The 41,546-nt window shown below is 64.7% G+C and carries 35 protein-coding genes; 21 read left to right on the top strand and 14 right to left on the bottom strand.

The window, feature by feature from the left end; all coding sequences use genetic code 11:
* Window positions 1–381: 381 nt before the first annotated feature.
* The gene (locus tag MPN20_RS17365; RefSeq protein WP_278189863.1) at window positions 382–507 is read right to left on the bottom strand and encodes a hypothetical protein; all 126 of its coding nucleotides are present in this window, start codon (window positions 505–507) and stop codon (window positions 382–384) included.
* A gap of 239 nt (window positions 508–746) precedes the next feature.
* Between MPN20_RS17365 and MPN20_RS11615 the strand changes: the two genes are divergently transcribed.
* On the top strand, window positions 747–1,169 hold the full coding sequence (locus tag MPN20_RS11615; protein ID WP_242782350.1) for a Rieske (2Fe-2S) protein: 423 nt from the start codon (window positions 747–749) through the stop codon (window positions 1,167–1,169).
* A gap of 3 nt (window positions 1,170–1,172) precedes the next feature.
* Here MPN20_RS11615 and MPN20_RS11610 read toward each other — a convergent pair whose 3' ends face one another.
* From MPN20_RS11610 to MPN20_RS11600, 3 genes are read right to left on the bottom strand one after another with little or no spacing between them, the layout of a single operon-like run.
* A complete protein-coding gene (locus tag MPN20_RS11610) occupies window positions 1,173–1,640 on the bottom strand; it encodes a hypothetical protein (RefSeq protein ID WP_242782348.1) in 468 nt (155 codons plus the stop codon).
* A gap of 3 nt (window positions 1,641–1,643) precedes the next feature.
* Complete coding sequence (locus MPN20_RS11605) at window positions 1,644–2,789, bottom strand: serine hydrolase domain-containing protein (RefSeq protein ID WP_242782346.1); 1,146 nt, start codon at window positions 2,787–2,789, stop codon at window positions 1,644–1,646.
* Between the two features lie 24 nt (window positions 2,790–2,813).
* Entirely contained in the window at window positions 2,814–3,455 is a 642-nt protein-coding gene (locus MPN20_RS11600) for a helix-turn-helix domain-containing protein (protein WP_242782338.1), read from the bottom strand.
* 114 nt (window positions 3,456–3,569) lie between these two features.
* On the opposite strand from MPN20_RS11600, the gene MPN20_RS11595 reads away from it, so the two are divergent.
* Both MPN20_RS11595 and otsB read left to right on the top strand, forming a co-directional pair.
* Window positions 3,570–4,418 carry a hypothetical protein gene (locus MPN20_RS11595; protein ID WP_242782352.1) on the top strand — a complete coding sequence of 283 codons (849 nt, stop codon included), beginning with the start codon at window positions 3,570–3,572 and terminating at the stop codon, window positions 4,416–4,418.
* 74 nt (window positions 4,419–4,492) lie between these two features.
* Complete coding sequence (otsB, locus tag MPN20_RS11590) at window positions 4,493–7,138, top strand: trehalose-phosphatase (protein ID WP_242782336.1); 2,646 nt, start codon at window positions 4,493–4,495, stop codon at window positions 7,136–7,138.
* 124 nt (window positions 7,139–7,262) lie between these two features.
* On the opposite strand, the gene MPN20_RS11585 is transcribed toward otsB, so the two are convergent.
* Window positions 7,263–7,715: a MaoC family dehydratase gene (locus MPN20_RS11585; protein WP_242782327.1), complete on the bottom strand. Its 453-nt coding sequence runs from the start codon at window positions 7,713–7,715 to the stop codon at window positions 7,263–7,265.
* Window positions 7,716–7,923: 208 nt separating this feature from the next.
* Here MPN20_RS11585 and MPN20_RS11580 point away from each other — a divergent pair, with 208 nt between their 5' ends.
* Window positions 7,924–8,469 carry a DUF1990 domain-containing protein gene (locus MPN20_RS11580; RefSeq protein ID WP_242782323.1) on the top strand — a complete coding sequence of 182 codons (546 nt, stop codon included), beginning with the start codon at window positions 7,924–7,926 and terminating at the stop codon, window positions 8,467–8,469.
* Window positions 8,470–8,496: 27 nt separating this feature from the next.
* On the opposite strand, the gene MPN20_RS11575 is transcribed toward MPN20_RS11580, so the two are convergent.
* From MPN20_RS11575 to MPN20_RS11560, 3 genes are read right to left on the bottom strand one after another with little or no spacing between them, the layout of a single operon-like run.
* The gene (locus tag MPN20_RS11575; protein WP_242782321.1) at window positions 8,497–9,777 is read right to left on the bottom strand and encodes a HAMP domain-containing sensor histidine kinase; all 1,281 of its coding nucleotides are present in this window, start codon (window positions 9,775–9,777) and stop codon (window positions 8,497–8,499) included.
* A gap of 4 nt (window positions 9,778–9,781) precedes the next feature.
* Window positions 9,782–10,789, bottom strand: coding sequence for a response regulator transcription factor (locus tag MPN20_RS17360; protein WP_278189861.1), 1,008 nt, complete (start codon window positions 10,787–10,789; stop codon window positions 9,782–9,784).
* Window positions 10,789–11,337 carry a hypothetical protein gene (locus MPN20_RS11560; RefSeq protein WP_242782319.1) on the bottom strand — a complete coding sequence of 183 codons (549 nt, stop codon included), beginning with the start codon at window positions 11,335–11,337 and terminating at the stop codon, window positions 10,789–10,791. The genes MPN20_RS17360 and MPN20_RS11560 overlap by 1 nt, the downstream gene beginning before the upstream one ends.
* Before the next feature lie 280 nt (window positions 11,338–11,617).
* Between MPN20_RS11560 and MPN20_RS11555 the strand changes: the two genes are divergently transcribed.
* On the top strand, window positions 11,618–11,881 hold the full coding sequence (locus MPN20_RS11555; protein ID WP_242782317.1) for a hypothetical protein: 264 nt from the start codon (window positions 11,618–11,620) through the stop codon (window positions 11,879–11,881).
* Window positions 11,882–12,005: 124 nt separating this feature from the next.
* Window positions 12,006–13,652 (top strand): long-chain-fatty-acid--CoA ligase, encoded by a 1,647-nt coding sequence (locus tag MPN20_RS11550; protein WP_242782315.1) that lies wholly within the window; start codon window positions 12,006–12,008, stop codon window positions 13,650–13,652.
* Window positions 13,653–13,712: 60 nt separating this feature from the next.
* On the opposite strand, the gene MPN20_RS11545 is transcribed toward MPN20_RS11550, so the two are convergent.
* Genes MPN20_RS11545 through MPN20_RS11535 form a run of 3 tightly spaced genes read right to left on the bottom strand, consistent with a single transcriptional unit; the run spans window position 13,713 to window position 16,487 of the window.
* Window positions 13,713–15,932 (bottom strand): heavy metal translocating P-type ATPase, encoded by a 2,220-nt coding sequence (locus MPN20_RS11545; RefSeq protein ID WP_242782313.1) that lies wholly within the window; start codon window positions 15,930–15,932, stop codon window positions 13,713–13,715.
* A complete protein-coding gene (locus MPN20_RS11540; RefSeq protein ID WP_242782311.1) occupies window positions 15,932–16,144 on the bottom strand; it encodes a cation transporter in 213 nt (70 codons plus the stop codon). The genes MPN20_RS11545 and MPN20_RS11540 overlap by 1 nt, the downstream gene beginning before the upstream one ends.
* A 49-nt stretch (window positions 16,145–16,193) precedes the next feature.
* On the bottom strand, window positions 16,194–16,487 hold the full coding sequence (locus tag MPN20_RS11535; protein ID WP_235345137.1) for a metal-sensitive transcriptional regulator: 294 nt from the start codon (window positions 16,485–16,487) through the stop codon (window positions 16,194–16,196).
* Window positions 16,488–16,573: 86 nt separating this feature from the next.
* On the opposite strand from MPN20_RS11535, the gene MPN20_RS11530 reads away from it, so the two are divergent.
* The 6 genes from MPN20_RS11530 (at window position 16,574) to MPN20_RS11505 (ending at window position 26,236) form a co-directional block, all read left to right on the top strand.
* Window positions 16,574–16,840: a recombinase family protein gene (locus MPN20_RS11530; protein ID WP_242782309.1), complete on the top strand. Its 267-nt coding sequence runs from the start codon at window positions 16,574–16,576 to the stop codon at window positions 16,838–16,840.
* Between the two features lie 1,173 nt (window positions 16,841–18,013).
* Window positions 18,014–19,960: a 2Fe-2S iron-sulfur cluster-binding protein gene (locus MPN20_RS11525; RefSeq protein ID WP_242782308.1), complete on the top strand. Its 1,947-nt coding sequence runs from the start codon at window positions 18,014–18,016 to the stop codon at window positions 19,958–19,960.
* Between the two features lie 34 nt (window positions 19,961–19,994).
* Window positions 19,995–21,959, top strand: coding sequence for an ATP-binding protein (locus tag MPN20_RS11520; RefSeq protein WP_242782306.1), 1,965 nt, complete (start codon window positions 19,995–19,997; stop codon window positions 21,957–21,959).
* A 230-nt stretch (window positions 21,960–22,189) separates the two neighbouring features.
* The gene (locus MPN20_RS11515) at window positions 22,190–23,407 is read left to right on the top strand and encodes an acetyl-CoA C-acetyltransferase (protein WP_242782303.1); all 1,218 of its coding nucleotides are present in this window, start codon (window positions 22,190–22,192) and stop codon (window positions 23,405–23,407) included.
* Window positions 23,408–23,482: 75 nt separating this feature from the next.
* Entirely contained in the window at window positions 23,483–24,217 is a 735-nt protein-coding gene (locus tag MPN20_RS11510) for a response regulator (protein WP_242782301.1), read from the top strand.
* An 87-nt stretch (window positions 24,218–24,304) separates the two neighbouring features.
* Window positions 24,305–26,236 (top strand): penicillin-binding transpeptidase domain-containing protein, encoded by a 1,932-nt coding sequence (locus MPN20_RS11505; RefSeq protein WP_242782299.1) that lies wholly within the window; start codon window positions 24,305–24,307, stop codon window positions 26,234–26,236.
* 133 nt (window positions 26,237–26,369) lie between these two features.
* On the opposite strand, the gene MPN20_RS11500 is transcribed toward MPN20_RS11505, so the two are convergent.
* The gene (locus MPN20_RS11500; protein WP_242782297.1) at window positions 26,370–27,962 is read right to left on the bottom strand and encodes a succinic semialdehyde dehydrogenase; all 1,593 of its coding nucleotides are present in this window, start codon (window positions 27,960–27,962) and stop codon (window positions 26,370–26,372) included.
* 69 nt (window positions 27,963–28,031) lie between these two features.
* Between MPN20_RS11500 and MPN20_RS11495 the strand changes: the two genes are divergently transcribed.
* The 3 genes from MPN20_RS11495 to MPN20_RS11485 all read left to right on the top strand — a co-directional run bounded on the left by MPN20_RS11495 (window position 28,032) and on the right by MPN20_RS11485 (window position 32,132).
* Window positions 28,032–29,243, top strand: coding sequence for an amino acid deaminase/aldolase (locus tag MPN20_RS11495; RefSeq protein ID WP_242782295.1), 1,212 nt, complete (start codon window positions 28,032–28,034; stop codon window positions 29,241–29,243).
* A complete protein-coding gene (locus MPN20_RS11490) occupies window positions 29,231–30,607 on the top strand; it encodes a D-arabinono-1,4-lactone oxidase (protein WP_278189860.1) in 1,377 nt (458 codons plus the stop codon). Before MPN20_RS11495 ends, MPN20_RS11490 begins: the two co-directional genes overlap by 13 nt.
* Before the next feature lie 154 nt (window positions 30,608–30,761).
* A complete protein-coding gene (locus MPN20_RS11485) occupies window positions 30,762–32,132 on the top strand; it encodes an MFS transporter (protein WP_242782291.1) in 1,371 nt (456 codons plus the stop codon).
* A gap of 85 nt (window positions 32,133–32,217) precedes the next feature.
* Here the strand turns inward: MPN20_RS11485 and MPN20_RS11480 are convergent, their stop codons facing one another.
* On the bottom strand, window positions 32,218–33,129 hold the full coding sequence (locus MPN20_RS11480) for an alpha/beta fold hydrolase (RefSeq protein WP_242782290.1): 912 nt from the start codon (window positions 33,127–33,129) through the stop codon (window positions 32,218–32,220).
* A 68-nt stretch (window positions 33,130–33,197) separates the two neighbouring features.
* Complete coding sequence (gene purB / locus MPN20_RS11475; RefSeq protein ID WP_242782289.1) at window positions 33,198–34,631, bottom strand: adenylosuccinate lyase; 1,434 nt, start codon at window positions 34,629–34,631, stop codon at window positions 33,198–33,200.
* Between the two features lie 254 nt (window positions 34,632–34,885).
* Between purB and MPN20_RS11470 the strand changes: the two genes are divergently transcribed.
* From MPN20_RS11470 to MPN20_RS11445, 6 genes are all read left to right on the top strand, one after another.
* Window positions 34,886–35,131, top strand: coding sequence for a hypothetical protein (locus MPN20_RS11470; RefSeq protein WP_242782288.1), 246 nt, complete (start codon window positions 34,886–34,888; stop codon window positions 35,129–35,131).
* Complete coding sequence (locus tag MPN20_RS11465) at window positions 35,128–35,961, top strand: hypothetical protein (RefSeq protein ID WP_242782287.1); 834 nt, start codon at window positions 35,128–35,130, stop codon at window positions 35,959–35,961. Before MPN20_RS11470 ends, MPN20_RS11465 begins: the two co-directional genes overlap by 4 nt.
* Window positions 35,962–35,963: 2 nt before the next feature.
* Window positions 35,964–37,481: a hypothetical protein gene (locus tag MPN20_RS11460; RefSeq protein ID WP_242782286.1), complete on the top strand. Its 1,518-nt coding sequence runs from the start codon at window positions 35,964–35,966 to the stop codon at window positions 37,479–37,481.
* A 382-nt stretch (window positions 37,482–37,863) separates the two neighbouring features.
* On the top strand, window positions 37,864–39,018 hold the full coding sequence (gene pdhA, locus MPN20_RS11455; protein WP_242782285.1) for a pyruvate dehydrogenase (acetyl-transferring) E1 component subunit alpha: 1,155 nt from the start codon (window positions 37,864–37,866) through the stop codon (window positions 39,016–39,018).
* Window positions 39,018–39,995 (top strand): alpha-ketoacid dehydrogenase subunit beta, encoded by a 978-nt coding sequence (locus tag MPN20_RS11450; RefSeq protein WP_242782277.1) that lies wholly within the window; start codon window positions 39,018–39,020, stop codon window positions 39,993–39,995. Before pdhA ends, MPN20_RS11450 begins: the two co-directional genes overlap by 1 nt.
* A gap of 13 nt (window positions 39,996–40,008) precedes the next feature.
* The gene (locus MPN20_RS11445) at window positions 40,009–41,445 is read left to right on the top strand and encodes a dihydrolipoamide acetyltransferase family protein (protein WP_242782275.1); all 1,437 of its coding nucleotides are present in this window, start codon (window positions 40,009–40,011) and stop codon (window positions 41,443–41,445) included.
* Window positions 41,446–41,546 lie beyond the last annotated feature (101 nt).

Here is a 41,546-nt window from a genome sequence, read left to right as displayed (position 1 = left end):
TTCCGATCCCGGTAGCTAAGCCCATTCGCGCTGATGGTACTGCAACTTGGTGGTTGTGGGAGAGTAGGTGACTGCCGCAATATTTTTTGAAGTGGTGGTGTGGAGTTCGATCCTTTTGGGATTGTTCTCCACGCCACCACTTTTTTGCATTCATAGCTATGGTGCGTGTTGGTGCCGGCAGCGAGGTCTGCGTCAGACCGGGGCTTCCTTCATGAGGATCTGTCCGAGCCGGCGGAACGGCGACCGACTCTCGTCCGGAATACGCGGTGAGTGAAGACGAGGAGAAACTGACGATTTCCAGCGGGTCCTGCACCGATGTATTCGCCCAGGGGTTGCTAGCGGAACACGTCGCGGCGGGCCTGGCTAAGGTGAGTGAGGGCCTCATCCGTTGTCAGAAGGACCGGGTTTCTCATTGCCAGCAGAATCCGCAGCAGGCAGGATCCAACCGATGGCCATGCCGAGTGCGAACCCGAAGATTGCGAACGGGATGCTCAGCATTGCGCTCATGAGGAACCCTGCAATGCCACCGATGACTGCGCCGATGCCCGCGCACACTCACACGCCGCTCGTACAGCGGGCTCCGTTCGATCAGGTCGTCATGCTCGCCGATCGCGCTCACCTTCCCGCCTTCATGCCCGGTCTGTGCCAGATTCTCGCGTTATCCTGGAGGCCGAGCAAGACGGGCGCAGCCGAAGAGCCGAATCGCAGCTGAACGAAGCCCCATGAGCGGAAGACCGAGGAGAACAGTGGAAACGAACAGGCGCACGATCATCAAATCGGCGAGCGTGGTGGGCGGCGTCGCAGTCGTCGGGTCCTCGGCAGCACTTACCTCGGCGTGCTCTTCGGAGGAGTCGGAGGGTTCACCGGCCGGGTCCGGCGGGGATGCCAGTGTTGCGACGAGCGAGGTTCCCGTCGGATCCGGAACCGTCGTCGACGAAACCTACGTGGTGACCCAGCCGAAGAAGGGCGAGTTCCACGCATTCTCCTCCGTCTGCACGCACCAGGGCTGCCAAGTTCGCACTGTCACCGAAAAGGAGATCGTGTGCCCGTGTCATTCCTCGAGGTTCTCGACGACCACCGGCGAGGTCCTCGGCGGCCCGGCCACCGATCCGCTGCCCGAATATGACGTCGCCGAGGCGGATGGCACGGTGACAGTCTCCGGGAAGTAGCGCTCACGAAATCATCGTGCCCGGCACGACCAATGCGACTGCGACGACGAAGACCGCGAATGCGCCGATGACGAGTCCGGGGGTCTCACGTCTGCGGTCCGTCGCGGCTGTCTTAGCCACGGTGCCTGTCGGTGCGTTCACCTCGGTGCCTGTTGATGCCTTCGCGTCGGCACTCATCGACGCGTCCGTGGTGCCGCCTCCGGGGGCGCTGTTTCTCCATGGCAGGTCCGGCCAGACGTCCGCGACTCGGAAGACGCCGTACCCGAATGCGAGCATGGCAGCCAACCAGACGTAGATGAACCAGCCGTCCCAGCCGCCGAAGTCCGCGATGAGGCGAATGAAGAGGATGATGGTGAGCGTCGTCAGGAGTCGTGTGAGTACCTGGAACCGTGTCGGCCAGCGGTCCGATCTGATCGCCGAGCAGGCGCCCCACACCATGAGAGCAGCGCAGATGATCTGTGTCAGCAACATGTGTCATCCTTCCTTCATGGCCGGTGCATCGGCAGCCGAGGCGGAATCGCTCGAGATGAGTCCCATCGCGGCGTCGACGCTATTGGCTGTGTCGACGAGGACGATGATTCCCGTGCGTTCGTCGGGGTTGAAGCCGAGGAACGAGCGGTAACCGCCGGTTCCGCCGTTGTGCCAGGTGATATGCGGTGACCGCGAGGTCGTTGTCAGCCAGGCCCAGCCGATCCGTTCGTTCTCGTCGTATTCCGCGCGAGGATGTGCCGCCTCGGCGCCGGGAGCCTTCCCTCTCATCGTCGCCTGCAGCCAGATACTGAGGTCGTGGGTCGTTGACCGGATAGCCCCGGCTGGGGCGGCACCGTGTAGGGTCCACGGGGCGGCAGGCAAGCCGGAAGCGGTGTAGCCATGGGTCAGCCCGCCCGGTGACGAGGGTACGAATGTGTCGTGCATGCCCAGAGGCTCGGTGATCCGCTCGCGCACGAGGTCGCCATAGCTCTCACCCGCAGCCTCGGCCAAAGTCTGGCCGAGGACCGCGAACGCGAAGTTCGAGTACTCGGGTTTCTTGTCGCCGACATCGACTGTGCTCAGCGAGTCGATGAGCTCCGTCTTGGTTCCCAGGTAGGGGTCCGTGTGGATGTAGTTCGCCACCATGGTGCGGGCTCCTGTGATGAAGTCGGGGGCTGGCACCTGGGCGGGTAGGCCCGAACGCTGCATGGCGATCGAGGCCAGAGTCACCTCGGCGACATCACCGTCGAGATCGGGCCACACATCGCCGAGGCGGGTGCCCTCATCGATCTCACCCCGCTCGATGGCATCGGCGAAGAGCGCGGCGGTGAAGGTCTTCGTGATCGACCCGATCTCGAACTCCGTGTTCTCGTCGGCTCCGGCCCCGGCCCATGTGACTTCATCGCCGTTGATCTTCGCCGCCGCCATATGGTGCCAATGTTTGCTTCCGAGTGTCGACTCGACCTCGCGCCGCAGGGCCGCGTCGCCCGTGGCCTCGCCCTGGAATCCGCGTGGAAACGGAGTGATGAGAAGGAGCAGTGCGGCCACGATCGCAGCAGCGACAACTGCGACCAGCCGGCGCCGAGGTGATCGCTGAGTCTTCGCGACCACCTGATTCACGTGGTGGCCGCTGTCGGTCGTGATGTCCACGATGTCGCCTCCGGTCTCGTATGGTCAGTGGGTTCCGATGAGCATGAGCGTGAGCAGGGGGATGACCTTTGCGGCGGGGATCCGCCAGTGTCCGCGCTGTGAGTTCTCGAGCCATCCGGCTCCGGCGAGAGCGTGGACGTGGTGGTAGATCTGTCCAGTGGTGCCGAACCGGTCGTCGGTGCTCAGCTCGGCAACGGTTGACACTCCGTCGTAGATCGCTCGCAGGAGTTCGAGGCGAACCGGGTGGCCGAGTGCTGCCAAGGAGGAAGCCGCCTCGGCGAAGTTGAGGTCATCGAACACCTCCCCGGTCAGGCCCATCTGCCACGCCACGGGGCCCTGCGCACCCGGGGGAGTGACATGGCCGGCATAGACGACTCCGCCATCGGGGCCGAACCGGTCGACGAGGCCATTGAGAACCCAGAACGTGTCATCGTCGGTACCGCCACTGAACCGTGGCCTAGACGCCGGCTCCGACGCTGTCGAACTCGTGCTCTCGCTGCCGACGGCATCGGTCTCGCCCGAATCCGAATCCGAAACTGGCGTTGGTGACGAATCGCTCGAGCGGGACTCCAGGTCGGCAACCTTGGCTTCGAGATCCGCGAGTCGGTTCGCGAGGCTATCGGTTGCCTCGGCGGGTCCCCTGCTGTGCTTCGATGGCTTGCTCATAGCTTCAGAGTACACAAAATACGTAACTACGTAAATCCGTCAACATTCTGATATCTGCCAGGCCGCAACCCGGAATCGGACAGACACAGGCAAGAGAACTAAGCTGGGGTCGTGATGAGTACCGATGAACCGCGCACCGAGCCCACGCAACCGCGAGCCACGACGCTTCCGCAATCCATCGCCGAGGCGAAAGCACTCGGCACACCGATGATCGTGCGAGGAATCCTCGGCGTCGCCTTCGGGTTCGCAACGGTCTTCTGGCCACGCGATTCGGTCAACCCGGCACAGCTGTATCTGGGCGTCGACGTCGTCGACATCCTGTGCATCAGCTACCTGGTGCTCTTCGCCCTGGCACTCGTCTTCCAGGCGCTGCGCTCGCCACTGAGCGTGCGTACCGCCGTCTACGGACAGGCCGTCATCACAATCCCGGCGATCGTCTTCCTCTTCCTTGCCGACCAGCCAGCCGAGCTGCGGGCCGCAGTGAGCATCTGGGCCCTGCTGCACGGGCTCATCGAACTGTGGAACTACCGCCAGCTCAAGGCCCACCCGATGGCCTCTGACTTCCTCATCGCCGCGGCCTGCCACGTCCTCCTCGGCATCATCCTCATCTTCGGAGACGGCTTCGATGCCCTGTGGATCCTCGGCTTCACCGGGGTCGCCACGCTCATCGCCGGTGTCATCTTCGTCATCGGCGGCTATTCGCGCATCAGCAAGGCCAAGCAGGTGGCTGCAGGAACCGTCGGAACCGGGACCACCTCGGCGCAAGCAGATGCGCTCGACGCGCAGGACGACGACACCGAACGCACCGACGCTGCCGACAGCCCCGACGCTGCCGACAGCCCCGACGGCGACATGACCCCCGACGGCGACATGACCCCCGACGGCGACATGACCCCCGACGGCGACATGAACCCCGACGCCGGTACCGACAGCCCCGACGACCCGCAGCGCACCGACGACTGACGCACACAGTTGCACCGACCTTCCGTCTCTCCACTGCCCAGGCCCGAATTCCGACTCCAGAAGACCGAGGTGAGATGAGCACCGTCGAGCACGATTACGAACACGTGTCCCCATTGACTCCGATCGCAGCCTCCGTGAACTCCTCGGGGCTCCTCGGGGACCTCGCGGAGGCCAGCCGCGAGCTGTCGCCTGAGCTCTTCCGCCGACTCTTCGAGGTCTCACGCTCACCCTCGCTGCTCATCGCCACGGACTACGACGGCACGATCGCACCGATTGTCGACCTCCCCAGCCAGGCGTTCCCGCTCGAGAGCTCAGTCGACTCACTGCGCGCGCTCGCCCTGCTGCCGTCCACCTCGGCGGGGGTGATCTCCGGTCGCAGCCTCCGCGATCTCGCAGCGATGTCCCGACTGCCACGCGAAGTCCACCTGTTCGGATCTCACGGCGGCGAGACCGACACGGTCGCCATCGATGCCCTCAACGAAGCTCAGCGGGCAACCCTGGCCGATGTTCGTCGCGACCTCGTCAACTCCCTGTCCACCGAGGTCATCGAGCACAAGACCACCGGTGCCGCGATCCATCTGCGCGGACTCGATGAGGCGCAGCGCCATCAGGCCGAAGCCTCCGTCAACGAGATCATCGATGCTCACACCGTCTTCCCGACCCGCGGCAAACAGGTCATCGACCTCTCGGTGGTCCCCTCATCGAAGGCCGAGGCATTGACCCGCCTGCGTCAGCAGACCGGCGCAGAAGTCGTCGTCTTCATCGGCGACGACACGGCCGACGAATTCGCCCTCGAGACTCTGGGCGAAGCGGATCTGGGCCTCAAGGTGGGGCGCGAACCTGCCGAGACACATGCGGACTTCCGGCTCAGCTCACCAGCCGAGGTCTCGGTCGTCCTTGCCGCGATCTTCGAGCTGCGCAAGTCCTGGCTCTTCGGACGCCGTGCGACCCCGATCCACCGTCACAGCCTCCTAGGCAACGGCCAGTCGACGGCATTGGTCGACCCCAACGGTCGAATCTGCTGGATGCCGCACCCGCTGCCGCACTCCTCGTCGATGTTCTCGGAGATCCTCGGCGCCGAGGGTGCCGGGTACTTCGCGGTTGAGACCGAAGCGGGAACTGCACCGCTGACCCAGCGCTACGTCACCCATTCGACCCTGCTCGAGACCCGCTGGCCGGGCCTGACCTGCCTCGACTACCTCGCCCCAGTCGATGCCAACAGCGACGACACGATCGTCGTGCGCGTGCTCACCGGCGACGCCCCCGCTCGGATCCGCTTCGCCCCGCGCCTCGACTATGCGACCGTGCCCACCCGGATGGTCGCGACCGATGACGGCGTGCAGGTGCTGGGCACCTCCGAGCCGATCTCGCTCCACGCTCCCGGCGTCGATTTCGACCTCATCGAGGCGGGACAGTCACAGACCGCCGAGGCGGTTGTCGTGCCTGCGGACATGCCTGGCGGCGTCGTGGTCCTCGTGCTCGCATGCGGCACGGGGACCGGCGACGCCCGTTACATGGCCACCGGCGGCGAGCAGCACGTCCGCGACCGGGCACTGAACTTCTGGACTAACTGGGTTGGGACCCTGACCGTTCCCAGCCATCACCGCGAAGAGGTCATCCGCTCGGCGATCACGCTGCGCGCCCTGTGCCACGAACCGACCGGGGGAGTCCTCGCGGCGCCGACAACCTCCCTGCCTGAGGGCATCGGCGGCGTGCGCAACTGGGACTACCGCTACACCTGGCTGCGCGACGGTTCGATGACCGTGCGCGCCCTGCTCTCGCTCGGCTCGACCGGCGAGGCCGAGGGCTTCCTGTCCTGGCTGACCGGGATATTGGCCCGCACGGTCTCACCCGAACAGCTCCACCCGCTCTATGCGGTCGACGGCTCTGCCCTGACCACCGAGGCAGTGCTGGCGCATCTGCCCGGATACGCCGGATCGCGCCCGGTGCGGGTGGGTAACGCCGCCGAGCACCAGGTCCAGCTCGACGTGTTCGGGCCCGTGACCGAGCTTCTCGACGAACTGAGCGACCACCTCGGCGAGCTTCCGGACTCGTATTGGACGCTGACATGCCAGATGGTCGAAGCCGTGAGTAAGCGGTGGTTCGAAGCCGACCATGGGATCTGGGAGGCCAGGCGCGCACCGAAGCACAACGTCTACACGCGGGTGATGTGCTGGGTGACCGTGGATCGAGCGCTGCGGATCGCCGATCGCTTCGGCCGCGAGCTTCCCGGTGCGTGGCGTCAGCTGCGCGAAGAGATCGCCCATGATGTGCTCGAGAACGGATTCAACGACGAAGTTGGGGCCTTCACCGTGGCGTACGGTGAGACCGACCTGGACGCGGCCTGCCTGTTCGTGGGCCTGTCCGGTCTGCTGCCCGCCGACGATCCGCGATTCGTCTCGACCGTCGACGCGATCGAGCGCGAGCTGCGGGTCGGACCGACGGTCTTCCGCTACCGCTACGATGACGGCCTGCCCGGGCTCGAGGGCGGCTTCCACATCTGCACGACCTGGCTCATCGAGGCGTTCATCAAGGTCGGGCGCATCGACGATGCGTGGGACCTATTCCGGCAGATGGACAATCTGCTGGGCCCGACCGGTCTCCTCGCCGAGGAGTACGACCCTGTGGCCGAGATGCACCTCGGCAACCACCCACAGGCGTACTCGCACCTGGGCTACATCAGAGTCGCGCAGCTGCTCGACGACTACCGCCCAAGCTGAGAGCAGCCGCTTCGTCTGCTGACGACAGTGGGCTCGCGTTCGTTCTCTGCATGAGAATCGAACGCGAGCCCACTATCAACTCGTCTGCCAGGCCTCCGAACGGCGGCTCAGCGAGACGATCAGATCACTCGACGAGGAGGGTGACAACCTCGGCGATGCAGGCGGGGCGCTCTTCGCCTTCGATCTCGATGACGTGCTTGAGGACGACCTGGGTGCCCTTGTCGCCGCGCGTGACCTCTTTGACGCTGACCGTGCCGCGCAGACGCGAGTTCACGGGGACCGGCTGAGCGAAGCGGACCTTGTTGAGGCCGTAGTTCACACGGATGGACACGCCTTCGATCGTGAAGATCTCGCTCGAGAACTTGGGGATCAGCGACAGGGTGAAGAAGCCGTGGACGATCGTCGATTTGTAGGGGCCCTCTGCCGCGCGCTGCTCATCGATGTGGATCCACTGATGGTCGTCGGTGACATCGGCGAAGGTGTTGATCGCGGCCTGGTCGATGGTCGCCCATTCGGACGAACCCAGTTCTGTGCCGACGAGGGATTCGATCTCATCGATTCCATTGAGTGTGCGCATTCGTGGTTCTCCTTTGATCCGGGAGTCTCTGATTCGACTCTGACGCTTGCTGTTTCGCGTTTGAAGTGTCACGGCACAGGTCCGAGGATCCAGCGCCGATGATACTTTTCTAACGGACATTCGATGAACGAAATATCGGTACTTCGCACTGTACTTGTTCTCGCGTCGTCCGGCACAGACATGTCCGCACTTCGGTTACGTTGGAGTCATGGCACGATCAGAACCGCAATGCGCTGGAAGCGCGGCGACGAGGGACCGCGACTTGGATGCGACCTTGACCCGGCCCTATTCGCCGAGGTGGCTCGACCGTCCCGCAGGGTACCGCGACTTCGAATCCGCGTACTTCGTCGGTCGCGGTCGAGGCGCATTCGAGCGTGCCGCTGACGAGCTGCTCCACTGGCAGGTCAAGATCCGCAGCGGCTTCGATATCGACGCGAGCACGCCACGCGTCGACGCAGGGCAGGAGCCGACGATCTTCGTCAGGCTGGGACCGTTCCGTCTGCCAGAACCCGCCCGTGTCATCGACGTCTTCGAGTCCGCGAATCGCTGCGGCTTCACATATGGGACGAAGCCCGGTCACCCGGTTACGGGCGAGGAGTCGTTCATCCTCGTCCATAACTCCGACGGCAGGGTCTTCCTCGTGCTGCGCTCGGTCTCACGGGCAGGCTCAGGGCTCTGGCGCCTCGGCGAACCGTTCGTGCGCATCGCGCAGATCATCTACCGACGCCGGTACTCGCGCGCGCTGCGGCGTTGACAGCCGCCCGCCGCTTCACCTGACCCCTCAGGCGGATTCGAGGTACTGCTTGAGCGCCTTGTCCTGAGCTTCTGTGTCCGGGAAGACCACCTCGGTGCGGGCGCCGCCGGTGACAGGGTCATTGCTGAAGACCAACTGGATCCCCAGCAGGCGCGCCTGACCCTGGGCAATCACGAGGCCCAGGCCCATGCCTCCGCCGCCGGCCGACACGAACCGGGTGGGGCCTGTGTTGACGATATCGGGCGGGTAGCCCGGCCCGGAGTCGGTGATCATGATGCTGCGCGTGCTCGTCTCCAGGCGGATCGGATCACCGCCGTGCTTGATCGCGTTGACGAGCAGATTCGAGACGATGCGCTCGAAGCGGCGAACATCGGTGACCAGCGTCGAGTTGAGCGCGGCCAGCTGAGTGTCGATCTCATGCCCGGCCAGGGCACCCGAGGCGGTCATCGTGCCCAGCAGCGACCGGATCGCCTGGTCGATGTTGACGCGGGTGAACTCGGGGTTCGCCCGACCAGCGTCGAGGCGGGAGACCTCGAGCAGATCCTCGACGAGCACCTGCATGCGCTGCACTCGGTCCTTGACCAGCTCGGCCGGACGCGAATCCTCCTCGAGCAGATTGGCCGCATTGACGAGCCCGGTCAGAGGGGTCCGCATTTCGTGCGCGAGGTCCGCGGTGAACCGCTGCTCGGAGTCGATGCGCTCGGTCAGCCTGGTCACAGCTGTGTCCACCGCCGAGGCGAAGGCCGCGACCTCCTGATCGGAGTCGTCGACGACGTCGGCGATGCGGATGCTCGTGTCCCCGGCCGCGATCTTCCGTGCAGCCTGGGCACCCAGAGTCAGCCTGCGTGAGATGCGCCCGGCGACGATCGAGCCGACGCCGCCGACGACGAGCGCTGATCCGATCATGCCCACCAGCAGCGCCTGGTCGATGCGTCCGATGAGCTCCTGGCTGTCCGCCGTCGAGGCGCGCACAGAGATCACCTCGGTGTAGGTGCCGACCTCGATCGGGGCTGCCGCCCACACGATCTCCTCGCCGTCGACCGTGGAGCGCATTGTCACGCTCTGGCCCTTGAGCGCCGAGGCTCGGGCATCCTTGGGCAGCTGCGGATCGTCGATGCGCGCGTTGAGCGTGAGCACCCCGGTCTCGGAGAAGATGGCGACCGAGTTCGCGAGCTGATCGGTCACTGTTGAGCGCATGCGGTCGTCCTCGGCGCGGGCCGCGGACTGCCGCAGAATGATGGAGCATGAGAGCACGGCGATGATCACCGAGGCGACGATCAGGAGAGAGATCTTCCAGCGGAGCGACATACGATCAGCCCGCGAAGCGGTATCCGAATCCGCGCACTGTCTCGATCATGTTCGCGCCGATCTTCTTCCGCAGGCGCTGGATGTGGACGTCGACGACACGGGAGTCGCCGGCCCATTCGTAGCCCCAGACAGTGAACGCGATCTTCTCGCGGGAGTACACGTGCTCGGGCTGCTCTGTCAGCAGCAGGAGGACGCGCAGCTCGGTGGGTGTGAGGTGGACTTCTTCGCCGTCGATCTCCACGGTCAGGCGACCGGTGTCGAGGACGAGCGAGCCCAAGCGGGTGCGGAACGGGCCCAGCTCCCCGTCGGCCTGCGAAGAATGCGCAGCGTGTCCGGTGTCGGCACCGCCATGATCTGATCGGCCGCGCATCGACGGTGAGCCGTCTGGTCGGGGCGGAACGGTGACATCGTCGTCGAAGGTATGGTGGTCGTCCGCCTCGGCGCTCCTCGAGGTGAATCGTCCTCCCGCACCCAGGTACGTGTCGTCGGACTCGAGCTGGGCCTTGAGCCGTTCGCGGGTGTCCATCCCGGGGCTGGCGCCGAGGACCTCGGGGATGCCGTCGCCGGTGATCATGCCGCCGGGACCGATCACGGTTTCGTGCTCCTCGCCCATTTCGGTCGTGGGGGAGTAGCCGAGCTTGTCCGTGCCGGTGGTGATGAAGCGGCGGACCACGGCGCGGATGCGGGCATTGAGCACCTGCATGTCGAAGGGCTTGGTCAGATAGTCGTCGGCTCCGGCTTCGAGGGCCTGGACGATGTCGATTGCGTCGGAGCGGGCGGAGATGATGATGATGGGAATGGTGGAGCGTTCGCGCACTGCCCGGCAGATCGATGCGCCGTTCATGGTGGGCAGCATGAGGTCGAGAAGAAGGACGTCGGCACCATGTGCAGCGACGAACTCGTACCCCTCACGGCCGTCCGCGAAAGCCGACACCGTGTAATCGAACCGTTCGAGGCCGATCTGGGTAGTCTCCCGGATGACCTCGTCATCTTCAACCAGCACTATATGCATTACGTTTCTCCATTAAGCCGCGTGAAGCGTTGACCCGGTTCAAACCTACCTTCATGCAGGCGGAAAACCTGCACCGACCAGCCCGAAGGGCAGCAGGCATCGTCGCCGTCGGCGTACATCGCCTCCTGCACGACCAGTGTCCCATTCTTGCCGGGACTGAGCTTGAGCTGGTTCCCCGTCGCGATCAGCTCGAGACGGGGTTTGCCCTTCTTCGCGCTGATGACCGCGCCCGCGACGATCTCACCCTTCTGCTTCGGGTTGGCCACGGTGACGACCTGGAACTTCTTCTCACCGCTCTTGAAGGGCGTCGAGAACTTCAGGCACTCCTTGCAGTCGGCGACGACCTTCGCGGTTTCCGTCGCCTTGCCGGTGACGGCCACTCCCGAGGAGACTTCGATGGTCGAGCGGATCTCTTTGAGGGAGAAGGGCTTGTTCGGCGGGCCCGAGTCCGGGTTCGACGGAGCGAACAGCGATGGTGAGGAACTGCCCTCGGGCTCGACCCGCAGTCCTTTGTCGGGTCCGCATGCTGTTGCGGCGAAGAGCGTCATGATCGCAAGGGTGATTGCCAGTACGGCCCGGCGTTGCTGCGGGGGTCCGGCAGGGGAGGGGGCGAAGGTGCGAGAGCGGTGTCCGCGCGGCCTCTGACCAGGCGCGACCTGGCGCGACGACGCCGGCTGCGTCACCGTTGGACAGGTGCGCTGAAAGGGGATGGACACGTAGTCATTTTTGCCTGTTCTGCCCAGGTAGTCCACCCGACGGGTGATACTGGCGCGTCAAGACCCTATCCCGCGTGCCTCGATTCTCAGGTGAGGTCGCTAGGCTAGGGGTATGGCACCATCGAAACCCGCGAAGAAGTCCACCAGCACCGTGTCCTACAAGGACACGCTCAAAGTCGGACTCGTCTGCGGCATCGCGGTCCTGATCCTCGCGATCATCGTGACCCGCGCCTGGCAGGACCACACCGCCTTCGGCTTTGCCTTCGTCTACGCCGGCATCGCTTTCGTTGCCGTGAGTCTGGTTGCCAGCCTCCTCAACTGGGTGATGCGCAACGACACCCAGAATGACGACCAGACCTACCCGATCCTCAAGTGAACTGGTTGTCTCTCAGGTGAACTGAGTGTTTTCTCAAGTGAACTGAGTGGTCTTCGCATGAGCTGAGCGATCCTCGCCTCACCCCCGTCAGCTGAGGCCCACCTCGGTGACGTAGGCTTTTTCCATGGAGACCTGGAACACAGAACTGACACCGTTGTCCTTCCTGCGCCGCTCTGCGGACGTCTTTCCCGACAAGCGCGCCGTGGTCTACAACGACCACGAGCTGACCTACCGCGAGTTCGCCGTTGAGGTGGAGACTCGGGCGCATGCTCTGCGCGCGGCGGGCATCAAGCCCGGCGATCGAGTCGCCTACCTCATGCCCAACCTCCCCGAGGCGCTCATGGCCCAATTCGCCGTGCCGTTGGCCGGCGCTGTGCTCGTGCCGATCAACACCCGGCTGGCGCCCGAAGAGGTCCGCTACATCTGCAACCACAGCCAGGCGAAGCTGCTGGTCGTCGACACCCAGCTGTGGCCCAGCGTCGCCCCGGTCATCGATGGCCTCGACACGGTCGAGGCCATCGTCGATGTCGAGGACACGACGATCGAATCCTCCGCCGAGGCGGTCCGTCCGGCTTCGTCCTCACCCGCCGTGACCAGCCTGGACGAGTTCCTGGCCGGTGCCGAGGCTGACACCGAAGAGTTCACGTGGCGCGTCGAGGACGAGCGGTCGACGCTGTCGATCAACTACACCTCCGGCACCACGGGACGGCCCAAGGGTGTGATGTACTCACATCGCGGCGCCTATCTCAATGCTCTCGGCGAGGTCATCCACTCCGGCCACGATGACAAGAGCGTGTATCTGTGGACGCTGCCGATGTTCCACTGCAACGGCTGGTGCACCGGCTGGGCGCTGGCTGCTGCCGGCGGCACTCAGGTGTGTCTGCGCGAAGTCCGCGGCGACGTGATCTGGGATCTCATCGATCGTCACGCAGTCACCCACCTCAACGGTGCCCCGACCGTGATGAGCACGGTCATCAACGCCGAACAAGCGCACGCCCTCGACCGGGCAGTGACCGCGACGATGGCAGGTGCCGCGCCGAGTCCGACCCTCATCTGGCAGATGGAGGCACTGAACTTCAGCATCGTGCACGTCTACGGACTCACGGAGTCCTACGGTCCGTACACGGTGTGCGAGTGGCAGGATTCGTGGGATTGCCTTGATGACAAGTCTCGAGCCCGGCTTCGCGCACGGCAGGGCGTCGGCATGGTCCAGGCCGATCAGGCCCGCATCGTCGCCCTCGACTCAGGAGACGAGCTCGTCGACGTTCCGGCCGACGGGCAGACGATGGGGGAGATCGTCATGCGCGGCAACAACGTGATGAAGGGCTACTTCCGCGACGACGAAGCCACCGCGAAAGCGTTCCAGGGCGGCTGGTTCCACTCCGGTGACCTCGGCGTGATGCATGAGGACGGCTACATCGAACTGCGTGATCGTTCGAAGGACATCATCGTCTCCGGCGGAGAGAACATCTCGACCGTCGAGATCGAACAGGCCATCTCCTCGCACCAGGCAGTCCTCGAAGTCGCCGTCATCGGGGTGCCTGACGAGAAATGGGGCGAACGGCCGAAGGCCTTCATCATCGTCCGCGAGGGCTCAGCGGTCACCGAGGCCGAGGTCATCGACCACGTGCGCACGCAGATCGCGAAATACAAGGCCCCACGCGAGGTCGAGATCGTCGAGGCCCTGCCCAAGACCTCGACAGGCAAGATCCAGAAGTTCGAACTGCGCAATCAGGAGTGGGGCGACCGCCAGTCGCGCATTCAGGGCTGAGAACAATCGCGCATCCAAGACTGAAGGCAGTCGCGTCTCCATGGATGAGGGCCAGGCGCTCTACTTGAACCGCAGCAGTCGCAGGCTGTTGAGGATGACGAAGACCGATGAAAACGCCATGGCGGCGCCGGCGATCATCGGGTTGAGCAGGCCGAAGGCTGCGATCGGAATGGCTGCCGTGTTGTAGGCGAAGGCCCAGAACAGATTGCCCTTGATCAGTCCCAACGTCTTCCGGGACAGGCGGATTGCCTGTGGGATTTGGCGCGGATCCGAGCGCACCATCGTGATGTCGGAGGCGGCCATCGCAGCATCGGTGCCCGACCCCATCGCGATGCCCAGATCGGCGCCTGCCAGGGCCGCGGCATCGTTGATGCCGTCACCGACCATGGCCACCGCCTGCCCCTGAGCCTGCAGCTCATTGACCACGGCGACCTTGCCTTCGGGGCGAACGTCGGCATTGATCTCGGTGATGCCGAGCTTGCCCGCGACCACCTCGGCGGCTGGGGCATTGTCCCCGGTGAGGAGGACGGTGTTGATGCCCAGCGAATGCAGCTCGGCGATCGCCTCGGCGGCACCGGGCTTGATCTCGTCGGCGACGAAGGTCAGGCCCCGGAACTGAGAATCGATGGCTAGGGCGACGATCGTGGCGCCGGTGGGCACATCCGCGGCCGGGAACGAAACGTCGATCCCGCGCTCCCGGAGCAGATCCGGGCGACCGGCGAGCACCTCGGCGCCATCGATGGTGGCCCGCAGTCCGCCGCCGGGAATGTTCTCGAAGTCATCCACCGCCGAGGCGGCTGATCGTTCCTGACGCGCGCTCGCCTGCGCGAGCGGCTGAGACTCGACCCGCGCATCCGTGTCGGACCGTTGCTGCGTGCTGGCGGCCGCGACGATCGCCCGGGCCACCGGGTGCTCGCTCTGCGACTCCAGGCGAGCCAGAACCGAGAAGTCCTCGGCGCTGAGCTGCGTCGCCTGCAAGGACATGACGCCCGTGGTCAGGGTGCCGGTCTTGTCGAGGACGACCGTGTCGATCGATCGCGTGGACTCGAGCGCCTCGGTCCCGGACACGAGGATGCCCAGCTGCGAACCGCGACCGGAGGACACGGCCAGCGCGGTCGGCGTGGCCAGGCCCAGGGCACAGGGGCACGCGATGATGAGGACCGTAAGTGCGGCGTGCAGACCCATCGCCCAGTCGCCGGTCGTCAGCCCCCAGATCAGGAGGGTGAGGATGCTGAGGCCGAAGACGATGGGTACGAACACGGCCGAGATCCGATCGGCGAGGCGCTGCACTGCGGGTTTGCCCGTTTGCGCGCGGCTGACGAGGTCGGCCATGGCGGACAGGGTGGTGTCGGCGCCGACGCGGGTGGCGCGGACCTCGAGCACGCCCGAGGTGTTGATCGTGGCTCCGGTGACCGAGTCGCCGAGTCCGACCTCGACAGGTGCGGATTCTCCGGTGAGCATGGCTTCGTCGATGGCGGAATGGCCGGCGACCACCTCGCCGTCGGTGGCGATCTTCTCGCCCGGACGCACGTGGAAGACGTCGCCGACTGCCAGTTCGTCGATCGGGACCTCGACCTCGGCACCCGACTCCCGCAGCACGCGAGCAGTCTTCGCTCCCAGTCCGAGCAGCGACTTGAGTGCGGCGGTGGCGCGGTTCTTCGCCCGATCCTCGGTGAGTTTGCCGATGAGGAGGAACACCGTGATCGCGGCCGCGGCCTCGAACCACACGTGGAAGCTTTCGGGGATCGCCCAGCCGTAGCCCTCGGCGATGGCCCGGGCCAGGGTGACATAGGAGTACCCGCTGGCGACGATGATGCCGACGCTGACCAGGGTGTCCATGGTCGTCGACCGTCCGCGGGCAGCTTTGAACGCCGCCGAGTGGAACGGCCACGCACCCCACGTCACGACGGGCAGCGCGAGGATCGCAGCGATCCACTGCCAACCGGCGAAATGCCAGCCCATGATCATCGAGATCGCCACGATCGGCACAGCCAGGATGAGCGAGCCGATGAAGCGCGGCCGCAGGTGCCGCGGATCGTAGTCGACGATCTCAGGACCAGACGCCGAGGCGGTCCTGACACTGGCGCCGTACCCGGCCTTCTCGACAGCGGCAGTGAGGTCCTCGTCGGAGAGCTCTGAGTCGACGATCACGTGCGCGGAGTTGAGCGGCAGATTGACCTCGGCGCTGACTCCGTCGAGGCGGGTGAGCTTCTTCTCGATCCTCGCCGAGCATGAGGCGCAGGTCATCCCGGTGATGTCGAGATCGACCTCGCGCGACATCACTTCACCTCGTAGCCGGCCTCGTCGACCGCGGCGCGCACGGCAGCGTCATCGAGTTCGCTCGTTGAGGTGATGGTCACGGGTGACGTTGCGCCCGGGTTGAGTTCGACGGAGACCTCGGTGACCTCGGGCAGGGCTCCGAGTTCCTCTTTGACGGCGGCTTCGCAGTGTCCGCAGGTCATTCCTGAAACGTTGATGGTGGTGGTGGTCATTGCGTCTCCTGTTTCTCAGCTTGTGATGAAACTCAGCTCTTGATGAAACTCAGCTCTTGATGAGCCGGGCGATGGCGGCTGAAGCCTCTTCGATCTTCTTGCGTGCTGCCTCGTCGTCGCCGGAGGCGGCGGCATCGACCACGCAGTGAGCGATGTGCTCTTCGAGGAGGTTGATGGAGACCGCGTGCAGCGCGGCCGTTGCGGCGGAGACTTGGGTCAGGATGTCGATGCAGTACTTGTCGTCATCGATCATCTTGCCGATTCCGCGGACCTGTCCTTCGATCCGCTTCATCCGCTTCGCAAGGGCGTCCTTCTGCGGGGTATATCCATGATGCTCAGTCATGCTGATACTGTATACCCCCTTAGGGTATTAATCAAGAGGGCGACGAGACTCAGGGCATCACCGTCGCTAAGGGCGGAAGCTCGCCCATGCAAGAACTCTTTCTCACGTTCCTGTCGGGAATGGCGCAGTTCGAGCGTGCGAGTATCCTCGAGCGGCAGCGCACGGGAATTGAGCTAGCTAAGGATCAGAGTGTTTATCAGCGCAAACTCAACGACAAAGACGTTGAAGCTTGCCGGGCGATGGTCGACATGGGCATTTCCGTGGCCGAGATTGCTCGACGCTGCGACCTTTCTCGACAGACTCTCTACAGTGCGCTCAAGGGGGCCGGGGCCTACTCCCCTGTGTCGTCTTGATCGGTTCTCATTCTTTGTATTAGTGGAGTGAGGCAAACTTTGTGACCGACTTCAGCCAAGTATTGCCTCATAGGGTCTGTCACGATGAGCACCCCAACTGACGCCGCATATCCGTGTCCAGGAATGTAGCTACCTCCGAACGAATATGCCGTATCGAATAGTCCGGATTCGTCGATGCTTTTATGGGAAGCGTCTACTTCGAACTCAAGTGCAGGACTGTAGGGTAAAGGATTTGCCGAGGTCGCGGCGGATCTTGCAGCCAGCAGTGGTCTGCTCATTTCCAGTGCTGCGTAGCCTGACCGATCGTTAAGCAACCCCATCCTCCACCCGTCGGCTGGCGGATCAGTTAGTCGACTCAAGCGGCTCGTCATAACAGTGTGAAGTGATTTGATGTCATCGGGATTCCACTCGATAGTTCCTTCTGCTGTAGCGAATCCGCTCTCAGGAAGTCGCTCACTTGATGACACGTCAAGGGGGATATAGCTCCTCATCGGCGCTGGTGCGAATGGCATCCCAACGTCGGCGTGACCATTGTCGTGAGGATTGAGACGGCTCCTGATGACAACGGCACCATCATCTTTACTTGTCAGGACGCCGGAGAGCCGAACGGGTTCTACTTTCACGAAAACCTCTGCATCGTAGTGAATACGCAATCGCTCATCGGGCGACAGGAATCAGGCTTGCCAACGGTCTCCATCCTCCTTGCACATATAGTCAATGAGTTTCCAGCTATTCCGCAGTGACCTGGGACGGCACTTCTGTCAGTGCTGGTGTTGCATCAGCCGCTTGAACCGGCGCGAACAAGGCTGTGGCGGCGAGGATGGAGACCGTGGCTAAACGAAGTTTCATGACACCCCTCTTTGTAAATAGTGAAACACATCACAGTCCGAGGTGCCTCATATGCTTTTGCCCGCGAAATGGTGGACCCTCGGACAGTATGGGGGAGTGAACGGGTTGAAAACCGCCGCGCGTGAGATTCCGTTCCAGGTCACTGGTCGGGGCTTCGACAACGGGCACTCAACCGGCTCTGGCACTTATTCAATGCTCGCGTGAATTATCTGATGCCCATGATCAAACCCACCGGGTATGGGTCAACGAAGAATGGGTGGATGCTCAGTGTGCTGTTGCTCTCACAGCGGGGTCGACGGCGGCCACGCCTCCTACAATCGAAGTATGCGCGTTGCCAGACTGTTTCGTTTCCCCGTCAAGGGGTTCCCTGCCGAAGAGATCGCCGAAGCGAGTGTGGTCAAGGACAAGGGGATCCGCGGTGACCGCGTCGCCGCATTCACCAACGGCAGCCTCGACGTTCCCGACGATGCCTGGCACAGCTATTCCGCGTTCACCGTACTGAAGAACGACACCGACCTGCAGCGCTGGCAAGTGGCCCTCGACCTCACCGGAGCCGACGATCCCTCCGTTGATACCGCTGGAACCGACTCTGCTGGAACCGATACCGCTGGAACCGACTCTGCTGGAACTGACGCCGCTTGCGCTGGGGGTGCGACGGTGACGCTGACCGATTCGACCGGAGCGTCGACGTCCTTCGGCACACACGATTCTGAGTCCAGGGCCGCCTCGGCGAGATTCCTCTCCGAACGGATACCCCCTCAGGGGGCCCATCAGCGGGTGCTGGCCGTGGCGGACCAAGGGATGTTCGACTCGCGAGTCTCGGGTATCTCGCTCATCAACCCGGCCACGGTCGCGGCGATCGCGCAGACCGGAGAAGGGCGGGCCGCACTGGGCATCGCCGACGGTGCGGTCAGTAACGACAGTATCGGCAGTGACGACAGCATCGGCAGTGACGATGGCACCGGCACCGGCACCGGCACCGGCACCGGCCTCGATCCGCTGCGCTTCCGCGGCAATGTGCTCTTTGACGGTCTCGCGCCATTCGAGGAGTTCGCGCTCATCGGGAAGATCATCCGCCTGGGCGGGGTCCGACTGGCGATCCGGTCGTCGATCGAGCGCTGCCCGGCCACGACGGTCAATCCGGAAACGTTCGAATCCGATGTCAATGTTCCCCGCGTCCTCGTCGCCGCCTGCGGTCATCTGCAGTGCGGAATCTACGGCCAGATCCTCGAATCCGGCCTGGTCAGCACCGGTGACGAGATCATCATCGAAGGCGACGCCCCACGTGAGCTCGTCAAAACGGCCAGGACCCCGCGGTTCATGACCGTGGTGAGCCGGCAGCAGATCTGCAATGACATCGTCGAGGTCTCTCTGCGTGACGACCAGGGCTGGATCCGTGAATTCGACGAACCCGGCACCAACCTGCGCGTCCACCTCGAACTCGGTGAGCCCTTCTGGAGGACCTACACGATCACCGACGTCGCCGACGACATCGTCTCGATTGCGGTGCGGACCCAGGGCAAAGGGTCGAGGGCAGTTGCCGAACTCGAACCCGGTCAGGCCATTCTCGCGTCGGGCCCACACGGAACGATGACTGCCGATCGCGTCTTCGGCGGAACGACCGCCCTGGTCACCGCCGGCATCGGCATCACTCCCAGCCTCGGCCTGCTGCGCGGGGGCGGGCTGGGCGATCTGCCGGAGACGGACCGGATCAAGCTCTTCCACGTCGACCGCGACCACCGGACCGCGTGTCTGTGGGACCGCCTCAAGAAGCGGGCACACGGCGGGCAGATCCCAGTCGAGACCCACCACCGGGACACGGCGACCCAGGGGCGGCCCGGGCATGCTGAGCTCGTCGACTGGCTGACGGGCTGTGACAACGTCATGGTCTGCGGACCGGCGGACTTCACGCGCGCGGTCATCGAGGCCAGCAACGAGGCGGGGGTCCCTGCCGTGCACCAGGAGACGTTCGCGTCGCCGAATACCGGCATGGATGAGGCGATCGCGAAGTGCCCACCCGCCGAGGTGACCCTTGAGCACTCGGGCACCAGCTTCCTCTGGGAGCCGAAGCAGGGCACACTGCTCGACGCTTTGGAAGCACGCGGACTGCGGGCAGAGAGCTCGTGCCGCGGGGGATCGTGCGGCACCTGCGCCGTGCGCCTGGCATCAGGATCCGTCATGTACCCCATCGAGCCGGCCGCCCGCATCACCCCCGACGAGGTGCTCGTGTGCTCCGCGGTCCCGGCCGGGCCCATCAGCCTCGGTATCTGAGCGCCGCACCGAGGCCGGATGGCAGAATGGTCCTATGCCCAAGGATCAGCGTGTCAAGCCCTCAGGAGGGCTCATCGGTCCTGTGGCGCGTCTGAGCCGACGAGTCCGCTACGGCGTCGCCGGGCGCATCATGTTCGCGAACTCGATCATGCTCGTGGGCATCATGGTGCTCACGACCAGTCTCCTCTACATCCAGCTCTCGCAGCTGAACACGAAACGCGAGCAGGACCTGCTGCGCTCAGCGGCGGACAACCTGTCGATGTCGCTCAGCCTGGTGGGCACAGGTGAGACCGACAAAGAGAACTTCATCGATGCGGACTCCCAGGCCGATGTTCAGACGATGCTCGACAACGTCGTCACCCAGTACGAGTTCGGTGTGGCCGCTGTGGTGCCCATCAACTACCTGCTGACCCCGCCGTCCCTGGGCTCACCGGGCAGGCAGGAGCGCATCGAGGCGAAGATCGTGACGGCGAACTCGGGAGATGTGCCCGACGATTCGGTCGATCAGCTCGCTGCCCGCATCGACGCCGACCGCGTCGTCGACGGGAAGTCGGTTGTGCGTTTCCTCGACGACGGCGGCCCCGGCGGCGGCACGTTGTACGTTGTCAGTCCGATCTTCGCCAAACAGCTCGGCGCTGATTCGGTTAGGCCGAATACCGTCGTCGGCGCCGTCATCGTCGGCAACTCCGCAGACTCGGTGAGATCCGGATTCCTGGCCCAGAGCAACTGGCTCATCGGCATCGCCATCACCACATTGATCCTCGGCATCGCCGCATCATGGGCAACATCCCGCGGCCTGCGCCGCGTCACAGGCGACTACGGAGCCACAGAGCTGCGGAACATGCTCGAGTTCTACTCCTCGGTGCTCAAGGCAGTCTCCGAAGGTCTCCTCCTCGTCGACCGCTCGACCGGGATCGTGCTCATCAACGCCGAGGCGCGCGAACTGCTGGGACTGCCCGAAGCCGATGAGGACCACGGCAGCGGGCAGGCCGCGGCGACCGGCGATTCGGTTACAGCCACCTCGCCGATCGGGGGCATCGCCCTGCGGGAACTCGACCTGCCGGCCGCGCTCATCGATCTCTTGGCCTCCGGCAGGTGGGCGCGCGACGAGATCCACTACACCGACGACCGGGTCCTCGTCGTCAACCAGCAGCCCACGGACGCCGCCAGCGACACGTGGGTCGTGACGATGCGCGACCACACCGAACTCGCCGAGCTCTCCGGCGAACTCGTGTCAGTGCGCTCGTTCTCCGACTCCCTGCGGGCGCAGACGCACGAGTACGCAAACCGGCTGCACATGGTCGTGTCCCTGCTCGAGACAGGCCATGTCGACGAAGCGATCGAATTCGCGGCCAAGGACCTCGACGACCTCAACCGGGTCACCGGCGATGGCCAGATGAGCTTCGACCACCCAGTCCTCTCTGCACTGCTGCTGTCGAAGATCGCCCAAGCCGCCGAGGTGGGCATCGAGATGACGGTCGACACCGCGGGGCTCTCGGGTCGCCTCGGTGGGGATGACCGTGATCTGGCGACCATCCTCGGCAACCTCATCGACAATGCCTTCGACGCCCTGAGCAGGCAGGATGTGCTGCCCGAGGACAAGCGGGTGCATGTGCACCTGAGTGGTGCGGGCGGTGCGGGCGGCTTCACGATCGAAGTCAGCGACGACGGCCCCGGCATCGACGAGGAGTACGTCGACGCGATCTTCGAGCGTGGTTGGTCGACGAAGCACGACGGAGTCGCCACCGACAAGGGATTCGGCCGGCAGGAGACCGGCACCCGCGGGGTCGGACTGTCTCTGGTCGTGCAGGCGATCCGCCGCCTCGGCGGGGCTGTCGACGTGCAGGGTCGTGGTGAGGACTGCGATGAGTTCAAGGGTGCGGTGCTCACGGTCTGGCTGCCCGATGCGGAATTCTTCAGCCCACGTGCGTTGCACGGAGGTCATACCGGCAACCCGCCGACAGGCCCGATCGCGATCGTTCGCAACGATTCCGAGTGAGCGGGCGCGACGATTCCGAGTGAGCGGGCGCGATGATTCCGAGTGACACTGAAGCTGGTTCCCGTAGGTGTCTCTTCCCAATCTATGAAACGCTCTCCCAGAACCAGCCTCCCTCGGCATAGGCTATCTTCAGAGAGCTGATGCCTCGAACGGATGAGGCGCACGACCCAACGAACATGGACATGCGACCGGTCGCCAGTGTTGATCGATCGCCGTCGAGTGGAGGAAACATGGATCAGGACATCGTCGTATGCGAACCGCTGCGCACCGCGATCGGAGGGTTCGGGGGCCAGTTCCGCGACATCCCCGCACAGGAGCTCTCGGCCACAGTCGTGCGTGAGCTCATGAGTCGCACCGGGCTCAATCCCGAGCTTGTCGCCGATGTGATCCTGGGCCACAGCTACGCCACCGCCGAGGCGCCGTGCATCGGCCGTGTCACCGCACTCGACGCGGGACTTCCCGTGACCGTGCCCGGCAAGCAGGTCGACCGCCGCTGCGGCTCCGGCCTGCAGGCTGTCATCGACGCCGCCATGGTCGTCGGCTCCGGCAACGGTGACTTCGTCATTGCCGGCGGTGTCGAATCGATGTCCCATGCGCCCTTCTACAACGACACGATCCGCTGGGGAGTCCGCGGAGGCAACGCCGAATTCACCGACTCGCTGGGCCGAGGCCGGACGACGCCGGGCGGCAAGAACTACCCCGTCGCCGGCGGCATGCTCGAGACCGCTGAGAACCTCCGCCGTGAGTACTCGATCAGCCGCGAGGAGCAGGACGAACTTGCCTTCACCTCCCACCAGCGTGCGGCGGCGGCAGCTGAGGACGGCCGCTTCGCCGATGAAATCGTGCCGGTGACCATCCCCGCGACGCGCAAGGTCGCCGAACGCCAGATCACTGCCGATGAGCACATCCGCCCGGATACGAGCCTCGAGAAGCTCGCGAAGCTCAAGGCCATCCTCGGCAAGGGCGATGACCAGGCGACGGTCACCGCCGGAAACGCTTCGGGCCAGAACGATGGTGCAGCGGCAAGCATCATCACGACCCGCGCCGCTGCAGAGGCGCAGGGCCTCAAGCCGCTCGGTCGCCTCGTCAGCTGGGCTGTTGCCGGCGTGCCGCCGAAGACCATGGGCATCGGCCCCGTCCCGGCGACCGCCAAGGCGCTCGAGAAAGCCGGACTGACCTTGGCCGACATGGATCTTATCGAGCTCAACGAGGCATTTGCCGCGCAGGCGCTGTCCGTGACTCGCGAATGGGGCTTCGGCAAGGGCGACTTCGACCGTCTCAATGTCAACGGCTCCGGCATCTCGCTCGGCCACCCGGTGGGTGCGACCGGCGGACGCATCCTGGCCACCCTGCTGCGTGAGATGGATCGTCGCGGTGCTCGCTACGGCCTCGAGACCATGTGCATCGGCGGCGGCCAGGGCATCGCCGCGGTCTTCGAGCGCGCCTGAGGCTGTGCCAGAGATGTTCCGGGCCTGGAACAAGAACCCCGGGATCCCCGTCATGGCGGCGGTTAGACTGACAATATGTCAGATACCCGTACGCATGAGTCGAGCATCGGTGTGCTCGTGGTTGAGGACGAGGCCGTTGCGGCTCGTGCTCACGCGAAGTACATCGAACGCCTCGACGGATATCACACCGCTGGAGTGGCCAAGAACGCCACTCAGGCGATGGCTGCGCTGACAGGCAAGATCTACGGCCTCGATCCCGATGACATCGATCTCGTCCTCCTCGATATGAACCTCCCCGACGGTCACGGCCTCCAGGTCTGCCGTGCCATCCGCGGGCACCGCGTCGACGTCGACATCATCGCCGTCACTGCCGCGCGCGACATGCAGATCGTGCAGGAGGCGCTGTCCTACGGCGTCGCTCAGTACATCATCAAGCCGTTCACGTTCCCCGTCTTCAAATCGAAGCTCGAAGCGTATTCGTCCTTCCGCACCAGCCTCGGCGGCGACAGCTCCGAGGGCGAGATCACCCAGACCGACGTCGACACCGCGATTGCGGCTCTGCGCACCCATACCGTCACGGCCACCGCCAAGGGCGTGCCGGATGCCGTGCGGGCAGAGGTCAAGAACGTGCTCGGTGAGAATCCAGGGCAGTCCGCCGCCGAGGTCGCCGAAGGTCTCGGTGTCTCCCGAGTCACCGCGCGCCGCTATCTGGAGGCCATGGCCGACGCCGGCATGCTCGACCGCCGTCCCCGTTATGGCGCCGCCGGGCGACCGGTACTCGAATACACCGTCGTCACCGAGGACGCCTGAACCATTCCCCGCCCGGCAGCCCCTCGGCCTGTACGCTCACATGTCTGGCAGGTGGACTTCCCGCCGAACTGGGCCGAAGATGGACTCATGTCGAAGAAGTCATCGGTCTGGTTGGCGATCGCCCTCGTCCTCGTGCTCGTCATCACGGCGGGTGCCTTCGCGTTCCTGAGATTGCCGACACAGGCGTCAACAGTGGCGGAGAAGGCTGCCTCCGACCTGTCGGAGGGGAAGGTGAGTTCCGACGTCTGGCATGACGGTGACCTCGCGCAGAGCCTCTTCGACCGAGTCACGAAGTCATTCGGCACCCGCATCGTACTGCGCTCGGTCACGGTCGAGAAGATCGCGAAGCGCGGGGATGAGAAGATCGCGACGCTCGCTTGGACCTGGGCGAACCTCAACGACGAAGCCTGGGAGTACACCACCGAACTTCCGTTGCGGAAGAACGGACTGTTCTGGTGGGCGAACCTCACCGAGAAGGCGATCCACCCGGGCCTCGGTGCGGGCGGCAGATTCGAACTCCGAGCGAATCCCGGTCATCGCGGGGCAATCCTCGGCGAAGACGGAAAGACCCTCATGGAGGAGGGCACGGTCATCAGGATCGGAGTTCATCCGGCGCGGCTCGAACCCTCGACTCTGACCACTCTGACCAAGGCACTCAATTCGACCATCGACTCCCTCGACCTGGACGCCGGGGACATCGAGAGGAAAGTCGATGCTGCGAACGGGGACGAGCTTGTCCCCGTCGTCACCCTCCGCGAGGACGACTACACGAAGGTGAAGAAGACGATCCATGATCTGCCCGGAGTCCTCTTCACCGAAGCGACCCAGTCGCTGACCCGCTCGAAGGACTTCGCGCAGGCGACTTTGGGTTCGGCCGGTCCGGCCAGTGCCGAAGACATCGAGAAGTCAGACGGTGCGATCATCGCGGGCGCGATCATCGGCAAGTCCGGGCTGCAGAAGACCTTCGACACGGAGCTGAGCGGAGAAGGCAGTGAGGAGATCTTCGCGAAAGGAGGCGAGAAGGGACACGAGAAGCTCACGAGCCTGAACACCTTCGAACGAGTCGACGGAGAGGACATCGAAACCGCTCTGAACGTGAGTACCCAGGACGCCGCGGACAGAGCCGCCGCGAAAGGCAGCAAGCCCACTGCGATCGTGGCCATCCGCCCCAGCGACGGCCACATCCTCGCCGTGGCCAATCACGATCCTGAGGGGTCGGGTTGGGATCGTGCGCTGACCGGACAGTACGCCCCCGGGTCGGTGTTCAAGGTCGCTTCCGGCCTGGCGCTGCTCGAACAAGGGGTGAGCGCGAAGACGACGCTTGCCTGTCCGAAGACGACGACGATCGATGGAAAGAGCTTCAAGAACGCCGAGGACCACGTTCTGGGAGACGTCTCATTCGCGGACGACTTCGCCGAGTCTTGCAACACCGCGTTCGTCAACGCCGCGGAGAAGGTATCGGCCGCGGACGTGGCGGCTGCCGCCTCGAGTCTCGGGATGGACGGGACCGACCTCGGCATCGGAGCGAAGATGGCGAGTGTGCCCGACGACGATGACTCGGTGGTCCACGCGGCTCAGATGATCGGTCAGGGCAAGGTGGTGGCGAGTCCGTTGGCAGTGGCGACGATGGCTGCCTCCGTGGACGAGGCGGCGACTGTGACCCCGCGCCTCGTGCTCGGCAACGCCGGCGACCGTGGCAATTCTGAGGGGGCCGGCAGCTCAGATGGAGCCGACACGTCTGCGGGAACCGTCGACGCCGACAGTGCGAAAGCGATGCAGAAGCTCATGCGTCGTGCCGTGACCGACGGGACCGCCAGCGCGCTCAAGGACATCCCCGGAAAACCGGTGCATGGGAAGACCGGCACCGCGGAATACGGCGGCGAGACTCCACCGCGCACGCACTCCTGGTTCGCCGGCTATCAGGGCGACGTCGCGGTCGCTGTGCTCGTCGAAGACGGGGGATTCGGCGCCGAGGCGGCTGTGCCCGTGGCGAAGGAATTCTTCGAAGCCCTCAGCTGAGCTTCACACCCGCTCAGCTGAGTTTCACGCCGACCCAGCTGAGCGAACCCCACCCAGCTGAGCCCTCAAAGTGAGCCCCAGCTGGGTGGTGAGCGGGACCTCGCCGTGCATGGCGCGGCCCGGCTTTGGCCGGTCACTTCATGCGCAGAGATTTCATCGCGCGGAACGCCGCGGTCAGCCCCTTCGCGAAGCCACTCTGAGTCAGGCCGCCGACCGGAGCGATCGGCACCAGATGCTGCTGCGCGATGGTGTGCGTGTGCATGAACTGGTAGAGGCCCTCGACGCCGTGTCGGTGGCCCAGCCCTGAGGCCTTGACTCCGCCCGCGGGGGCGTCGATCGATCCCCAAGCGGCCACGAAGGCCTCGTTGACATTGACCATTCCGGCCTCGACCTGACGGGCCGTCTCGAGCCCCCGGGAGCGGGAGTAGACGCTGGCGTTGAGACCGTAATCGCTGGCATTGGCGGACTCGATCGCTTCGGCATCGCTGGCCACCGGATACACGGCCACGACCGGGCCGAACGTCTCTTCGGCGAACAGCTCGGCAGTCTCATCGACATCGGTGAGCACGGTCGGCAGATAGAAGTACGGGCCCAGCTCCGGCACCGGGCGGCCACCGGCGATGACCTGAGCTCCGCTGGCGCGGGCCTGCTCGACGGCCTCGCTGACCCGGGCAAGCTGCTTGGGTCCGGCCAGGGAACCCATCCCTGGGCCGTAGGAGAAGTCGGCGCTCAACTCGATGTTCCGGGTCGCCTCGGCGAAATGGGCACAGAACTCGGGATACAGGTCCTCGTGGACGTAGATGCGTTCGATGGACAGGCACAGCTGTCCGGCCGAGGAGAAGCACCCGCGAACGGCTCCGTCCACGGCTGCAGCGAGGTCCGCATCGGAGAGGACGAGCATCGGATTCTTCCCGCCCAGTTCCAGGGCCGTCGGAAGCAGACGGCGAGCGGTATCGGCGGCAATCGAGCGCCCGGATTCTGTGGATCCGGTGAAGGAGATTCCGTCGGCTCCCGCGATGATGGCGGGACCGATGTCTCTGCTGGGGCCGGGCACGAGCTGCCACACCTCGGCGGGCAGGCCGCAAGCGATGGCGAGCCGACGCATGATGATCGCCGTCAGCGTCGTCTGACTGTCGGGCTTGTGGACAACGGCGTTGCCGGCAACCAAAGCTGCGAACAAGTCGGTGGCTCCCAAGGTGAGGGGGTAGTTCCACGGCGTGATGAAGCCGATGACGCCCAAAGGAGTGTGAGTGACCTCGGTGTGGGTCAGGCCTGGGACTGCTCCCCGGCGTCGCTTCGGGCGCAGGCGCGATGGGGTCGTGACACCGTAGTGACGGCAGACATTGTAGGTGTCGAGGATTTCGTCATACGCATGGATGCGGGCCTTGCCAGTCTCATGCTGAATGATGTCGAGCAGCAGATCTTCATGCCGCTGCAGCGCCGAATGCAGCCGCAGAAGTACGCGGGAACGATGCTCGGGAGACCGGGCGGCCCACGCCGAGGCGGCGATGCGGGCCGTGGCATACGCTTCGTCGACATCAGCAGGCGTGTTGGTCCTGAACCGAGGTGCCTCATGGCCCGTGAGTGGGTCGGGACTGTGGACGATCTCGCCGCTTCCCGACGCTTCGGAGTAGGGATCCGTGTCGAGGAATTCACGGAGGCGATCAGTGAGGTGGGCTTCCCGCTCGGTAGGAGCGGTGGCGTTGGTGACGGCCGTGTTCATCATGCCTCCGTGTCGTCGGTGATCGGATGGTGGTCGGCTTCGGGAACCGCCAACTTACGCTACAGTATCTTCATGGTTTCACGTGAACTGCGTCACGCGCTCAGCGAGGTCGCTGCGCCTCGGGCCGTGCTCGATCTGGACGCGTTCGATGCCAATCTTCTTGCTCTGACCCGGCGTGCGAAGGGTCTGCCGATCCGCCTCGCGACGAAGTCGCTGCGCACCCCTGCCGCGATCGAACGGGCACTGGCACATCCGGGCTACTCCGGTGTCCTCGCCTACTCCGTGCCCGAGGCGCTGGCCCTGCACGCCCGCGGCGTGCGTGACATCCTCATCGGCTATCCCAGCGTCGATCGGGCCGGTCTCAGGCTCCTGTTCGCTGAGCCGGGGGCCACCGCGAACATCACCCTGATGATCGACTCCACCGCCCATCTCGACATCCTCGAGGCTGCGAAATCCTCCCTCACCGACGGGGCTGCTCGGGGAGCTGCCGGCAGAATCCGGATCTGTCTCGATGTCGATGCGTCGTACCGCTTCGGCGAGCGGGTCCTGGGCGACCGGTTCCACATCGGATCGCGGCGCTCGCCGCTGCGCGATGTCGAGGATGCGACCACGATGGCGCGCCATGTCATGGCCCGCGATGGGTTCGACCTCGTCGGGCTCATGTTCTACGAGGGCCAGATCGCCGGCACCGCCGACGCGGGACGCTCGGCCCGGCAGGTTGCCGTCAGGGTGATGCAGAAGCAGTCGATCAGGGAACTGGCGGGCCGTCGCGCTCGTATCGTCGCAGCAGTTCGGGATCTCACCGATCTCGAGTTCGTCAACGGCGGTGGGACAGGCTCCTTCGAATCCAGTGCCGGAGACGGTGTGCTGACCGAGCTCGCCGCAGGATCGGGCCTCTTCTCGCCGGGACTCTTCGACGGCTACACGCATTTCCAGCACAATCCTGCCGCATACTTCGTCATCCCTGTCGTACGCCGTTCCGGCCCCGGCTGGGTGACCGTGTTCAAGGGCGGCTTCATCGCCTCCGGTGTGCCGGGGACGGACCGCGTGCCGACGATCGCCTGGCCCGAAGGGCTCGACTACTCGGGGCTCGAAGGAGCTGGCGAGGTCCAGACTCCGCTGACCGGGCCTGGCGCCGAGGACCTGCGCCTCGGCGATCTGGTCTGGTTCCGGCATGCGAAGGCCGGCGAACTCGCCGAGCACTTCAACGATTTCCTCGTCGTCTCCGGCGGGGAGATCATCGACACCTGGTCGACCTATCGCGGTGAGGGATGGGTGCTGTGAGAGGGAACAGACTGAACGGACGGGCGAGGGCCAGCGGCAGGCAAGACTTTCGGAACTGGTCGGGGCACGTCCACGCGCACCCGCACACCTTCGCCAGACCCACCTCGGTGCCGGAACTGAGCGGCATCGTCCAGACCGCTGCCAACGATGGGCAGCGGGTCCGCGTCGTCGGAGCCGGACACTCGTTCACCCCAGTCGCCGCAGGTGACGACATGATGATCAATCTCGACCGTCTGAGCGGACTCATCTCCGCCGACGAGGCGACCGGGCGGGTGCGCTTCCACGCAGGCACCCGACTGCGCGACATCCCCTCCCTGCTCGCCCCGTACGGACTGGCCCTGGCCAATCAGGGCGACGTCAACCCGCAGGCGCTCGCCGGGGCGATCTCGACGAGCACCCACGGGACAGGCCTGGGCTTCACCGGATTCGCCGGAACCGTCACCGGGCTCAGCATCATGGGCCCCGACGGCCGCGAACGGGAACTGTCCGCGACCTCAGAGCCAGAGGTCTTCGACCTCGCCCGGGTCAGCCTCGGCGTGCTCGGCGTCGTCACCGAGATCGAACTGCAATGCGTGCCGAGCTTCGACCTCATCGCCGAGGAAATTGTGGTGGACTTCGACGAGCTCCTGACCGACCTCGAGCCGCGGATGCGCGCGGCCGATCACTTCGAGTTCTACTGGTTCCCCCACACCGGCACCGCCCTGACCAAGACGAACACCCGTGTGGCCCCGGGGGAGGCCGGCCCCGGCCATCTCGCCGAGGCGGGAGTGCGCAACCAGCTGCTCAACGTCTTCGACAAGGAGGTCGTGGAGAACGGGGCCCTGCGGCTCGCCGTCGAGCTCGGTGCCGCAGTGCCACGGCTGGTCCCGCACATCAATCGGATCGCCCAATCCGCGGTCTCGGACCGGACGTACCGGGCACCGGGCCACGATGTCTTCGTGACGCCTCGGCGGGTGCGCTTCAACGAGATGGAGTATGCGCTTCCCTTCGAATCCGGCGCCGAGGCGATCCGGGAGATCCGAGACGCAATCGAGTCGAGAGGGTGGAGCATTTCCTTCCCGCTCGAGGTTCGATCGGCAGCGCACGATGATGTTCCACTGTCGACGGCCTACGGACGAGAGACGATGTACATCGCCGTGCACAGGTTCGTGAAGGAGGACTACGCCGAGTACTTCCGCGTCGTCGAGCAGATCTGCCGTCGTCACGGAGGCAGGCCGCACTGGGGCAAGATCCATACCTTGGGTGCGGCCGAGCTGAGCGACCTCTACCCCCGGTTCGATGACTTCCGTGAGCTGCGGCGGCAACTGGACCCAGCAGCGATGTTCGGCAACCGATTCACGGATTCGCTGTTCGGCCTCGGGTGAGCCCGACCAGCGCAGACGGAAAACCGACCAACAGGCACTGACCGTCAGGGATGGAAAGTCGTAGGCTGGTCAGGAGTAGAATCCGGACGGTCGGCGCACGCCGGCGCAGCAGTCCGGAACAGCCGCAGCATTTCTCGCAGAGATGGAACCGCCGATGTCAGAATTCGAATCGCAGGCCCAGTCGGATCCCGCAATGGGCAACAGTCCGCAACGGGAAAGAGGACGCAGACGCTCCATGCTGGTCGCGGCCTTCGGGACCATCGTCGAGTGGTACGACTTCTCGATCTACTTCTACGTCGCAACGATCCTGACCAAGGAGTTCTTCGGCGATCGCGCCGATTCGCTCCTGCTCACCTTGGGCGTCGGAGCAGCCGGATTCCTGTTCCGGCCGTTGGGCGCGATGGTCTTCGGCCACCTCGGTGACCGGGTGGGACGCAAGTCCGCTCTGGTCGTCTCGGCTGTGCTCATGGCCGTCGCCATGCTGGGCATCGCGATCATGCCGACCTACGACATGATCGGCATCTGGGCTGGGGTCGGGATGGTCTTCTTCCGCTGCCTCTCGGGCTTCTCGGTCGGTGCCGAGTACACAGGCATCATGGTCTTCCTCATGGAGTCGGCCGGCAGCAAGAGACGCGGACTCGCTGCCAGCTGGGCCGCGGCCAACAGCGAGGTCGGCGCTCTGCTCGCAGTGGGCTCAGGAGCCCTCCTGGCCAACCTGCTGACCCCCGACGCGATGAGTTCGTGGGGATGGCGAGCCTTGTTCATCCTTGGCGCGATACTGGCGGCGATCATGGTTCCGCTGCGGAAGATGATGGAGGAGACCGACACCTTCAAGCGCCTGCAGGCCGCAGAGAAGAAGAAGCCCGCAGTCAAGCACTCCCGTTCGCCGCTGATCATCGCCTTCATCCAGCAGCCGCGCGCGATCCTCGTCGCGTTCCTCATCTCCTCGATCGGCTCGGTCAGCTACTTCCTCAACATCACCTACGTGCCGACCTACATCGAAGAGGTCGCCCACGTGAAGAACTCCGGATCGTTGGCGTTGGGTACGATCGCGGCCGTCGTCGCGATCGTCATCACGCCGCTGTTCGGCATCGCCTCTGACCGCTTCGGGCGGAAGAAGACGTTGGCTGTGCTCATGGCCGTCTTCATCCTCACCACCATCCCGGCCTATGCGCTGCTCGCGGACGGGTCCACCGGCATCGCCGTATTCGGCGTTGCGTTCCTCGCCGTCCCGGCAGCAGGATGGAGCGCCGTGGCCGCAGCGATGGTGCCCGAGCAGTTCACCGGCACCAGCCGATTCTCCGGAATGGCGATCGGCTACAACGTGGCCACGGTCCTCTTCGGCGGGCTCTCACCTCTCATCGCAACCGCGCTGATGAGTTCGACCGGGCTGACGCTGGCCCCGGCGATCTACGCCACGGTCATCGTCGTCGTGGCCGGCATCCCAACGCTGTTCCTCGCACGCAATATGGCCGGCAGGCCCCTCGCCGAGGTGGACAAGGACCCCGAGCTGGTTCCTGCCTGAGGCGGCAGGCGTCGGCGCGAGGCGCTTTTAGGCTTCGGCGCGAGGCGCTCAGGCCCGGCGCGAGGCATTCAGTTTCGGCGCGAGGTCAGTTCCGGGGGAGTCGCTGCAGAAGCCAGGAGACGATCTCGGGCCAAGCGCCTCCGGCGACCGAGCGTCTCAGCAGTCCGTGGTGGCCGATGCGGGAGACCTCGAGCTCCTGCGGAGTGAAGGTGCGTCGTTCCACCACGGCGAGGCGGACATGGTCGACGAGAGCGTCGATCTGCTCCGGTGAGGCCCAATTGTCGTCGCTGGTCCCGATCGCGAGCACGGGGGTGCGCAAGCGCGCCATCCGAGCAGATGCTCCCAGGCTCGGATCGTCGAAGAAGTACTCGGACATGCGCACCCACCGGCCCCATTCGAGCATGGCGGCAGTGGGGATGTCCTCGCCGAGGCCGAGGCGTCTGCCGGGTGCGTAGCCGACGAGCGGACTGATCAGGGGGCCGAGCATCCTGAGGATGAGACCGACTCGCAGTCGTTCGCTGAGAGGGTTGATGTCGCGCAGCGCTGCTCGTGACGTGCCCACGGTGACGATTGCGTGCAGATCCTCGGCGGCGTTTCCCAACAGCAGGGCATGCCCGCCGAGGCTGTGCCCGAGTGCGACCTTCGGCAGCCGAGGAAATTCGTTCGCGGCCCAAGCCGAGACGGCGTTCGCGTCCTGGAGCATCCAATCGCGCATCCGCAGCTGCGAGCGCTCGCGTGCCGGACCCGAAGCGGCGACGCCTCGCACATCGTAGGTGAGCACGGCCAGGCCGCGTTCGACTGCGTAGTCGGCGAAGTTCGTATAGAACCGAGCCGGTGTGGCCGTAGCGGGATGGATGATGAGCAACCCGATCGGAGCGTTCGGGGGCATCAGCACGGTGCCGACGATCTCGCCCTGGCCCGGCCGGGCGCGCTCAGCAGTGCTGGACGTGGAACCGGCAACGGGAATGCGAACGGAACTCATCGTGGTACTGGTCATAGTCACCAGAATAGCGATGAATCAGGCCATAAGCTACCAATCGGTAACAATGGTCCTGTCGGGGCGTCTCAACCCTGAGGGCGGGCCCTCCAGTCGGCGACTTCGGACTCGGCCAGCTGTGCGGCGACGCCGATGTAGGCAGCAGGAGTCAGTGCGGTCAGCAGCTCGGTCTCGGCTTCAGGCAGGCCTAGTCCCGCGACGAAAGTCTGCAGGTCAGCCTGGTTGATGCGCTTTCCGCGCGTGAGCTCTTTGAGCTTCTCGTACGGGTTCTCCATTCCGGGCACACCCTGGAGTCCAGCTGCGCGCATGACCGATTGGATGGCTTCGCCGAGGACCTCCCAGTTGGAATCGAGATCGGCAGCCAGGGCGTCGGCGTTGATTGCCAGGCGCTCCATGCCCTTGACCAGGTTGTTCAATGCCAGCACGGAGTGGCCGAAGGCGACGCCGATGTTGCGCTGCGAGGTCGAGTCCGTGAGGTCGCGCTGCATCCGCGAGGTCACCAGGGTCGAGGCCAGAGAATCGAGGAGCGCGCACGAGAGCTCGAGGTTCGCCTCGGCGTTTTCGAAGCGGATCGGATTGACCTTGTGCGGCATCGTCGAGGAACCGGTCGCGCCGGCGACGGGGATCTGCTTGAAGTAGTTCATCGAGATGTAGGTCCACATGTCCGTCGCCAGGTTGTGCGCGATCCGGTTGAACCGGGCGATGTCGGCGAAGAGCTCCGCATCCCAGTCATGCGATTCGATCTGCGTGGTCAGCGGATTGAAGGTCAGGCCGAGGCTGCCTTCGACGAAGGTCTTGGCCAGAGTTGGCCAGTCCGCGCCCGGAACGGCGGCCAGATGAGCCGAGTACGTGCCGGTGGCGCCATTGATCTTTCCGAGGAACTCGCTTCCGGCGATGCGCTCGAACTGTCGGCGCAGACGGTGGACGAACACGGCGATCTCCTTGCCCATGGTCGTCGGTGTCGCCGGCTGACCATGGGTGTGCGAGAGCATCGGAACCTCAGCCAGCTCCGAGGCGGTTGCGGCCAAGGAGTCGATGAGCGCTTCGGCGCGGGGGAGCCAGACCTGAAGAGTGGCACCCTTGATGCCGAGCGCCCAGGACAGATTGTTGATGTCCTCCGAGGTGCAGCAGAAATGGACGAGCTCGCTGAGATCCTCGGCGCCGATCTCGACTAGCGCTTCTTTGATTGTGTACTCAACGGCTTTGACGTCGTGGACCGTCACGGCTTCGTGGGCGGCCAGGGTGGCGATCGTGTTCTCGTCGAAGCCCTGTGCGAAGTCTCGCAGTCCGGTGACCTCATCCTCGGTGAGGGTGCGCACGCCCTCGATCACGGAGTTCTGGGCCAAGTGGATGAACCATTCGACCTCGACGTGGATCCGGTTGCGGTTGAGAGCCGCCTCGGAGAGGTGATCGACGAGGTCAGCGGTGTCTTTGCGGTAACGGCCGTCGAGCGGACCGAGAGCGATGGCGGGCGAGACTTCAGCAAGGGAAACAGTCGGCATGCCCTCATTTTCTCATGAGTCCGGCGTCGCGGCGGAACCAGGTGGCCGCAGTGCCCAGCGGATGGGCCCTTGAGCGACGAGGAGTCGGCGACTTGAGGCACTCTGCCTGTGGACATCTCCTCGTCTGCGACGTAGGAAACCTGTGGACGGTCGCACGGTTTCCACAGGCGAGATCTCATGTCTTCCGGCTTCGGACAGTCAGCCATAGCGTGACGGGGAGGAGAGCGACTGGGGAGTCGAAATGGAGGATAGGCATGATCACCGATGAGCTGGCGCTGAGCCGGGACGGGTGGTTCCGACGGGCGAATGAGCTGCGCAGTCTGGCACAGGACTGCCGGGGGATCCAGGGGTGGGATTCGCCAGCGGGGAGGATGCTGGGCGAGCGCCTCCTTCGGTGTTCGGCAGCGGTGGAGTCTCTCGCTGAGCGTGCCGAGAGCCTCGGTGAAGCCTACGACCTGCATCTGCAGGTCGTCTCTGTGGGCGGGCGACTGCAGATATGACGGAGGTGCCGGATGTCGATGCGCCCACGACCGGTCAGAAGGAGCAGTGGTTCGTCGTCGACCTCGATCGGATCGCGCGGCTTCCCCAAAGGCTGCGGTGCCTCTGGCCGCGAGAGCTGATGCCACGGGCAGGTGTTACGGTGTCTGATGTCTCCGACGACTGCTCGGCCTCGACGCCCGCGGGGGCACACTCGGCTGGCGAGCCTGCGAAGTCTTCGGGGAAATGTTCGGGTGGCGAGTCCGGAACGATTTCGGGGGAGTACTCGGGTGGCGAGCCCGGAACGAGTTCGGCCAAGGTGAGCGGCTCGCTCAACGACTCGGTCATGCTCACCGAGCTTCCCGACGGCGGACCGAGCCGAGGATTCGACGTCCTCAGCGCGTGGCTGGCGGGGTTCGCGGCCGAACTCAACCTCACTGCGGCTCGAATGACCGTAGTCATCAGCTCGGGAGCAGAAGTCGTGCACCTCGAGGTATGCCTGTGCGAGGACACTTGCCTGGCCGTTCTGGCGCTGCGCGGTGAGGGCTTCGACGAATTCGGCGGCTACGAGCTGCTGCGGCGCATTCGGGCGCAGGATTTCGCCCGAGCCACGGACGACCTGACCCGCCTCGTCGAGCACGACTGCGTCCTCACCTTGACGTATGTGACCACTGGCGGTTCTGCCGGGCTGGAGTTCCTGCACAGGCGAAACGGCGTCTGGTATCGACCGACGCTGGAAAGGGGCAGCGCGGGAATCACCGTGGGGGCCGAAGAAGATGCAGGAGGAGACACCGTACGGAAACTGCTTGCAGCCACTCTGGTCCACCTGCAGACCTCGGCGACGGGAAAGTGAGCATGATCGCGACCAGCACCCGTGGCGGCCCGCAGCTGAGAATCGACGATCGAGCCGACCTCAGCGGCGATGACCTCCACCGCATCTGTCGCAGAATCGACGAACTTACCGCTGCGGGCGCGCTCGAGGACTTCGATCTCGCAACGCTGCTGACCCAGGTGCCAGCACCGATCACCGCGATCAATCTCGATGCCTGCCGCGTGCTCTATCACCAGCAGTTGGCGCTCGTGCTCATCGAGTTCGAAACCACCCTGATCGGCATCAGGGCCGCTGCGAGCGCATACCGGCTGGCAGAGCAGGGGATCAGTGAGACCTTCGGAGGGCTGCTGGACTACTTCGGATATGTCACCGGTCGTGTGATCGCGATCAGTCTGCCGGTGATCATTCCCCTCGCCATTGCAGTCGGGGTGCCGATCTACCTCGGCGCCAAAGTCCTCGATGCCACGGGGCTCGACGATGTTGTGGCCAAACACTTCGGCATCGATTTGGCGCAGACGAAGGCGGCGGCGAAAGAGGCGTTTGTGACCCTCGTGTTCGAGCACTCCGATGTCACCGGCGCCGTCATCGAACATGTCCTGCCGGGGATCGTCGTCGGATTCATCGGTCTGCCGCCGGCCGTTCTGGCTGCGGAAGGCGACCATGCGCTGTGGCCTCACGACTCAGGGTCGATGACCGCGTGGGTCCTCGGCGGTGCGAATAGGTTCGGTCTCCTCCTGCCGTCGGACGTCGAAGTCTGGAAGGCCAAGGGCATCACTCCAGTCCATGACAAGGCGCCACGTGACATCGAAGACCTCTACATCCGCGAGGCCGCCTGCCACCGAGGTGTCGATTCCGGGCAGGTGCGAATCGAAGAGATCAGGTCCCCGGACGGCACCACCCGCTACATCGTCTACGTGCCGGCGACGACCGATTGGTCGCCTGAACCCGGGGAGAACACGACCGACCTGACGACGAACGTACAGGGGATGGCCGGCAACGACACGGTGATGCGGGAAATGGTCCGGCAGGCCATCGCTGATGCGAAGATCGACCCCGCCGCCGAGGTGATGCTGGTCGGATATTCGCAGGGCGGGATCACAGCCGGGTCGCTCGCCGCCGATCCCGCGTTCCTGGCCGATGTGAATGTCACGGCGCTGGTCACCGTGGGAGCCCCGATCTCGGACTTCCCCATCGACGAGGGCATCGACGTTCTCTCGATCGAACACGAACAGGATCTGGTGCCTGATCTCGACGGCAATGAGAACCCGGCGCAAGACCACTGGTCGACGATCACGGTCGACTACGACCCCGACCAGCTGCGCAGCGCCCCGAACCTGAAGGGCAAGACCGATGCCGAACTCGACGAACTGTTCTCGTCGGCTGGGGCCGCCCACTCCTCGGCCGCTTACGCCGCCTCGCTCGGACTGATGGTCGGGGCGGGCCATGCCGGGTTGAGCCGGTTCACGCAGAAGAACGCCGGATTTTTCTCCGGCGATATCAGGGAAACGAGGGACTACCAGGGCAAACGCAAACGCACATGAATGATGGCACCGGTGCGACAGCCTCGGCGAGCTGTGCCTGCGAATCCCGGCCCAGCCTCGGCGGATCAGCACCGGTGAAACTCTTCGGACATGCGTTTGTCGGACGTTGGAGCAACTCTGCGACGATCGACAACTGGGTGCCTCGGCCTTTGGATGTGAACCACACGGGCGCAATCCACCTCCTAGGCTGATCAGGACCAAAACAATTGGCGCTCGACGCACACTTCTGGAGTGGCATGCGGTCGGTGGATTCGGTATCGTGGTAGTACCTGTGAATCACATCACTCGAGGGCGAGTACCACATCAGAGGACCCGCCTTCAGGACACCGTCCACCACTGGTCACCTCCGGTGCGCTTGGACCTTGAACAAAGGAGAACTGAAATGACTTCCAACATTTCAGTGGGAACCGGGACTGCCCACAGTCAGTCATCGGAACCTCGGATGATCCAGATGCTCACCGAAGACGGCAATCGCGTCGAATCCGGTGAATATGACGCCTTCGCGGCAGAACTCACCGATGAGGATCTGCGCGGCTTCTACCGGGACATGATCCTGGTGCGCCGCATCGATGCTGAAGGCGCAGCACTGCAGCGCCAGGGACAGCTTGGCCTCTGGGCCCCGATGTTTGGTCAGGAAGCTGCTCAGATCGGCATGGGACGAGCTGCCCGCCCCCAAGACTTCGTCTTTCCCACCTATCGTGAGCACGGCCTCGCCTACACTCGCGGCGTCGAACCGGAAACTCTGCTGAGCATCTTCCGCGGCCAGAACCACGGCGGCTGGGACCCTCAGGAGCACCGCTTCCACACCTACACGATCGTCATCGGCTCGCAAGCACTGCATGCGACCGGCTACGCCATGGGTGTTTCCATGGACGGCGACGTCGGCACCGGCGACATCGAGCGCGACACCGTCTCCATCGCCTGTTTCGGCGACGGAGCAACCTCGCAGGGCGACGTCTCCGAGGCGCTGACCTTCGCCGGAGCGTTCCATGCTCCTGTCCTGTTCTTCTGCCAGAACAACCAGTGGGCCATCTCCGAGCCGACCAGTGTCCAGACGGCGGCACCCCTGTGCAAGCGCGGCGAGGGCTTCGGCGTTCCCGGCCTCCGCGTCGACGGCAACGACATCATCGCGATGTACGCCGTGGCCAGGGCCAGCCTGGATTCGGTGCGTGCCGGCAACGGCCCGATGCTCATCGAAGCCTTCACCTACCGCCGCGGCGCTCACACCACAGCCGATGATCCGACGAAGTACCGCGACCGAGCGGAAGAGGAGATCTGGGAGGATCGGGACCCGATCACGCGCCTCAAGGCCTACCTCGACAACCACACCGACACCGAAGAGGCATTCTTCGCCGAGGTGGATGCCGAAGCCGACACCCTGGCAGCTCGCATCCGCCACAACTGCATGACCATGCAGGACCCTGACGGGGTCGAGATGTTCGCCCACGTCACCTCAGGACCTCACTCACTCGTCGATGAGGAACGTGCGGAATTCCTCGCATACCAGGCCTCATTCGCCGATGCAGGTGAGGCCTGATGGAGAAACTTCCCCTGTCAAAGGCGATCACCGCCGGAATGCGCAAGGCCATGGAGGACGACCCGAAGGTCGTCCTCATTGGTGAGGACATCGGAAAGCTCGGTGGCGTCTTCCGCGTCACTGAGGGTCTGCAGAAGGACTTCGGTCCGCAGCGGGTCATCGATGCGCCGCTGGCCGAGTCCGGCATCGTGGGCACGTCGATCGGCATGGCCATCCGCGGCTATCGCCCGGTCATCGAGATCCAGTTCGACGCGTTCATCTTCCCTGCCTACGACCAGATCGTGACGCAGGTGGCGAAACTCTACAACCGGACTTTGGGCAAAGAGCCCATGCCGCTCGTCATCCGCGTGCCCTACGGCGGCGGAATCGGCTCTCCCGAACACCACTCGGAGAGCCCGGAGACGGTCTTCGCTCATCACGCCGGCCTGCGCCTGGTCTCACCCTCGAACGCTCACGACGCGTACTGGATGATGCAGGAAGCCATCAAGAGCAATGACCCGGTCATGTTCTTCGAACCCAAGCGCCGTTACTGGCTGCGAGGCGACGTCGACATGTCTGAGCGCGGACCACTTGGCATGCACGACGCGCGCGTGGTCAGCGAAGGCACCGATGTCACTCTGATTGCCTACGGCCCACTGGTCCCAACAGCACAGGACGTCGTTGCGGCAGCAGCCGAAGAGGGCAAGAGCGTCGAGCTCATCGACCTGCGCAGCTTCAGCCCCGTCGACTTCGCGACGATCGAGAAGTCCGTGAAGAAGACGGGACGCCTCGTCGTCGCCCACGAAGCGCCGAAGTTCCTGGGGCTCGGTTCGGAGATCGCGGCTCGCATCTCCGAGCGCTGCTTCTTCAACCTCGAAGCGCCTGTCATCCGAGTCGGCGGCTATCACACGCCGTACCCCGGCTCGCGGATGGAAGAACACTACCTGCCCGACCTGGATCGCATCTTCGACGGTGTCGACCGGGCGCTGGCCTACTGACTCAAGGAGAGACATGTCATTCGAATTTCCTCTTCCTGACGTCGGTGAAGGCCTGACCGAGGCCGACATCGTGTCATGGAAGGTCGCCGCCGGCGACACCGTCACCGTCAATCAGATCCTCGTCGAGATCGAAACCGCCAAATCGCTGGTCGAACTGCCAAGCCCGCAGGCCGGACTCGTCGAAGCACTGCTCGTCGAAGACGGCCAGACCGTCGAGGTGGGCACACCGATCATCCGCTTCGGCGGCGACGACCCTCTGGGGTCGCCTGCTTCCGGTGGAGCCTCTGAATCATCCGCTGCAGGCGGAGACGCGCAGGGATCAGCCGACTCCGAGAGCGACGCCGAAGGCGGCGCCACACTCGTCGGTTACGGCGCCAAGGCTGCCTCGTCCAAACGTCGCCCGCGCAAGGGCGCCGGCGTGCCGGCACCCGCAGGAGCAGTAGCACCAGCACCCGCAGCACCAGCAGCTCAGGCGGCCCCTGCGCCGGCGGTCGAACCGACGCCAGCGGCTGGCGCGAGCACTTCACCGAGCACCGCCTCGGCGGGCAAGCCTCTGGCGAAGCCTCCAGTGCGCAAGCTGGCCAAGGACCTCGGCATCGTCCTCGCCACGGTCGCTGCCACCGGATCTCGCGGCGAGGTCACACGCGATGATGTCCGCGCGGCAGCCGACGGCACCGGCGAACCGGCCGTCGGTACAGCGTCACCCTCGGGTGCGGCGGTGTCGGCAACCGCCTCGGCGGGGGTCGGTTCCACGGGCGAGCTCGAAGAGCGGATCCCGTTCAAGGGCGTGGCGAAGATGATGGCCAAGGCCATGGTCGAATCCGCGTTCACGATGCCCCACGTCACCGAGTTCCTCGATGTCGACGTGACCGAGACGATGACCTTCGTGCGTAAGCTCAAGTCCACGAAGTTCCTGGGCGAAGACATCAAGGTCTCTCCCCTGCTGCTCGTGGCCAAGGCTGTGGCCTGGGCTGTTGCCCGTAACCCGCGCATCAACTCGTGCCTCGAAGGCGAAGAGATCGTCGTCAAGAAGTACGTCAACCTCGGCATCGCCGCCGCCACCCCGCGTGGCTTGATCGTGCCGAACATCAAGGGTGCACACGCGATGGGTCTGACTGACTTGGCTCAGGGCATTCAGGATCTGACTGCGCTGGCTCGCTCGGGTAAGACCCCGCCTGCCGATCAGTCGGGCGGCACGATCACGATCACGAACGTCGGCGTCTTCGGCGTCGACGCGGGAACTCCGATCATCAACCCCGGCGAGGCCGCGATCCTGGCCTTCGGGCAGATCCGGAAGAAGCCCTGGGTCGTCGGTGACGAGATCGTTCCACGTGACATCACGACGCTGTCGGTGAGTGCTGACCATCGTGTCGTCGATGGCGAGATCATCTCGAAGTTCCTCGCCGATGTCGGTCGCGGACTCGAAGATCCGACTCTGCTGCTGGCCTGAGTGAGCCGCCTGATCGGGCGGTGACGGCGTCAGTAGAGTGCCGGTTTCGGTAGCGCAATCTGCAACGGTCCCAGTGTGGCTGAGGTGCGAATATGCACCTC

The organism is Brevibacterium sp. ZH18 (assembly GCF_022748595.1).
In the GTDB taxonomy this organism is placed as follows: Bacteria; Actinomycetota; Actinomycetes; order Actinomycetales; family Brevibacteriaceae; genus Brevibacterium.
The sequence above is the reverse complement of the archived record's forward strand: the minus strand, read 5'-3'. Positions and strand labels throughout refer to the sequence as shown.

Excerpts from the sequence above, each read along its gene's own strand:
- MPN20_RS17365 (WP_278189863.1), bottom strand. The coding sequence starts at position 507 with ATGAGCGCAATGCTGAGCATCCCGTTCGCAATCTTCGGGTTCGCACTC.
- MPN20_RS11610 (WP_242782348.1), bottom strand. The coding sequence starts at position 1,640 with ATGTTGCTGACACAGATCATCTGCGCTGCTCTCATGGTGTGGGGCGCC.
- MPN20_RS11600 (WP_242782338.1), bottom strand. The coding sequence starts at position 3,455 with ATGAGCAAGCCATCGAAGCACAGCAGGGGACCCGCCGAGGCAACCGAT.
- MPN20_RS11595 (WP_242782352.1), top strand. The coding sequence starts at position 3,570 with ATGAGTACCGATGAACCGCGCACCGAGCCCACGCAACCGCGAGCCACG.
- otsB (WP_242782336.1), top strand. The coding sequence starts at position 4,493 with ATGAGCACCGTCGAGCACGATTACGAACACGTGTCCCCATTGACTCCG.
- MPN20_RS11585 (WP_242782327.1), bottom strand. The coding sequence starts at position 7,715 with ATGCGCACACTCAATGGAATCGATGAGATCGAATCCCTCGTCGGCACA.
- MPN20_RS11580 (WP_242782323.1), top strand. The coding sequence starts at position 7,924 with ATGGCACGATCAGAACCGCAATGCGCTGGAAGCGCGGCGACGAGGGAC.
- MPN20_RS11575 (WP_242782321.1), bottom strand. The coding sequence starts at position 9,777 with ATGTCGCTCCGCTGGAAGATCTCTCTCCTGATCGTCGCCTCGGTGATC.
- MPN20_RS17360 (WP_278189861.1), bottom strand. The coding sequence starts at position 10,789 with ATGCATATAGTGCTGGTTGAAGATGACGAGGTCATCCGGGAGACTACC.
- MPN20_RS11560 (WP_242782319.1), bottom strand. The coding sequence starts at position 11,337 with ATGACGCTCTTCGCCGCAACAGCATGCGGACCCGACAAAGGACTGCGG.
- MPN20_RS11555 (WP_242782317.1), top strand. The coding sequence starts at position 11,618 with ATGGCACCATCGAAACCCGCGAAGAAGTCCACCAGCACCGTGTCCTAC.
- MPN20_RS11550 (WP_242782315.1), top strand. The coding sequence starts at position 12,006 with ATGGAGACCTGGAACACAGAACTGACACCGTTGTCCTTCCTGCGCCGC.
- MPN20_RS11545 (WP_242782313.1), bottom strand. The coding sequence starts at position 15,932 with ATGTCGCGCGAGGTCGATCTCGACATCACCGGGATGACCTGCGCCTCA.
- MPN20_RS11540 (WP_242782311.1), bottom strand. The coding sequence starts at position 16,144 with ATGACCACCACCACCATCAACGTTTCAGGAATGACCTGCGGACACTGC.
- MPN20_RS11535 (WP_235345137.1), bottom strand. The coding sequence starts at position 16,487 with ATGACTGAGCATCATGGATATACCCCGCAGAAGGACGCCCTTGCGAAG.
- MPN20_RS11530 (WP_242782309.1), top strand. The coding sequence starts at position 16,574 with ATGCAAGAACTCTTTCTCACGTTCCTGTCGGGAATGGCGCAGTTCGAG.
- MPN20_RS11525 (WP_242782308.1), top strand. The coding sequence starts at position 18,014 with ATGCGCGTTGCCAGACTGTTTCGTTTCCCCGTCAAGGGGTTCCCTGCC.
- MPN20_RS11520 (WP_242782306.1), top strand. The coding sequence starts at position 19,995 with ATGCCCAAGGATCAGCGTGTCAAGCCCTCAGGAGGGCTCATCGGTCCT.
- MPN20_RS11515 (WP_242782303.1), top strand. The coding sequence starts at position 22,190 with ATGGATCAGGACATCGTCGTATGCGAACCGCTGCGCACCGCGATCGGA.
- MPN20_RS11510 (WP_242782301.1), top strand. The coding sequence starts at position 23,483 with ATGTCAGATACCCGTACGCATGAGTCGAGCATCGGTGTGCTCGTGGTT.
- MPN20_RS11505 (WP_242782299.1), top strand. The coding sequence starts at position 24,305 with ATGTCGAAGAAGTCATCGGTCTGGTTGGCGATCGCCCTCGTCCTCGTG.
- MPN20_RS11500 (WP_242782297.1), bottom strand. The coding sequence starts at position 27,962 with ATGATGAACACGGCCGTCACCAACGCCACCGCTCCTACCGAGCGGGAA.
- MPN20_RS11495 (WP_242782295.1), top strand. The coding sequence starts at position 28,032 with ATGGTTTCACGTGAACTGCGTCACGCGCTCAGCGAGGTCGCTGCGCCT.
- MPN20_RS11490 (WP_278189860.1), top strand. The coding sequence starts at position 29,231 with ATGGGTGCTGTGAGAGGGAACAGACTGAACGGACGGGCGAGGGCCAGC.
- MPN20_RS11485 (WP_242782291.1), top strand. The coding sequence starts at position 30,762 with ATGTCAGAATTCGAATCGCAGGCCCAGTCGGATCCCGCAATGGGCAAC.
- MPN20_RS11480 (WP_242782290.1), bottom strand. The coding sequence starts at position 33,129 with ATGACCAGTACCACGATGAGTTCCGTTCGCATTCCCGTTGCCGGTTCC.
- purB (WP_242782289.1), bottom strand. The coding sequence starts at position 34,631 with ATGCCGACTGTTTCCCTTGCTGAAGTCTCGCCCGCCATCGCTCTCGGT.
- MPN20_RS11470 (WP_242782288.1), top strand. The coding sequence starts at position 34,886 with ATGATCACCGATGAGCTGGCGCTGAGCCGGGACGGGTGGTTCCGACGG.
- MPN20_RS11465 (WP_242782287.1), top strand. The coding sequence starts at position 35,128 with ATGACGGAGGTGCCGGATGTCGATGCGCCCACGACCGGTCAGAAGGAG.
- MPN20_RS11460 (WP_242782286.1), top strand. The coding sequence starts at position 35,964 with ATGATCGCGACCAGCACCCGTGGCGGCCCGCAGCTGAGAATCGACGAT.
- pdhA (WP_242782285.1), top strand. The coding sequence starts at position 37,864 with ATGACTTCCAACATTTCAGTGGGAACCGGGACTGCCCACAGTCAGTCA.
- MPN20_RS11450 (WP_242782277.1), top strand. The coding sequence starts at position 39,018 with ATGGAGAAACTTCCCCTGTCAAAGGCGATCACCGCCGGAATGCGCAAG.
- MPN20_RS11445 (WP_242782275.1), top strand. The coding sequence starts at position 40,009 with ATGTCATTCGAATTTCCTCTTCCTGACGTCGGTGAAGGCCTGACCGAG.